Source organism: Phyllobacterium sp. 22552, from assembly GCF_052044585.1.
Classification (GTDB): domain Bacteria; phylum Pseudomonadota; class Alphaproteobacteria; order Rhizobiales; family Rhizobiaceae; genus Phyllobacterium; species Phyllobacterium ifriqiyense.
Genome location: NZ_JBQENG010000008.1, coordinates 171,025 through 227,068, shown reverse-complemented (window position 1 = coordinate 227,068; position 56,044 = coordinate 171,025). Strand labels below are relative to the sequence as shown.

Genomic DNA, 56,044 nt, shown 5'->3' with positions numbered 1-56,044 from the left:
CAACGGATATTCTGGCATTTAAAAATTCTGAACTGGCCAATATTGGCTATACGGATGCCGAGAGACTGCTCAGCGGCGAGCTGGTCTACACTGGATTTTCCCGTTCGGCACTCATCGGCATAGCAGCGCTGGTTCCCGTGCGCGGTGCCATGACACCCCTGATGAATGAATATTTCGCCAACACCGCCGACATTGGCCGCATTCTGGGCACTCTTGAAGAGACGGATGACAAATATCCGTCTGCCGATCGTCGACCGAAAACCCTGGCGGACTCCATGGAGCGCATAGCCAGAATGGTTGGACGGGATCGAAGCGATCTCGATGATCAAGAATGGATGGAGATTGCACGTTGGTTCAGCGAGCACCAGCTACGCATGATCCACGACGGTGCTTTTCGTGTTGCACAAATACTTGGACCTGATGGCTCCGCCCCCGTGGTGGGTGCAGGGATCGGCCGTCCGCAGGTCGCTGCATTGGCCAACCGATTAAACCGGCCCTATCTTGATTTTGGCACATTGATACCGGCGAGCGACAATGTCCGTGAAGCAGCCGCCAAGGCGGCGCCGGCCGCGGCAGTCGCCGTTCTCGGCTCAATTCATCTGCAATCGTGACCCTACCTTGCCATTAACTTGCCGGTTGCTGATCCGTGACTTTTTGCATGAGCCATGACCATGCCTCAAGCTCGTCCGGACCCGCGGTTTTTTCGATAGCGATTTTCAGATAGTCTATCTCTGCGGCAACCTTTTCGGGCGGTAGCATTTGCAGGCGGCTGACCAGAATGGCAAGCTCCAGAACCGCCGCCTTGGCACGGTTCAGCCCCGTATAGGGAGCATGTATCGCCTCTGATATAACCTTGCAGATATGCCGGGGCCGCAATTCATCATTTTCAACGGAAACCACTTCGAGGACAGAGTGGCTTAGGGCTGACTTAAGTCTGGGAACGGGACAATCATCTATCGGGACCGTCGGCCAATCCTTGCGGCCGGTAAGACAACCGGCGAAAATTCTCATGTCATCGGTGTAGTTGGCTATGGCAAAAGGCACGGCCGCCAGGTTTTCCAGGGTTTTTGAGGGTCGGAACGGTGCTATTATCCAGCCTTGACCATGCTGGATAATGCCCAGCGGCGCAATGTGGATAATGCCGTCGCCACTCATGGTTGTGACGATTGTTTCCCTGATATAGGTCAAGTCGTCTTGTCCTTTTTTCCACGAAGCGTATGTCCCGCTTCCGCCAGCCTGAGGCGATCTTTTGGTTTGACCGGTGTGCCGACACCCCATTCAAGTGGTTCGTCCTGACTATAGCGCTTGCCAAGTTTCCATGCGATCTCGGCCTTTGTTAATTCCGCTCCCAGATAAAACGCATGCGCGCCATCTGCCTCAACGCCCAGAGCGGGGAAAAACTCGAATGCATCCTGTTCCACGCTGTGCCCCTTGGAATTGAACACATGCACACCATCAGGCGCCGTCATGATCCGGAAATTGGCATCGCGCACATCAGCAGCCAGGGTGGCAATATCCTGTACACTGCTGGGATAGGGTTTGCGGTCATGCACCTGCAGCAGCCCGGCATCATAACCGCGAGGCAGGGAATGATCCTGTTTGGCCGCGAACATGATACGGCGGGCGCGATCATGCTCCTCGACGGTACGGACGGTATGCGGGCTGACATTGACCACCAGTACATTGCCGATCGAAAGCTCCGAACAGATTCCTGCAAGCAGAGCGGTGACACCGGATGAATCGGCATCGGTAAGTTCGGTAAGATTGCCTGTACCCATCATCATGGGAATGGTGGGCCAGCGGCGGCGCGCCTCCAAAAACCGCCCGATCGACTGGCTGAAACCGAAGTGAATTGGGTCGAGCACGGGATCAGCAATGAAGCTGATCTTTGCGGCTTGCGCAGCCGTGATTGCCCTGCCAAGAGAGTCAAGATCGCCAGCATCGGCGGGAACGAGAACCGGCGTAACGGGATATCTGGTTGCCAGTTGCAGGGTATGTTCGTTCAAGCTGAGAAGAAAATCAGCCCCGGCCGCCGCGCCCGTCTCCAATTCTTCAACATTGGCTGAATCAACACTGACGGACAGGCCTTTTTTCTTCAGGCTGCGCACGGCACCGGCAAGATGCGGAAAGGGTGTTTCAGGCAGGCAGCCCAGATCAATCACATCGGCACCGGCATCGGCCAACTGCATTGCCCGCCGCATAAGTTCATCCAGGGAAAGCGATGATGCATCGACTATTTCAGCAAATATCCGCATGTCGTGGCCGGATAAATCCACCGGTTTTCCTGCCCGCCCGAGAAAGGCCGGCAGATCGGCGACTTCATCGGGACCGCGCATGAACGCGATGCCGTAGTGCTGGCTCAAACTGTCAAGCTTGCCGCGATAGCGGCCCGGAAGAATAATGCGGTCGGCTTTGATCGGCATTTTCAGGCGCCGCACGATGATATCTTCGGTCATCAGGGCGGCAACCTTGACCCCTATATCTACGATCTCATAAGTGAAGGCAGACGTATCGATGCCCGCAAGAATGCGCTCCAGTCTTGCATGAGCCAGATGCCCGGTAACGAAAATCAGGTGTTCACTCATCACCACCAAGCTCGCTTTGACGGCGTTCGATCACCTCCACCAGCTCGGCCAGGGATTCCACAACCAGCGTCCGTTCGTAGTGCTTGAGTTTTCCCGTATTCTCAAGATCGATGGGTCTGGGATAGACCTTTACCATGCCGCCGGGGGCCATCGTTTCAAGTTCAGGCGCAGTATCACAGGCGAAAACGATACTGGGTATCCGGCATTTTCCCGCTTGCGCGTATACGTTGGTCGGCAGCGAATCCGATATCCCGGCCACGCACTTTGCCACAGTGTTCGAGGTTGCCGGGGCAATGACCGCCGTATGATACACACCCGAATAAAAGCCGCCGACGGGTACGGAACTTGCAGTCTTGTCGTGGAGAACGCGCGTCGTGGCGGGAAAGTCCAGTTCAAGTTTATACATGCGCAACACTTCATTGGCCGCCTTTGAGACAAAGACATCGCAATGTCTGAGGGTGCGGATCAGTTCGAAACTCTCGATGAAGAAATGTCCTGAGCCTGTCAGCGCCCAAGCCCAGCGCGGTGTATGCAGTCGGGTCATCGCAGGCTCATCGCTTCAATTTGTCTGTCCTGCAGGATTAAACTGCCCGGTATCTTCGTCAACGGCAAATCGAGCCAATTCATGATTTGCGGGCCCACAATATGAACGCGGATATCGCCGGTGAGCATGGCCGTCAACATGCCATCGACAATACCGGCCGCCGCAAGCTCCTCGAGCGTTGAAAAATGCTGATACTCATCCGTCTGCTTAATGAGAAGCATATCGTCAGCGCTCAAGAGGCCAGCCAGCCAGGCAGATAGACTATCCGAGGTGATATCCCACGAACAGGGAATATCGGCAGCGCCGATCGTCATCGTCGAGGGAAGCCACACCGGCGTGTGCCCCATATAGAGGAATGCCTCGATTTCGTGAACTGTGCGCGCCATACGCAGGCTGGGATGACGTTCCGCAATGGCAATACCAAATTGGTCCATGGCAAGGATCGCCATGGCATGGGCCGCCTGATCGGAGTAATCGAGCCGGCGCTGCGATATCCGCACCTGGTCGGCAAATGGTCCGCCACCCGGCACGATAACGACCGGAAATGCCGCATTTACGATGGCATCGATCCAATGCTGCATCTGCGTTTCGCCGGCCGTGCTCCCCCCAAGTTTCACGATGGCAGGTTTCATGGCGATTTGTGCCCGATCTGGACAGGAGCGCCCCTCGGCTTGACCAACGAGGCTTTTATTTCATTTTTGCGCTCGATTTCCACGCCGACGCCCCCGGCGCCCAGTTCAAGTTTTTCCGCACGCACCGTGACCTGGGTAACCCGCGGATTTTCAAGAATGAAGGAAGCGATCTGCTCTGCAAGCGTTTCCACCAATTCCACATGTCCACGGCCCACAATAGCGCGAATCCCGTCCATGATCAGGTCGTAGGATACAACATGACGCATATCTTCGGGGTTGCGGGTTACACGCAAAACATCAGCCGTGACATCAAAACTGACATTTTGGGATTTCCCGTGCTCGAAGCTGTATGCCCCGATCTGCACAGGCAGGACAAAGGCACGAACGAATATCTTGTCGGTGCCAAGTCCAGCCTGTGCGGGATCGGGATAATATCCCCGGGCAGCCAGCAGCTTGTAGTCGACCCTGGCCGGCGGCCCGTTCTCCTGCACGGCGGGAATGAGGCCGCGTATTTTTATTGCGGCACGAAGATCGATGGCCGCAGTGCGGTCACGCCCCGAACACAGCGCGCCGCGAAAACCGAGATAGTCCGGACTATAAGCCAGAAGCCTGGGAACGTCCGGAGCTTCGAGCGATCCCGCCACTCCGACCATCAATCCGCGCGCCTGGCCTTCCGTGATAAAATTGCCGATCTGGTCGGGCGCCATATGAGCGAGCAAACGTCCCTTGGACTTGTCTGCGGTATCAATCATTACACCGTGGAAGCCATTTGCCTTTAGCCGGTCAAACAGGTCACTGCCATATTTGTCCTTGTAGTCGGCAAACAATACGCCGATCAATTTATTGTGTGTAGCAAGAGATCTCAGTGCCTCCATGCAACGACTCAAATTCGGAGACGGAAAAAAGCCGATCTTGATATAGTCGGCACCCGTGGCAGCAAAACGCTCGGCCGTCGCCCTGATGATTTCAGGGTCCATCGGAAGGTCGCCGCAGGCGGCGCTCACTGCGCACCTCCCATCAACAAAATCAATAACTTCCAATACTTTGGCGGGATCAACGGCACCAAGCGCCCCATTTGCCGGATTCTTCAGGTCGATGATATCCGCCCCGCTCTGGAAGACGAGTTCGGCTTCCTCGCGGTTCTGAACACTGGCCAACATTCTTGCCATCACAGCACACCCCGGGCACGACGAAATCCGTCTGTTTTGAAAGAAAAGCTGACATCAAGGGTTGAGATTATAGCGGGGTTGTTTACAACCATTTTTGGGCACCTCTGTTCTTGATCAACCGCCATCACATGAATGGCGGCATGTATGAATGGTATGGTTATGAAGAGTACGGTGCCAATCACTCTCACGTTTTTATTCGGCTTTTTTTTGCAGTTCGTCAACGTCTGTGAGCCATACGCTCAAAGTTCCTTGACAAACAAGGCAGCAAAGCCCGTCGTGGAAACCCGGATTGGCTATCTGCGCGCTTATGAGCCGCAACTGGCGCTTTCGGTCCTGAATGTTCCACCCCGTGACGAAGGGGTTGCCGGTGCGAATGTCGCTGTCAACGACAACAACACGACGGGGAAATTTCTTGGCCAAAGCTTTGTGCTGGATGTCTTGGAAACAAAGTTCGATGCCGATGTGGTCCCCGCATTCAGGCAGATGGTGAGCCGGGGTGACCGTTTCATCCTGACCGACATTTCCGCAAAGCAACTATTGTCCGTTGCGGACATTGCAAAAGAAGCGGGTGTCGTCCTGTTCAATGTTGGCGCAACGGACGATATCCTGCGCGAGGAGGAATGCCGCGCCGATATTTTTCACACAGCGCCCACACGGACAATGTTGGCCGATGGACTGGCGCAATATCTGGTGTGGAAACAATGGCGCAAATGGGTTCTGCTTTATGGCTCCCATGAACGGGACGGGCTTTATGCGCAAGCAGTACGACGGGCAGCCACACGATTTGGCGCAACCATCGTTGAAGAGCGCATATACGAAGATAAGGGGACTGCCCGCAGAACCGACAGTGGTATCGTGCAGGTGCAAAAGCAGATGCCGGTCTTCACCCAGAACCTACCGGAGCATGATGTTGTTATCGTCGCAGACGAAAGCGAAGTTTTCGGCAGCTATGTTCCCTATCGCACATGGACACCCCGACCCGTCGCCGGAACGGCCGGTCTGATCGCGTCCAGCTGGCATCCGGCCAGCGAACAATGGGGCGGAACCCAGATCCAGAACCGCTTCAACAAAACGATCGGCCGCCGGATGCTTTCCAAAGACATGCAGGCCTGGACCGCTGTACGCATTCTTGGCGAGGCAACAACGCGCGTCAAATCCAACGACCCAAAACAGGTTGAGGATTACCTTAAATCGCAGGATTTTTCGATTGCAGCCTTCAAGGGACAAAAGCTCAGCTTCCGCGACTGGAACTGGCAGCTGAGGCAGCCAATCCTGATTGGCGACGCTGACGGAGTTGTCTCGACATCGCCCCAGGAAGGGTTTCTGCATCAGTTTTCGGAACTCGACACGCTGGGAGTGGATCGGCCTGAGACAAAGTGCCGGCTTTGATCACAACGCAACTCAAGGGGAGGACAAAATGCACCGACACATGTGCCTGCTTGCTGCGGCCGCAGCAGCAATGCCGTTTCTTATACAGCCCGCCTGGGCAAACATGGTCTACGTGTCTAACGAAAAGGACAATACGGTCACCGTCGTTGACTCCAAAACCATGGAGGTGGTCAAGACGATCAATGTCGGACAAAGGCCGCGCGGCATTACAATATCTCACGACGGAAAACTCATTTACGTGTGTGCCAGCGACGACGATACAGTCGAGATCATAGATGCTGCCACCAACGAGATTGTTGGTTCTTTGCCGTCAGGGCCGGATCCTGAACTTTTCGTCCTGTCACCAGATGGCAAGACGCTTTACGTTGCCAATGAGGATGACAATCTGGTGACCGCGATCGACATTGAAGGAAAAACCGTCATCGCCGAGATCCCGGTGGGGGTGGAACCTGAAGGAATGGGCGTTAGTCCCGACGGAAAAACCATTGTCAACACCTCTGAAACCACCAACATGGCTCATTTCATCGATACCTCGACGCATGAAATCACCGATAATGTCCTGGTGGATTCCCGCCCGCGCTTTGCCGAATTCAAACCGGACGGATCTGAGGTCTGGGTCTCGGCGGAAATCGGCGGCACCGTCTCCGTGATCGATAACAACACGCGTGAAGTCAAACACAAGATCACCTTTGAAGTGCAGGGCCTGCGCTCCGAGCAAATCCAGCCCGTAGGCATACGCATCACCGCGGATGGCAAGAAAGCCTATGTGGCACTGGGCCCTGCCAATCGTGTTGCCGTGATCAACACGCAAACCTACGAGGTGGAAAAATATGTACTGGTTGGCCAGCGTGTATGGCAGCTCGCCTTCCTGCCTGATGGCAAAACGATCATCAGCACAAATGGCCTATCGAATGACATTACCTTCATCGACACTGCGACCGACGAAGCGATCAAATCCGTCACGGTCGGACAATTGCCGTGGGGCGTTGCCGTATCGCCGAACTGACATGAGCTTTCAAGGGAGGATAGACAAATGACCAACTACAAGACACTGGCATTGGCGGCACTTTTTGGTGTTCTGATTGCTCAATCGCCGGCATTCGCACAGGCCGATGACGATGATGACGATGACGCACAGGCTGCCCCGAAGACGGAGACGCAGGCCAAGGCGCCGGCCGTGACCCGCGCCAGCAAAAACGTGCCGGAGCTCATCCTTGGCTCAAAAGATGATGAGTTTACCGTAAACCAGAAGGATTTCGAGCTGGTGGCAGGACAGGGATACCGTTGGAAGATCACGTCCGCGGCAGGGTTGGAATATAAGTTTGCAACCGATCTGTTCAGGAATGTCTGGATGAACCAGATCGTCATCAATGATCTCGAAGTCCATATGAACGGCGCCCCGGCCTGGCTGGAATTTGATGCGCCCGGCACCATCAATGTCCAGTTTACCGCCGTGCGTCCGGGCAAGTATACATGGTCGGTGCCCGACCTTGCTGACAAAGGCATGAAGGGTACAATAACTATCAAATAGCAGCCGTGACAGGCGATTGCACACGACCAGGGGGAAATTTGATGGTTACGAATGCCGGACTGAAAGACATTCCCGGCAAACCCTTGCCTGAAACCGATATCCCGGCGCTCGAGTTGGTTTCGGTGAGTTATTCCTATGGTAAACGCCAGGCGCTTGACGATGTCACGTTTTCGATAGCGCCTGGTACTTGTGCCGTGCTTTTGGGATTGAACGGCGCCGGCAAGACCACACTTTTCTCCCTTATCAGCCACCTTTACGCAACGCGTCATGGCCACATCCACGTGTTCGGCCACGATATAGACCGCAGACCCGGCAATGCATTACGGCACTTGGGTATTGTGTTTCAGGCGCGCACGCTTGATCTTGATCTTTCCATATACCAGAACCTGTCTTACCACGCTTCGCTTCATGGCATAGGAAAGCGGGATGCAGACCGGCGCATCCACGAGTTCATGCAGTCCATCGATATGAGCGACAGGCTGCATGAAAAGACCCGCAGTCTTTCGGGCGGGCAGATAAGGCGAGTGGAAATCATTCGTGCATTGATCCACCGACCCTCCCTGCTTCTCCTCGATGAAGCAACAGTGGGCCTGGATATCAAATCCCGCGCAACGATCCTTGCCGACATTCGCAAGCTCGTCCAGGAAAAGAACATAAGCGTGCTGTGGGCTACGCATCTCATCGATGAGGTTGCCTACGCCGATCAGATCATCGTGCTCAACCAGGGCAGGCTCGTCGCGAACGGACCAGTGGGCGAAGTGGTAAAGGATGCGGGAGCGCAGACGATCAATGAGGCCTTTTCACGGCTGACAGGCGTTCTGGCGCTCGATACGGGGAGGCAATTATGAGTCAGGCCGCAGCAGGCAATGTTCCGCACAATCGTTTTGGGACCGTGCAATATCTAACATGCCTGAAAGGCATTCTTGTCCGCGAGGGCTTGCGCTATCTCAATCAGCGCGAGCGATTTGTTTCCTCTCTGGTGCGGCCCTTGTTGTGGTTGTTCATATTTGCGGCCGGGTTTCGTCAAGTGCTGGGTGTCTCAATCATCCCACCTTATCAGACCTACGTACTTTATGAGGTTTATATCACACCGGGATTATGCGGGATGATCCTGTTGTTCAGCGGAATGCAGTCATCGCTGTCCATGGTTTATGACCGTGAAATGGGCAATATGCGTACCCTGCTCGTCAGCCCGTTTCCGCGCTGGTTCCTTCTGGTTTCCAAATTGCTTGCTGGCGTCGCGGTTTCAATCATCCAGGTTTACGCTTTCCTTTTTGTGGCCTGGCTGTGGGATGTGAAAGCGCCGGTACAGGGTTACTTTCTGATCTTGCCTGCCTTGTTCCTCTCGGGAATGATGCTGGGTGCCCTCGGCATGCTGCTTTCCTCCCTGGTCAAGCAGTTGGAAAACTTTGCGGGTATCATGAATTTCGTGATCTTCCCGATGTATTTCGCTTCATCCGCACTTTACCCGCTCTGGCGCGTACAGGAATCGAGCCCCCTTCTTTACAAGATATGCCTGCTTAACCCTTTCTCCTACGCTGTAGAATTAATCCGCTTTGCATTTTACGGGCAGATCGAATGGCTGTCTCTGGCTGTCGTTTGCAGTTTTATAGTTCTCTTCATCGCTGGTGCAATTATTGCCTACGACCCCTCAAGAGGCATTGTTGTCAAAAAACAAGAAGGAGGCAACACATGACCCGGACTGCCTTGGGAGCCATGATCGTCCTGTGCGCCAGTGCGGCGTCCATATTTCCAGCTTTTGCTGCAGCCAATAACGATCCAAGCTGGCCCTGCATTCAACGCAAGGTTCCGGCTCTTTCGATTGCTCAGGTCTGGGATGGTCCGGATATCCCCGAAGCGGCGGCAAAATGGAATACAGATTCGCAAATCCAGGAACTGGTCAGCGAGCTTGCAGCACGGCGTTTACCGCTCGAGGATGCGCAGAAACGGATCACTGAACTTGCCGACAGTCTCCCGCAGGAGGAGGTCAACAGCAAGATGTTTCTGCTGTTCCAGGGATTGTTCGATACGCTTAACGGTGAGCGCGTGCAAGTTATGGCGGGGATTTCCCGTTATGCGGCAAAGCAGAGGGATATGGCGGTTGATCTGCGCCGGGAAGCCTCCAAGGTTGATGCGCTACGCGCCAAGCCCGGTACGGACCCAGAAGAACTTGATCGACTTGATCAACGATTGACATGGGAAACACGCATCTATGACGAGCGGGTGCATTCGCTGACTTATGTCTGCGAAGTGCCCATCATCATCGAACAGCGTCTTTATGGACTATCGAAGACGATTACCGGAGCCCTGATCAAACCATAGGCTCGCTCATACGCCCTATTCGGCGATAGGCAAATGTGCCGTCAGATGATTTCGTACCGGTGGCCTGGTCGATCAACGCTCCCATCCGATCATGGAATGGCGACTTGATGCATGCGGGATCGCTCGCAGCAGCATCACCTGCAATGGCCATAGCCTGGCAGCGGCACCCTCCCCAATCGATCTCCTTGCGCTCACAGCTTCTGCAGGGTTCCTGCATCCAGTCTGTACCGCGAAACGCTTTGAACGCTGCAGAATCGTGCCATATCTCACTCAATGTCCTGTCTCCAAAGCGCTCGAACTGCAAGGTCTTGATTGTAGCGGCAGCATGGCATGGCAAGACGGTTCCATCCGGAGCAACCATGAAAGCATCGCGTGCCCAGCCGCCCATGCAGGGTTTGGGGTAGATGGCGAAGTAATCGGGCGTGACAAAATCAATGGTCATTATGCCACGCAACCGCTCTTGTGCTTCTTCAACGATCTGCACCTGACGCTCTACCGCAGCAGGCTGCGGCATGAGAGCATCACGATTAAGGAGCGCCCAGCCTGCATATTGCACATTGGCGATCTCCAGCCGTTCGGCTCCAAGATCAAGCGCAAGATCAATAAAATCCGGCACCTCGTTCATGTTATGACGGTGGATGGGGGCGTTTATTGTCAACGGCAACCCTGTTGCCCTTACGCGCCGGGCAGTTTCAATTTTCTTCTCATGAGCCCCGCGAGCGTTTCCGATTTTCTCCGTCGTGGTGGCAAACGCGCCCTGGAAGCTGAGCTGTATATGATCGAGCCCGGCTTCGACCAGCGCCTCAATGCGTCCTTCGGCGATTCCAACACCGGCGGTAATGAGGTTGGTGTATACACCCCGCCGGGCAAGGCAACGGATAAGTTCCACAAGATCGGTCCGCAATGTCGGCTCCCCGCCCGAAAGGTGCACCTGCAGCACACCGAGATCCGCGGCCTGCTCGAAGAGTGAAATCCAGCCGCCGGTATCCATTTCGCGGTTAGCCTTGAGAAGCTCAACAGGATTGGAGCAATATGCACATTGCAACGGACACCGATGGGTAAGCTCTGCCAGCATACCTATGGGGGGAAGTACAGGTTCCATTACAACTCCACCAAAAATTTGTCGGACCATTCCTGCAGGAAGCCCGTTACATCCAAAGTGATCTCTGTTTCACCCGTTCCGTATTGGTCTGCAAGGATGGCAATCATTTGCGTAACCTCATTGCGCCCGTTGCAAAGCCGCAAAATGTCAAGGCTGACTTCGTTGGGCCAGAATATCCGTTCTGGTGACAGCAAAGCCCATGCACCGCGCACCTTATCATACTGCAGCCTCGCATGCTTTTTCAGGGCTGGACGCGACTGAGGTGATACGATCGCACGGACGCGGGTCTCACTCATGATACCTCCGGGACGAAAGCGCCGGGGGGAATATTGCCCTTTTGTCCATAGGCATAGGACAGGGCATCGAGCATGGCCCATAATACATCACACTTGAATACAAGAGCATTGATCACTGCCTGCTGCTTTTCGGGAGTATTGGCATGCTCCATCACGTAAGCCAGCGCGCAATCCGAATCGCGGGAGGCGAGCGCCGGACGCTTGTCGAAATAGGCCAGGATGTCCTTTGTTATATAGTCATACTTTGCCAGCATTGCGGGCACGCGTTCGGTTATGATGACGGGTGAAAACAATTCGGTGAGCGATGAGGCGACCGCCTCCAGCATCGTTTTGTTGCTGCAGTAGGAAAGATATGCGCCAACGGCAAATCGTGTAGCCGGCAAAACTTTCCTCTCACTCTTGACCATGTCTGCATCCAGGCCCAGTCCCGTTGCCAGCTTGAGCCAGCGCGCAATTCCGCCATTCCAACCGTCATCACCGTCATGATCTTCGATACGCTTGCGCCATTGCGCCCGGAATTCCGGGTCTTCGGAGCGCATGAGGATTGCTGCATCCTTGCGCGGAATAACCGACTGATAGGAGTAACGGTTGAGCGCCCACGCCTGCATCTGCCCCTTGGTGAGGGCCCCGCTTGTCATCTGATGGTGAAACGGGTGCTTGTTGTGATAACGGGCAGCGCCAACCTCCCGGAGAACGGCTTCCAGTTCGCGGGGTGACAAGCCATTGCGTGCCGCATCATCAAATTCGCTCAAAGCCGGATCTCCATACCGTCGAATGCAACCTTCCAACCGGCCCGCACCACAGCAGCATGTTCGGGCGAAGTGGCATCCAGAATCGGGTTTGTATTATTGATGTGCACATATATCCGCTTCCTGATCCCAAGCGCACCGATCGCAGCCATGGAACCATCGTCTCCAGCGATGTGGATATGCCCCATACGTGCTCCGGTTTTTACACCGACACCTGCACGGATCATCTCGTCATCCGTAAAGACCGTTCCATCGAACAACAGACATTGCGCATTGGTCAGCCTCGCTTTCAGACACTCTTCTATGCGGGCACAGCCGGGAATGTAAAACGCCGCAGCACCGTCGGGCGATGAGATCTTCAGACCGACCGCGTCGCCGTCCTGTGTGCCGAAATTATTGTCGCCCAATGCCGGATCTTCAAGAAACAATGCTACTTTCCCGGGCACCGGAAAGGTCTCGACAGTGATTCCCGTCGTCATTGCATCAGTGCCGACAATCGTTGTTTGCCTGTTCAGGACAAGCTCCCGCCGTTCCACTATCGACCGGTCAAGAACTTTGAAAATCGAATTACTGTCGAGAACATCAAGAACACGGCGCGAAGCATAAAGCACAAACGGCTCACGCTCGCGCATGCTCAGCAGCCCGGCAATATGATCGACATCAGCATTTGTCAGTACGACAGCCCTGATGGGTGTCGAGCGCAGCGGGCCGTCAGGCTTGGGTTGCAGTTCCGGCGTTGCAGCAATTTGCTGGCGAATATCCGGAGAAGCATTAAACAAGATCCAATCATTCCCGTTCGCACTTGCGGCAAGACTCGATTGGGTCCGGGCGCGAACATTGGCTTGGCCATTCCATGCAGCACGGCTCAATCGGTAATTGCAATTCCATTGGGGAAAACCGCCACCTGCTGCGGAACCAATGATCTTTAATCGCATCAGGCTGTATTTCCTCATTGCCAGAATTTATCCGGCCTTGCATTCAATCAGAAGTCGTCGCCCCGCGCGAGCATCTTGCGCGGGGCGGCCGGCTGCTACTTCTTTGCCTTTAATTCTGCGGGCAAATAGCGTGTCAATTCCATGCCGGCAGCAACCTGGCACATTTCAGGTTTTTTCCATGTCTTCTTCATGCTTTCCTCCTTCTATATAAAGACCAAAGATTGATCTTTCTCCGTTACCATACGCCTTCTTGGCGCAGGATTGAAATTAATAGGGTTCATTTTTCCGTGTCGGCTGCTTTGCTGCAACCCAGCCATCCGTGCCCAACGGATACCAGAGAACCGCCTCATATCCCCACTCCACCGCCCGCTTGGCTGCATTCCATGACATCCAGCAATTCTCCATGCAGTAAAACAAGATCTTTCGCCGCTTGTCGTCTCCAAGCCGGGACATCAGCCCCTTACGGAAATAGGCTTCGGTCTCGCCGTTAATCACGCCATAACCCACATTCGCGAGCCAGATGCTGCCGGGAATATCCTCCCTTACCTTTTCCCTCCACACCGTACCCTGCGGCAGAGATGCCGGCTTTGGATCGTGAGGCAGTACATCGACAAAGACAGCTGCTTTGCTCTTCCACAATGCGATGGCCTCCTCAGTCGTGACAACCTGCGCACCCTTCAATGTTGCAGGCACTGGTGCCTTATAGTTTTCTAGCCTATAGCCTGCGGGCTCGGAAACGGTATCGTCCGCAAGGGCAGCCGTTTGAGACAACCCCAACAAAACCGCCCAAAAACCGAACCATGTCCACACCGTATTTTGCCCTCCTGACAAATGGTGGTTACTGCGTAATTGGCCTGTCTTTTTCATCGATCAGCGGCACCTGGAAATCCAATAATATCTTGTTGATCTCCTGCTGGTTTTCCCTGATCACCTTATTCAAGGTGCGTTTCCACTCCTGATCGGAAGGACGAACGCCCATGGTAATGCGATATGCCATATGCCGTGATTTCTCCTTCACCAAGGGGATCACCACCAGATCAGGATCAATTTCCTTTGCATAATAACCCGCCATCGGACCCCACAGCACTGCGGCCTCAATCAAGCCTTTTTTCAAGTCCTTGATCATCGTCTCTGCCATTGACGGCGCCAGACGCGTATCGACCATTAGCGGATAAGGCTGCACATTGCGCATGTAACCAGCCTTGGCAAGATTGGCTGCCGGGGGTGTGCCGGCAACAACGCCAATCCTCCTGCCGGCAAGCTTCTGGTCTTCAATGGTTTCCACACCATCAAGACCGGTATTTTTCTTGTAGATCAGCACATAAGTCGATCGGTAATAAGCATTGGTGTTCTGCACCAGCTCATCACCTTGAGCGTAACCGATGATGATGTCGCATCGATTGGCACGCAGCGTATTTCTGACAAAACCGGTTGCCATTGGATACCATGTATAGGCAACTGATTTCCGCCCGGTCTTGGCTGCAACGAGCTCAGCAAGTTTGTTCTCGAAACCTTTGCCTTTATCGTCGGAAAATGGCAGGTTTGAAGGATCAGAACAAACCCGCAAAACATCGGGGTCCACCAGCTCACCTGCCGTACCGAGGCCGGATTCTTGGGCAGACGCATTGAAGGACAGGCCGATCGCTGCACATGTAGCGAAAGCCATGACGATTTTTGCAAGTTGTGCCCGGTTCATCAGCATTCTAACCACCCATACAGGAGGTTTCGGCCTCTTTTGCGGCCTCCGGCTTATCTTCTTTCTTTGCCGGACGGCCGCGCGGGAGATCGCCGACTGCGCGTGCGCGCAAATAGACATAAAGATCATCCATATAGCAGTAAACGTTCTTGTTCTCGCCGAATGCGGGCATGACTTTTTCGTTCCCGGCGCTCAGGTTCTTTCGGCCCTCCGCCACGATCGACAGAAAATCGGCATAGGTCATTGTTTTCAGAGAATTTGCCAGGGCGGGAGCGAAAGAGGAGCCTGCGCCATCTGCACCATGGCACACGTTGCATTCGGAATTGAAGCGACGATATCCACTATAGGTGTACCAATCGACCGTTCCGTCTTCCTGTATCTTGAATGTAGGGTTTCCTTCCTTGTCGGCATATTTACCATTGTCCTGTGAGGCGACCGCAGCGGCGGCTTTGTCGTCGGCATGGGTACTGACCAAGCTTGCCAAGAGAGCAAAGCTGGCAGTTACGGCAAGAATCGTTAATCGGATCGGCATCAAGAAACCTCTCATTGCAACCTCGCCAGCGCTCTGGGAAGCCCGGTCAGCAGTTGCGATTGATCATTTGTTTGTCGGAGCCGCAAAGAACCCGGCCGGCATGGCCGGGTTCTTCTTTAGCGACCGCCTCAACGTGGCTAACGGTATACAAGTCCGTCCTTGTCACTCAGGAACGGCAAAGACCGTCAATTGGCCACCAAGAGCCGTATAGTCCGAGAGGCCGGCATATCCACCGACAGCGCCCAGACCATCCGTGCCCTTGGTCAGACCGGCAGCAAGGCCGATACCTGCCCAACCGCCAACGCCTGACAGAACGGCAACATATTGTTTGCCCTTATGTTCGTAGGTGGTGACATTGCCGATAATGCCGGAGGGTGTTTTGAACTTGTAGAGTTCTTTGCCGTCCTTATCGACCGCCTTGAGGTAGCCTTCGAGCGTTCCGTAAAAGACCACGTCACCATCAGTTGCTAGTGCACCGGACCAAACCGAGAATTGTTCGGATTTAGACCAGACGATCTCGCCCTTTGCAGCATCCCAGGCAATAAAGTTACCCATGCCACCATGGCTGTTGGGAGCCGGGTACATGGAAAGCGTCGCACCAATATAAGGTTGACCGGCAGTGTAACTGACCTTGTAGGGCTCATAGTCCATGCAGACATGATTTGTCGGCACGTAGAAGAGTTTGGTCTTTGGCGAATACGATGCTGGCTGCTGATCCTTTGTGCCAAGAGCCGCAGGACAGATGCCGGTTGTATTGACATCTTCACCCTGGGCCTGTGTCGAATACTTGTCGACAACCTTCGGACGGCCATAGGTCTTGCTGTCCTTGTCCATGTCGACTTCAGTAGCCCAGTTGACCGCCGGATCGTATTTTTTAGCGACGAGAAGCTCGCCGTTGGCACGATCCATCGTGTAAGCAAAGCCATTTCTGTCAAAATGTACGAGGACGTCACGTGGCTTTCCGTCTACCTCGATGCCGTCAGCAAGGATCATTTCATTGACGCCATCATAATCCCACTCGTCATGTGGGGTCATCTGATAAAGCCATTTGGCCATGCCGGTGTCGGCATCACGAGCCATGATTGTCATTGACCACCGATTGTCGCCGGGCCGCTGACTTGGATTCCACGTCGACGGATTGCCGGTACCATAATAGATGAGATTCAGCTTGGGATCGTATGAATACCAACCCCAAGTTGTACCGCCACCGACTTTCCACTGATCGCCTTCCCAGGTGTTCGTACCAGAATCGGCACCCACAGGTTTGCCAAGTTGGGTTGTCTTTTCGGGATCGATCAGTGTTTCTTTATCCGATCCCATTGACCAAGCCCGCCAAGCCTGCTTGCCATCCTTGATGTTGTAGGCAGTGAGCGCTCCACGCACGCCGAATTCGCCGCCGGATATGCCAACAATCACTTTGTCCTTCACCACCATTGGTGCGGACGTTCCGGATTCGCCTTTGCTACCGTCCGCAGCTTCGCCATTCTTCACCGACCAGGCGACTTCACCTGTCTTGGCATCAAGTGCAACGAGCGTTGTATCGGCCTGATACAAGAATATCTTGCCATCGCCGTATGCGACGCCGCGATTGACCGTATCGCAGCACATGATCGGAATAACATTGGAATCCTGTTTGGGCTCATATTTCCAAAGGATCTTACCATCATTGTTTAAATCAAGTGCAAAGACCGTGTTCGGGTAAGGCGCATGCACATACATCACGTCGCCGATAATGAGCGGACCACCTTCATGGCCACGCAGCACGCCCGTTGAAAATGTCCAGGCAACCTGGAGGTTCTTGACATTATCCTTGGTAATCTGGTTGAGTTTTGAGTAACGAGTATTGGCATAGTCGCCAGTCTGGATAGCCCAGTTCTTGGAATCCGAGATCAAGCCTTGAAGATCATCATTGGCCAGAGCTCCACCCGCCAACGAGAACGTCATGGCTGTCGTAGCCAATGCAATTCCTATTAAATTTCTGTGTACACGCATTTAGTCCTCCCAAAGTTCACATTTATGAACTATCGGCGAAAACCGAGTAAACATACGGGTCCGCACCACTAGCTCAGGCAAATGGGGAAGTATTTCCGGCAGCGTGTCACGACAAAGCCAGGCGCGCAGAGGGCACCGTTACTGCCCACCTCGCTTGGCCTACGAAGACTGTCACCACTCCCTTGACGGCAACGTCCTTGAAGCCGGAAACAAGATGACGATAGGAGAAAGAATTTCATTAGGCAAGCATGATTATCGAATTTATATTTGCTGCATTGCAATATAATTCTTCCGCATTGCATAAGAAAACAAAAGATTTCTGATTTATTCTAAATATTTAACCCATGGCGAACTTTGATACTTTCATCTAAATTATATTTGCGTCCATATATTCTCTTTTATTAACAGCCCGGAAAATGTATATTTAGCATTGCCGAATGCTGGAGTATGAAAATGCCTGGAGTGAAAACCATCAAGCCGATTTTGTTAGCAAGCGCAGCAATCGCATTTCCAATGCTGGCACATGCTGCGTCAGATTATCCGACGCCGGCGGTTGCAGAGTATGTTTACGGTTGCATGAAAGCGAACGGAGAAAATCGTGACACCCTCCAGCGATGCTCCTGTTCAATCGATGTTATCGCCTCGGTTGTGACCTATGAGCGCTATGAAGCAGCAGAAACCTATAAGCAAATGGGGCTGGTTCCGGGTGAGAACGGTGTTCTTTTTCGCGAAAGCGCACCGGCAAAAGCTGCTATCAGCGAACTCAAGCGGGCTCAGGCAGAGGCAGACATCCGCTGTTTTTAAAGGTTACGGCTCAAAGGCTTGAGGATTCGAGCGGCCATTCATCCTGGAATTTTTTGCCTTCGGTATCCAGGGCTTCAACCTTGAGCTCCTCTCCGGTCCTCGCGTCGAACGCGAACCGAAAATTGGGATCTTCTGAGATCGATATACCACCTTGCATCGACAGGATCAGCTGATTGCCCTGGGAGACGGTGAGCCCCTGGATAAAATGCGCCGGGATATAATATCGTGTCAACTGATCCATCTGTAACCCGGAATTGTTCGGATGGCGGATCATCAGCTGCATCTCCGTGGCCCGGGTCAAGGGCTCCAAGCCAGGCGCCTTGGAGGGAAACACCCGCAGCTTCATTTTACCGAGCGATGCCATTGCTTCGTCCTGATTCTTCATCGCGGGTGCCGAGCACCCCCCGGAAGCCTTCACAAAGACTTCCGTCATGTGCAGCTTATCATCTTCCGTTTCAGCAATAGCCCGCACATAGGAATAGGCATTAACCCGCAGGCGCGTTGCCAGATGGGTGACGCCAGCGTTCTGCCCGAAGGTAAAGACCGCGGCGACAGGCGCCGGGTTCTCGTCGACGATCAAGGTCACGGTCTTGATGCGTCCCGTCTTGCTGTCTGTCTTGAAGTGCATATCGACAGGAACGACAGCTGCGTCTTCGGCGCGCTTGGGCGCTTCAATTCTGACGATCCCCTCGCCCTGTTCTATTGGCCGGCTACCGAAAACATCGCTCTTCAGGCTCTTCCACGTTGCCGCCTCTGGCGCGCTGGAATTCTGGCTTTCCGCTGTTGCCGGACTGACGGCCCAAAGCAATCCCGCCGCGATCACAGCAGCACAACCCTTGGTTCGCTTCATATTCCAAGTCATGTTCGCCTCCACCAAATTTCGTTGGCGGTGCCCGGCCAGTCGCTATCATACCACTTGGCACGATGGTCTGGCAAACACCAACAAGTAGCTACTCCCACTCAAGTTCGGCATAGGCAGCAGTTGCATTGCGCTCATTGTACTGGTTGAAAAGATGCCATTTGTCGCGTTCACTTTGGGCGGCGGTCCGGTTTGCATCCGTCATGGAGCGGCCATCGGCAAGCGCCATGCGAATGTCCCTGGCGAGCGCGTCGAAATAACGACTTTCATCGTCAAGTGCCTGTGGCCACGGTGCCGGAACAGTCCCGTGCCCGGGAACGGCCAATTCGGCATGAATCTCCCTTAAATCCTTCAGCTGCCTGATCCAGCCAAGCAGCGACCCGTCGATTGTGGGGATATGCTGCGTAAAGCACAGGTCGCCAGTGAACAGAATCCGTGTCTGTTGATCGAATACAGACAGATCATTGTCGGTATGTGCCGGTTTCCAAGCTCTCAACGTCACCTTGCGGTTGCCCAGGTCCAGCTCCTGCTCGCCGGCAACGGTTATCGCAGGCGGAATTATTCTGATGCTGGACATGAGTTCGGGACCGAGGATCGCACGATAACTTTGCAAATAATAATCGCCGCGATTGGCCAATGCCCGTCTCAGATTGTGGTGACCCACTATAACGGCTCCCGTGCCTTCAAAGGCCGAGTTTCCAAAAATGTGGTCGGGATGCATATGAGTGTTGATGAGATACCGAATCGGCTTGTCCGTTTTGGCTCGAATTGCCGCCACGAGCCTTCTGCCCTCTGCCGCACTGCCGCCACTGTCGATAGCGGCAACGCCCTCATTGCCGATGATGAAGCCAATGTTGCATATTTCGCCTTCATTGGCGGCACTCATCATCTCCGGCGCTCCGGTAAATGCGAAGATGCCTTTCGCTATTTCCTTGACGGGAAGCGCCTCGGTTCCGTCCGGCTCTGCGCTGGCAAACCGTGCATGGGGCATACAGCAGCCGGCAAGCAGCAATCCGGTGCCCAAAACGGTGCGTCGCGAAGGTCCGGCCATGTCAGGCTCCTCCATCCGGAAATCTGTCGAGGAATGATCTGAGAATATCCCGCTTTGCCTGTTCGGTTCTGCTCTGGCGGGGCAATTTGATGTCGAAGGTTCCGATAACATGTGCAGGACGATCCGACAGAACGATAATCCGATCGGACAACAAGATGGCTTCCCTGATATTGTGCGTGACCATGAGTGCTGTTGTCGGTCGCTCCGCCCATACGCCCATCAGCAGGTGACGAAGCTGCTGGGCCGTGGGTTCGTCTAGAGAAACAAAAGGCTCATCGAGCACCAGAATATCCGGTTCAATGGCCAGAGCCCGCGCAATTGCCGCTCTACGTGCCAGCCCGAGCGAAAGCTCCCCCGGGTAGAACGTTCTCATCCGGGACAAGCCCAATGTGCTGAAAAGTGCATCGAGATTCGTGTCCTTGAGGTGATCCGGCAGCGCGAGACGGACATTTTGCTCAACGGAGCGCCATGGAAGCAGGAGCGGCTCCTGAAATACCGCTCCGATGCGGGGATGCGCCAGCCCGGAGAGCTGCATTGTACCGCGATAATCGGTGTCGAGCCCCAGCAATATGCGCAGTGTCGTCGTCTTGCCGCATCCGGACGGCCCCACAATGCAAGCAAACTCGTTCTGCGCCACCTCAAAATGCAAATTCTGAAGCACGGTGATAGCTTCGCCATTCGATGACCGGAACGACTTCTCTTCTATGTCGACCTTAAGCTTCGTGGCGGCGCCAACGTGTGGATGTTTGTTCAAGAGGCTGCACCAATACAAGTTCAAAAAATAGCATCACCGCAACGAATGCCAAAGTGTAGGCAAGGATTGCAGCGACATCGAAGAGCTGGAAAAACAGATTGATCTGGAAGCCGACACCGTTGGCTCTGCCCAGCAGCTCCACGACAAGCACTATTTTCCAGATGAGGGAAATACCGGATCTGGAAGCCGCGGCTATAAAGGGCTGCAATTGCGGCAGCAGGATATGACGCAGCCGATCCATTCGGCCAAAGCGGTAAATTTTCGACATCTCGCCATAGCGCTCATCCAAAGCCCGTGCGCCCTCGCGCATTGTGACAACAACATTGGGAATCTTGTTAAGCGCAACTGCTCCGACAGCCGCTGCCTCGTTGAGGCCAAACCAGATATAGGCGAGCACAATGATCACCAGAGCGGGTATGTTCAGGAACAGTATAACCCAGGGATTGAAAAACCGGTCAGCACCTCTGTGCCTTCCGAGCGCAACGCCGATAGCAGAGCCAATCAGCATCGCCAGAAAGAACGAGGCTGCGACCCGCCAAAGCGTCATGCCCAGATGATAGCCCATGTCGCCGCTGGCTGTCTCACGCAGGAAAGCCTGCAAGACGAGAAGAGGCGCGGGAAAGGACCGGCTTGGCCAAAGCGAAGCTCCGATGTGCCATGCGACGAGCAAAACTGCAAAGGAAATGCATCCCATCGTGACCGACGACCAATATTGTCGTGAACCTCCGCCTTTCCCTATCTGGAAGTTGGAGATCAGGGCCGGGTCCGTCACTGCGTCCTCCAAAACGTTCCGGGAGCCAATGTCTTGCCAGGTCCGACCAGTCGCTCACCTCCAAGTTCGGCAAGAATTGCATAGAGTTTTGCGGCATCCTCCTCTTCTTCTTCGACGGAACGGCGGGGAATGCCTTCGCGATAGCGGTCTCGCAGCACCTGCAGCTCGCGCCCCTCCGCCTTGATGACTGGAGAGAGCCGCTGCCATTCTTCATCGGAAATGGCGAGCAGTTTCTTCGCATCACGGCTGGCTTTGAGAAAAGCTTCAATAAGCTCAGGGTGGTCACGGGCCCATTTCTCGCGGAATATAAATCCGATCGCCGAGACGGCACCGGTGGCGCCCAGATCTCTTGCAGCATCGCTCGTGCTGATCAGGCGATGAAAGCCCCGCGCTTCGAGCCTTGCACAAAAGTTCCAGAAATTTAAAATGGCATCCAGTTCGCCCTGTTCCGCCTTTTCCGCAAGCAGTGGTGGTGCGCCGAAAACAATCTCGTTTTGTGCAGGCAGATCAAGCGCTTGTTTTTTTGCAAGCGCTTGTATGAGCAGCCAGCTCTTATCAAGCGGACCGCCGGCAACACCAATCTTCTTGCCATTCAGATCGGCAAGTTTTTTTATAGGCGAGCCATCGCGTACCATCAAAGCTCCAACAGAGCTGGAATACGCTGCAAAGCTTATGTCCTCGCCGGATGCGCGTTGACGTGACACCCACAGCCAATCGGCAACGATGATATCGACATCACCGGCCATCATTGCCACATTGGTAGCATCTTCGTTGGCAAAAAAACGCACATCAAGATCAATATTGTATTTGTTGTCGATCCCATGATGCCTGATGGTGTCCAGCTCCCAGTTCACAGTCCCGAACCGCAATACGCCCACGCGAACCTTCTCAACGGCTTCAGCTATTTGACTGAAGAACAGGCCAAGCAGCAACGCCAGCAGGAAGGTGGCACGGCCAAGTCGTCGATATGATCTCACAATGTCCTCCCAGACCGATTCCCGCCGTCTACAATCCTATAACGTCGTCTCGCCGGTGGGATATACGCATTTCCATCGGACAACACGAAGCTTGGGATGCTCCTCACTCCATTTAGCAATTTCGGTAGGTGCCAAAAAAAGGCAATTGGTGATTCCGCCCCTGTCTTCAAAATGCAGTCGCTCTTCCCGGCAGCTTGACGGGTCCGACACGAGGCAAATGGTTAAAACGAGGTCGATAACGTCCATTCAGCACCCTCAATCCTACCCTTGCCCGCAAACGTCCCAATAAGGGGCAATGCAAAGCAAGATGACAGCCGGAATTCTCAAGGTGCCCGATGAGAAATATCTAGGCCAAGTTACGGTTCCTGCAAGCCGGCGTCAATCATGCAGCCACATAAAACCTGGAATGTGAGATTGCGGCGTTATTACCTGCCCGAGGCGATTGACTTATGCCAAGCCACAGGTAACGTTTTGGAATGGCTGGGGGCAATTGGACCAGCTGAAAATGGTGGTGACAGTGCATGGAAACTGGCACCAGTACTCGTCTAAGGGCACCCTTGGCGAATATGAGGAAATGCCATGCGATATCTTGTTATGCTGACAGCTATGTCAGCTACTATTGTTTATGCTGGAGGAGCCACGGCTCAGGAGGGGGATGCAACGGCCGGAGCAACGGTTTTCAAAAAATGTACGGCCTGTCACGTGGCCGACAGCGACAAGAACAAGGTCGGACCTTCGCTGAACGGCCTGTTTGGAAGGACAGCAGGCACACATCCAGGCTTTAATTATTCGCCAGCGATGAAGGCTGCAGGCGCTGCAGGTCTGGTATGGGACAGTGCCAGCTTACGCGAATATCTGCATGATCCCAAGGCGAAGGTCAAAGGCACCAAAATGGCCTTTGCGGGTCTCAAGGATGAAACCGACATTACAAATCTTGAGGCATATCTCAAACAATATTCCAAATAAGCCCGCCGGTCCTCGATACCGGCGGCATTTCCACCACCCGAGCCTTACATGCTCCAATGGACGTAAAGGCTCGGGTGTATTTTATTTATCACGCCATTTGATGGAGCAGCCAACCGAGGCGAATTGTTCGCGCGGCCCGGACCCCGTTTCGGCAATTTCCACCATTGCCTCAAACAGGTCACGGCGCAGATTGGCACTGGCTTCCTGTTTACGCGATCCATCCAGGCGCCCGCGATATTGCAGTTTTCCTGCCGCGTTGAATCCAAAAAAATCGGGCGTGCAGACTGCATTGTAGAGACGCGCAATACTTTGATCCGCATCATGCAAATAAGGAAAAGGCAGGCCATTCTTTCGACTGAATGTGCACATTCCTTCATAGGAATCGGATGGGCAGGCGATGGGGTCATTGGCGTTGATGGCAACGAACCCGATGCCAAGCTGTTTCAGATCGCGTGCATCGCGGACAATGCGCTGAATGACCGCCTTCACATAAGGACAATGATTGCAGATGAATGCAACGACCAGGCCTGTGTTTTTCGCCTGTGACAGGATCGAATACCGCCTTCCGTCCACACCAAGGAGTGTTGCTTCCACGGCCTGCCAGCCAAAATCGCATAGAGGTGCTATTGCAGCCATACTTTTCTCCGTTCAGGCAGCCCGGTGTTGAATGGCCTGTTTGGCAGCCTCGCGAATGGCGGAAATGTTACTCGCATAGACAAGCTTTCCGCCGGCCGTGAAGATTGCCGAACCTGCTACAAGGACATTTGCGCCCGCAGCAGTGACAAGGGGCGCTGTCAGCGGCGTAACACCGCCGTCGATTTCAATCCGGATCGGCCGTTTGCCGATGAGCGCCTTCAAACGTTTGATCTTTTCAACGACCGCCGGAATAAACGCCTGTCCGCCAAAACCGGGATTGACCGTCATCAGCAGCACCAGGTCCAGCCGGTCCAGCACATACTCGATAGCGCTCTCGGGCGTAGAGGGATTGAGAGACACACCAGCCTTTTTCCCAAGGCCGCGAATGGCCTGCAGGGAACGGTCAAGGTGCGGCCCAGCTTCGGCATGGACAGTTATAAAATCGCAACCGGCATCGGCAAAGGCAGCCAGATAGTTGTCGGCCGGCGCAATCATGAGGTGACAGTCAAATATGGCCTTGGTCCTGTTGCGGATGGATTTTATGACCTGCGGACCGAAGGTGATGTTCGGCACGAAATGCCCGTCCATGACATCAAGATGCACCCAGTCCGCGCCGGCAGCCATCACGTCTTCCACCTCTTCGCCAAGACGGGAAAAATCCGCTGACAGGACAGATGGTGCAATTAATACCTCGTGGCTCATGGCACTTTTTCCTTCCCGGTTGATCGAGCAAAAACACGGCTGCCTCTGATATCTTCTGCCGTAATTGTGGACAGGGCCGTTGAATCCGTTGGACCGTTCGATGCCTCGAACAACCGATTGGCATGTCTCAGGCGCGCCCTGTCTAGTGCATTGCGGATCGAGCGGGCATTGGCAAAATGTGGTTGCCGTCGGCGGTGTTCGATATAATCGGCCATGATCGTGCGGGCTGGCTCGTCAAAATTATAGTTCTGCCTGGCCAGCATGGTTTCAGCAATCCTGAGCAGCTCATCGGAACTGTAGTCGGGAAAGTCGATGTGATGGGCTATGCGCGAGCGGAACCCCGGATTGCTCTCAAAAAACTTATCCATGCGGTCGCCATAGCCCGCGAGAATAACGACGAGATCGTCACGCTGGTTTTCCATGACTTGCAGCAGAATCTCGATGGCCTCCTGCCCGTAATCCCGCTCGTTTTCCTGCCTGTGCAGATAATAGGCTTCGTCTATGAACAGGACACCGCCCATGGCTTTCTTGAGTATCTCCTTGGTTTTAGGTGCGGTATGACCGATATACTGGCCAACCAAATCATCACGGGTGACCGACACGAGATGCCCTTTGCGAATATACCCCAGACGGTGCAGAAGGTTTGCCATACGCAGCGCCACAGTCGTCTTGCCAGTGCCCGGATTGCCACTGAAACTCATGTGCAGCGTCGGCGTCTCGTGCGCAAGTCCGAGGCTGCGGCGCGCGCGTTCCACCAACAGCAAGGCCGCAGTTTCCCGTATGCGCTGCTTCACCGGTTTCAAGCCGATCAAGTCGCGATCAAGTTCGTCAAGCACTTCCTTGACCCCGGACTCAACATATTGCGCGCGCAGGTCGACCGCTCCAGAGGCCCCGCTCGCGGTGTCGGCGGACAGCGTCATGGTTGCATCAGCCATAGCGCTGCCCAGCCGGTCTGTCGGTTGCATAAGCGCTGGTCGTGTAGCGGACCACGCGGCCTTCTCCTTCCTGACGGGCCAAGTGAAAGCCAGGTTCTTCGGCAGGTCGGTTGACAAGGAATGAAAGCTTCACCGATTCCCATCCATGGGAATTATCGAATGCCACCAACCGAATATACCTGTCGCCATAGACCTTGCGGCATTCCCGCAATTCCATCATCAATGCTGCAGCGTCCGGATTGTCGAACATCGGATGCGCCCACATGTCCCAATAGGTATTGCGGGGGTGCGGATCGTCCGTAAATTCGAGACTGACCGCCCAGCCATTGTCGATGCAATACTGTACCTGCCTGGTAATCTGATCGTCCGTGAGATCGGGCAGGAATGAAAATGCTCCTTGAGTGATCCGCATCTGTGTTCTCCTATTCGGCTGCTGTTGCGGTTGGAACGAAGTCCGGGGAATCGGTCGAGGTGTAATTGAAGGACACGTCCTTCCAGACCTCGAGCGCCTGCTGCAGCGGCTGGCAGTTGCGCGCCGCCATCCGCAAAATATCAGGACCTTCGCGCAGGATATCGCGTCCTTCATTGCGGGCGAGCACCATGCATTCGAGCGCGACCCGATTGGCAGTTGCCCCGGCAGCGATGCCGAGCGGATGACCGATGGTGCCTCCGCCGAACTGCAGAACGACATCCTCGCCCAGAAGATCGAGGAGTTGGTGCATCTGGCCCGCATGTATCCCGCCCGAAGCCACGGGCATCATCTTGTTAAGTGAAGCCCAGTGCTGGTCGAAGAAGACACCGTTCTCCAATTGCATAGGATTGAAGTCCTCGCGGCAGATATCGTAGTATCCGCGTGTGGTTGCCGGGTCGCCCTCAAGCTTGCCGACGACTGTTCCGGCATGGATGTGATCGACACCCGCTAGCCGCATCCACTTGGCAATCACGCGGAAGGAAACGCCGTGCGACTTTTGCCTTGTATAGGTCGAATGGCCAGCGCGGTGCAGATGCAGGATCATATCATTGCGCCGTGCCCATTTCGCCATGGACTGGATGGCCGTGTAGCCGATCACGAGATCAATCATGACGATATTCGAACCCAGCTCCCTGGCAAAATCGGCTCGTTCATACATATCCTCCATGGTTGCAGCGGTGACATTGAGGTAGCTGCCCTTGATCTCGCCCGTTGTAGCCTGAGCCTTGTTGACCGCTTCCATGCAATAGAGGAAGCGCTCGCGCCAGTGCATGAATGGTTGCGAATTGATGTTCTCGTCGTCCTTGGTGAAATCCAGCCCGCCTTTAAGCGCCTCGTAGACCACACGGCCATAATTGCGGCCGGAAAGACCAAGCTTTGGCTTGACCGTTGCGCCAAGCAATGGACGTCCGAACTTGTCGAGACGCTCGCGCTCGACGACGATTCCCGTTGGCGGTCCCTGGAATGTTTTGACATAGGCGACCGGCAGCCGCATGTCTTCGAGGCGCAGCGCCTTGAGTGGCTTAAACCCGAAAACATTGCCAATGATGGATGCTGTCAGGTTCGAAATCGACCCCGGTTCGAACAGGTCCAAATCATAGGCAATATACGCGAAATACTGACCTTCTCCATTGGGGACAGGATCGACGCGATAAGCCTTGGCGCGGTATTTTTCCGTTGCCGTCAGCCGGTCCGTCCAAACCACTGTCCAGGTGGCGGTGGAAGATTCCCCAGCAACAGCGGCCGCAGCTTCTATCGGATCGACCCCGTCCTGTGGGGTAATGCGAAAGAGTGCGATTATGTCCGTATCCTTCGGCTCATAATCGGGCTCCCAGTAGCCCATCTTCTTGTATTCCATAACGCCCGACCTGTAGCGCTCTTTCCCGGTGACCGTTTCCGAATTGCTCGACATGATGTGGTCCTTTCCTTGTATATTTTTGCTTTATGCAGCTCTGGCGGAAGCGATTTGGGGATCGAGCAGGCCCGCTGCATAACGTCTGGCCATTTCGTCAAGCTCAGTCACCTTGATTTTCGATGCGTGCCCCGCCGTTCCGAACCGTTCGAAACGGTCGCGGCAAAGATCGCGCATGGCATCCATGGCGGGTTTGAGAAATTTGCGCGGATCGAACTCGGATGGGCTTTCCGTGGCGATCCTGCGGAACTGCCCGCTCATTGCCATTCGGCAGTCCGTGTCTATATTGACCTTACGCACGCCGTGCTTGATGCCCCGTTCGATCTCCTCGACCGGTACTCCATAGGTTTGCGGCATTTCTCCCCCGAAGCGGTTGATGACGTCCTGCAGGGATTGAGGCACGGAGGACGAGCCGTGCATGACAAGATGCGTGTTGGGGAGTTTCCGGTGAATCTGCTCGATAACATCCATTGCCAGGATGTCGCCATCCGGAGCCCGTGTAAACTTGTAGGCGCCGTGCGACGTGCCACAGGCGATGGCCAGCGCATCAACCTTGGTGCGCAGTACGAAATCGACGGCCTGATCCGGATCGGTCAGAAGCTGGCTGTGGCTGAGCACACCGGTTGCACCATGCCCATCCTCGGCTTCGGCTTCACCGCTCTCCAGCGAACCGAGCACGCCAAGCTCACCCTCGACGGAAACCCCCAGCCAGTGAGCGATTGCGGTGACGCGTCGGGTGATACTCACATTGTACTCATAGGAGGCAGGCGTTGCAGCATCTGCTTCAAGCGACCCGTCCATCATTACGGAAGTGAAACCATGGCGGATTGCCGTCATGCATGTGGCTTCATCATTGCCGTGATCCTGATGCAGGCAGATGGGAATGTCGGGGTACAGCTCCACAAGCGCGTCGATCATCCGGGCCAGCATCACGTCCTTCGCATAGGACCGTGCGCCGCGAGATGCTTGAAGGATGACAGGCGCCTTGCAGGCCGCAGCGGCTTCCATGACGGCAAGCCCCTGCTCCATATTGTTTATGTTGAACGCAGGGACGCCGTAGCCATGTTCGGCAGCATGATCAAGCAATTGTCGCAAGGTAATTCGGGCCATAGTCGATACTCCTCCTAGCTTATGAGCTTGCGTGTGGTGGCAATGATGCTCTCCGGTGTGATGCCGAAATGCCTGTAGAGATCGGAGGCAGGGGCGCTGGCACCAAAGCCCTGCATACCGATGAATGCACCCTTTTCACCGATCCACCGGTCCCAGCCCAATCTGGCTGCCGCTTCGATGGCGATGCGCGGAGCTGCGGCAAGGACAGACCGGCGATAGGCCGGGGTCTGCATCTCAAATAATTCCCATGAAGGCATTGAAACGACTGCGGCAGGGATTTGGTACTGGCCCCACAGCATGTCGGCGGCGGTGCAGGCAATCTCTACTTCCGAGCCGCTTGCAAGAAGCGTGATGGCGCGCGGCTCCGCCGGCTCCCGCAGGACATAGGCACCGCGGCTTGAACGGATTTCCGTGCTGTCGGCCTGGCGGAGCATCGACAGGTTCTGGCGAGAGAGGACGATAACACTGGGACGGTCCTTGTGTCGAAGTGCAAGTTCCCAGCACTCGGCCGTTTCGATAATGTCGGCCGGGCGGAAGACATTCAGGCCCGGCGTGGCCCTCAGCATTGCCAGATGTTCGATCGGCTGATGGGTCGGACCATCCTCGCCAAGACCTATCGAGTCGTGCGTCATGACATAAATGACCTGCTGACCCATCAATGCCGAGAGGCGCATGGCGCCGCGCGCATAGTCTGAAAATGCGAGGAACGTACCGCCATAGGGAACAAACCCGCCATGCAGTGCCAGGCCATTCATGGCGGCTGCCATTCCATGTTCGCGAATGCCGTAATGAATATAGCGTCCGGAAAAATCATTCGCCGAAATGTGCTTCATGCCAGGTGTAATCGTCAGATTCGAATGGGTTAGGTCGGCAGAACCGCCTATGGTCAGATCGGTGGCATTGTTGATGATGCCCAGAACCATTTCAGACGCTTTGCGGGTGGCAACTTTGGTGGCTTTTTCCAGATGCAGGCGACGAAAAGCCCGCAAATCCTTGAAAACCGTTTCAGGTATTTCTTTCTTCACCGCTTGCCTAAGCTCATCGCCAAAGGGCGACGCCGCTGTTTTCACACACCACTGACGGCGTTGGTCTGCGCCCCTGCGTGCGACTTCGCGCCATGCTTCCAGTATATCTTCAGGGACATGAAAAGGCGCATGCGCCCAGCCCATGGCCTGGCGTGCTGCTGCGATTTCCGCCTCTCCTAAAGGAGCACCATGGGTTTTTTCGGTTCCCTGCAGATTCGGCGCCCCTTTGCCGATCAATGTGCGGCAGGAAATCAGCGATGGCTGCTTGGAAAGCTTCGCCTGAGCAATCGCCTGCGCGATCGCTTCATGATCGTGGCCGTCTATGTCTTGTACGTAAAATCCTGCGGCCCTGAACCGCGCAAGTTGATCCAAAGATGTCGATAATGATGTCGGCCCGTCGATTGAAATGGAGTTGTTGTCCCAAAACACGATCAGCTTTGACAATTTCAGGTGACCGGCGAGATCTATTGCCTCGTGACTGATGCCTTCCTGCAGGCACCCGTCTCCGGCAATTACATAGGTATGGTGATCAACGATATCCTCACCGAAACGTACCGCGAGCATACGCTCGGCCAGCGCCATCCCCACGGCAGTAGCAATACCCTGACCCAGCGGGCCTGTTGTTAGCTCGATACCTTGCGCATGGCCATACTCCGGGTGTCCTGCCGTCTTTGCGCCAAGTTGGCGAAATCGCTGCAATTCCTCTATGGGCATATCCGGATATCCGATGAGATAATGCAAGGCGTATTGCAGCATCGAGCCATGCCCAGCTGACAGGACAAACCGATCACGATCCGGCCATAGCGGATGCAGGGGGTCGAGTTTGATGAAGCGGTTGAACAGAACCGTGGCCACATCGGCCATGCCCATCGGCATGCCAGGATGGCCAGAATTGGCTTTTTGCACACTGTCCATGACCAAAGCGCGGATTGCGTTGGTCATATCCCGTTCACGGACATTGGCAGCTTCACGATTTTCTTGCCTCAAAGTATAGGTACTCATCGGTGTCTCCCTCACGATGCCCGGTTTTTACGTTCGATCAATTGCATGATCAGCGGTGTCAGGATGAGTTGCATGGCCAGATCAAGTTTGTTGCCGGGGACGACAATTGAATTGGCCCTCGACATGAAAGAATTATTGATCATCGAAAGCAGATAGGGGAAATCGATACCCCGCGGTTTGGCAAAGCGGATAACGAGCATCGATTCATCGGGCGTGGGTATCCACCGCGCAATGAACGGGTTCGATGTATCGACAATTGGAACCCGCTGGAAATTGATGTCAGTCAGGGTAAACTGTGGAGTAATGTACCGGACATAATCGGGCATGCGCCGCAGGATGACATCCATGACCGCTTCCGTGGAATAACCGCGAGTGGCGCGGTCCCGATGGATCTTCTGGATCCATTCAAGATTGATGACGGGAACAACTCCAATCTTCAGATCCGCATGCCGGGCCAAATTGATGCCTTCGGTTACCGCGCAACCGTGCAGCCCTTCATAGAAAAGCAGATCGCTGGGATCGAAGCCGCGCCATTCGGTAAAGGTTCCTGCCGGTGTGCCATAGAGCTCTGCTTCCGCATCGTCATGGATGTAGGTGCGGGTTTTGCCGGTTCCCTTGCGACCATATTCTTCGAATGTCTCATCGAGTTTTTGCAGTTCATTGGCATCGGCATTGAAATGCGTGAAGTTTGGATTGCCCTTCTTTTCCTCTTCCGCGACCTTGGCCTTCATCGCGTTGCGGTCGTACTTGTGGAAGGCATCGCCTTCGATGAAAGCGGCCTCAATGTTCTCACGGCGGAATATCTGCTCAAAAATCCGCTTGACGGAGGTGGTTCCGGCACCTGACGATCCGGTAATTGAGATGATGGGATGCTTTGCAGACATGTTTCCTCCTCAGACCCGGAAAAGGCCGCGCTTGCTGAACAGCGGCGCGCGTTCGCCGATATTGCTGGGTTCCGAATGATATCGACTGATGCGGGCCACTTCTCTGGATGAGCCGAAGACAAAGGGGACGCGTTGATGCATGGATTTGGGGATCAGATCGAGAATGCGTGTCGCCGTATCGGTTGCTGATCCACCGGCTTGTTCAACCAGAAAGGCGATGGGATTGGCCTCATAAATCAGCCTGATGCGGCCTTCCCCGTAGCCTTTGCGATTGTCGCCGGGATAAAGGAAGACGCCGCTGCGCATGAGAATGCGATAGGTTTCAGCGACCAGCGATGCAATCCAGCGCATGTTGAAATCTCTTTCGCGCGGACCCTCCGTTCCCTTGAGACAATCGTCAATATAGAGCCGCACAGCTTCATTCCAATAACGATAGTTGGCGGCATTGATCGCAAATTCATGCGACCTGTCGGCAATGACAACACTGTCGTAAGCCTGGACAAAAGTACCCAGGCGCGAGGAGAATACGAAGATGTGTGTCCCGCTTCCCAGTGTCAGAACCAGTGCGAGTTGCGGCCCGTAAATGAAGAAACCGGCAGCGAGCTGACGTTCGCCTTTCTGGAAGAACGAAGCGCCAGGCTCGCTGTCGGGCTGGCCAACCACCGGGAGGATGGAAAAGATAGTCCCTATCGAGATATTGGTATCGATATTGGAAGATCCGTCGAGCGGATCAATGGCAAGTGCCAGAGGCGCGTCGGGATCGAGCAGTGCGGGATGGGCTAGCTCTTCCGAGCCATAAAGGGCAATCGGCGCCTGCCGCATGGACTCCAAAAACATGTCATCGGCCAGAATATCGAGCGCCCTTTGAGCATCGCCATCGGCATTCTTGCTGCCACTATTGTGTGAAAACGCCTTGCCAAGCACACCTTGGTTGATCGTATTTCTTATTTGCACAGCAGTTATCGCCAAACGGCGAACCACTTTGGAAACCGCAGTGTTAACGGTGTCGTCTCCGCCGGCAAAGGTCGCGAGAAAGGCCTCCAGTGTCGCTGTCATGATATTCCTCCCCGGCCTGATCATCGTGTTGTCAGGCTTGGGCTATCGAAACAGGGAACCATCGCTAAGTAAAATTTATTATATTTACTATCTCAGTAAAATAAATTAAGTATAGGGATGCGCAACCTGACTTTGAAGCAACTGCGGGCCATCCAGGCAATCAGGCGACACGGCACAATAGCCGGTGCAGCGAACGCACTTGGCCTGACGCCCCCTGCGGTGACGATTCAGCTCAAGCTTGTTGAGGAAGAATCGGCACTTATTTTGTTTGACCGGACCAATGACGGGCTTCGCCCGACGCTGGCCGGACTAGTCTTTCTTGACGCAGCGCAGATGCTCGAAGAGCGTCTACGACTGCTTGAGGACGAAATCGATGCAATCAAGGGCCTGCGCGTTGGCAGCCTGATACTGGGTGTGGTTTCAACAGCGAAATATTTCGCCCCACAGTTGATGGCGATTTTTCGCAAACAGCATCCGGATATCGCTATAAAACTGGCCATCGGCAATCGCGCCGAGACGATTGCTGCCCTTAAAAGCCATGCGGTGGACATGGCCCTGATGGGGCGCCCGCCCAAGGATATTCCGCTTCGCTCAACCGTGTTCGGAGATCATCCGCTCGTTATGATCGCCGCACCGGATCATCCGCTTGCCAAATCCCGCGATATCACCAAGGAGCGTATCGCCCAGGAGCACTTTCTCGTGCGTGAACCGGGATCCGGAACACGGATATCTTTGGAAATTTTCTTAAGTGAACTGCCCGGTCGACTGGACGATCTTGGCACTGAGATGTCATCCAATGAAACAATCAAGCAGGCCGTAATGGCGGGATTGGGTATTGGCTTCATCTCGGCGCACACGATTGCACTCGAACTGGAATTCGGCAAGCTGGCAATCCTTGACGTCATTGGAATGCCCATACGCCGCCAATGGTTTTCAGTTGTAAGAACGGACCGTACATTGTCGCCCGCCATGAAAGCTTTTCAAGACTTTCTGACCCGCAAAGGCGCTCAATTTCTCCCATCGATCGACCGGCTTTATCCTGCTTCGAGTGCTCTTGGACCATCCTTAGAATGACCTTGCAATCCTAGCTGCCGTAACGGATGGTGGAACGGGTTCAGCAAGGTGTCTGCGTCCTGCGATAGTGCCCCGGCTTATCCGGGTATCAAAGTTTTGCAAGACTCGTTTGGTCTAAAAATAGCGACCCTGGCAAGGTACGTGCAGGGAACCAGGTCTCATTCGGAAGTTGTCGGAAACGTTCCTTTGAAAATGCCGACAATAGGGTGATTTCCATCAATTTCGATTGTAGCCTAGAATTCTACAAACACACTTTGCAGCCTAACGGATCAGTAATCTCCGATGGTAGATATCAAAGACAACCCCTGTCGCCCATAATGCTGGCTGAGACTTGAAAAATCGCTGAGCTGGCGTTGGTTCATAAGAACCTCCAGGTCATCTCCCAACGCGTCCAATGTCAGTCTTAAGCATCCTTCCTAGCCTTGGGAACGGGTAGTGAAACGGTCGAAGAAAATGACTCCTGCTCATAAGGGCCCGCCTCAAATAGCATTTTTCCCCATTCTATGCGTTTAGCGACCGGCGCGTGATGCCCCTGCCAGAGCAAGATCAAGCGCATTACGCGAGTTCGTAACTTCTATCGATGGAGTGTCATTGATGTTCCCATCAAGCTGCTCTCGCGGCCGCATTCAACTGACCGGCGAAACTTCGGACTATTGCCGCATGCACATGCGTCGGCAGCAATCGCTCTACAGCGGCAGCAATCGTTCTGGCGCAGCCGCAAATCAGTTTCGATAGAACATCAGAGGACACACCAGCAGTGAGTGTGTCGCCAATAGCTAAAGACTTCACCGGCGACCGCGCTTCCAGTCTAGCTATAGCTAGGAAGAGTAAGCCACCCAGAATCTAGCACCACGATAGAACGCAGGAGTTTTCAAAGATGAACCAGATGATCAATAACTCTCAGGAGGCAAGCATGAAACTGGACAACACCTCACAAACCGGCAGACCGGGAACCGAAGAGCTGGTTCCGTCGCGCTACGCGCTGCAGATCGGCGAGATTGACGTGCTGGTGGTCAGCGATGGAGTGCTACCGCTTCCAACCGAAATGTTGGGACACAACGCCGCCCTGGCCGATCGGGAAACCTGGCTGGGCGACATGTTCCTGTCGAAGGACGCTTGCGACTGGGCGCTGAACGTAGTGGTGGTGCGCAGCGGCGCGCAGACCATACTCATCGACGCTGGACTAGGGTTAGATCCTGACTTGAACTTGCCGAAGGCCGGGCAGTTGGTCAGACGACTGGAGGCCGCCGGCATTGATCTTGGCTCGGTGACCGATATTGTGTTGACCCATATGCATATGGACCACGTTGGCGGATTGATCGTTGGCGGAGTGAAGGAGCAGCTGCGTCCGGATCTACGGATCCACGTGGCCGCCGCCGAGGTCAAATTCTGGGAGGCGCCCGATTTCTCCCGTGTGCACATGCCGGCGGGTTTCCCGGACGCGCTTCGGGCTGCCGCCAAACGGTTCGCGGAAGAATATCACAACAATCTGCGACTGTTCGATGAGGAATACGAGGTAGCGCCGGGAGTGGTCGTTACCCGCACCGGCGGCCACACCCCCGGCCACAGCATCGTGCGCCTGACCTCTGGCAACGATCGATTGATGTTCGCTGGTGACGCCGTGTTTACGGTCGGGTTCGACCACCCCGACTGGCACAACGGTTTCGAACACGACCCGGAGGAGGCTGCCCGCGTTCGGGTTCGGCTCTTGAAGGAGCTAGCAGCGACCGGCGAACTGCTAGTGGCCACGCATATGCCATTCCCGTCCACCGGCCACGTCGCGGTCGAAGGTGACGCCTTTCGTTGGGTCCCGATTGCCTGGGACTACTAACGCCACTTGAGTTGGGGCCGAGCCGGGACGTGTGCCCTTGAAGGTTATAACCGGTTCGGCCTTCCCCCTAATCCCTATCGAACGATGCACCCCATCCGGGAAGCTGCATATGGAGGTATTTTATGAAAATCGTGATCATTGGCGGAACCGGATTGATCGGCTCCAAGACTGCTGACCGCCTACGAAAGAAAGGGCATGAGGTCATTGCCGCTGCCCCCAAAACCGGTGTTAACACCCTGACGGGCGAGGGCTTGGCGGAAGTACTTGAGAATACAGAGGTGGTGATTGACCTCGCGAACTCGCCCTCCTTTGAGGATAAGGCCGTGCTCGAATTCTTTCAGACGGCGGGCCGGAACCTGATGGCCGCGGAAATGGATGCAGGCGTGAAACACCACATCGCGCTTTCCATCGTCGGCACCGATCGATTGCCGGATAGCGGCTATCTTCGAGCCAAGGTCGCCCAGGAAAAGATTATTCGGGAAGCCAACATTCCATACACGATCGTGCGTTCGACGCAGTTCATGGAGTTCCTCGGCGGCATCGCCCAAGAGGGCACGGTCGGGAATACCGCTCGCTTGTCGACGGGTTTCCTGCAGCCTATCGCATCCGACGACGTAGCTGATTTCGTAGCTGACGCAGCCCTTGCCGTACCAGCGAACGGCATCATCGAAATCTGCGGTCCCGAGCGAGCGCGCCTGTGTGATTTCGCCGCGCGCTACCTCAAGGCGATCGGAGATACCCGCAACGTTGTCGCTGATCCGCAGGCCCGGTATTTCGGAACCAGGTTGGAGGACGGGTCACTCGTCTCCGACAATCATCCTCGCATCGGCCGCATTGGCTTCGATGACTGGTTCGCAACAACACCGAGAAAATAAAGAGCACACGAGCCGTCTGCGAGGCGGTCGGTGCACCACTCACGAAAGGACGATAGACATGATCAAGTCATTGCATCTTGCCGTTGCGTTGACGGCTCTCCTATCAGGTGCGGCTCTTGCACATGATGCACCGGACAGTGGCGAGGGCGCGAAGATTACGGTGGTCTATGACCATGAATTGCCGAACGTTCCCGGCAAGAGCATGAAAGGCGTTCTCGTCGAATATGCTCCGGGCGGGTTCTCGGAGGGCCACACGCATCCAATATCCTCCTTCATCTACGCTACCGTTCTAGAAGGCGCGATCCGCAGTCAGGTTAATGACGGTCCCGTCGCTGTTTATAAGGCGGGTGAAAGCTTTTCGGAACTGCCAGGCGATCGCCACGGTCTAAGTGAAAACGCCAGCAAGACTCACCCGGCGAAGCTGCTTGCTGTCTTCGTGGTCGACACCGCTGAGCAGGAATTGGTCTTCCCGATCAAGAAATAGCCTATCAGGCCGGGCCAGCAGTGCTGCTGCCCGGCCATTCTTTGATGCAACCATAATCGGTGATACTGCCATGTTTGATGATGACATTTTCGTGCCGCTTGTTCTGGTCAACCTTCTTGGTATTGCCGGCATTATCGTTTGGCACATCCAGGGCGGCAACCGCCCGACGAGCCGCTTGCTCGTCCAGATACTGTCCTTTACCGGCATGAGCCTCGTGCTCTATATGGCAGGCATCGCACCTCATCGGCCGGACGGTCTCTATACGCAGGGCTTTGGTGCGCTCCTTTCCAAATCAGCCAGGATCTTGTGGTGGACCCATCTCGCCTGGGCGATCATCGGTTTCATCCAAATCTACTTCAGATTGAACCGCAAGCCACGCGAAGCGCGTCTCATCCAGGATATGGCCATAGCCGTCATCTATCTCGGCGTGGCGCTGTCCGTTATCGGTTTCGTCTTCGGCATGCCGGTCGGCACGTTGGTCACAACCTCGGGCGTCATAGCTGTTATTTTCGGCCTTGCGTTGCAGAATACGCTCGGAGACGTTTTTTCCGGCATCGCGCTGACACTCGGCAGGGCCTATGCAATAGGTGACTGGATCCAGCTGACCGACGGAACCGAGGGGCGCATCATCGAAACCAACTGGCGCTCCACCAATCTGCTGACCGTTACGCACAATGTCGTCGTGCTGCCGAACAGCATCCTGGCAAAGCAGGGCGTGACAAATCTCAGCCGTCCTGACGAGACCCATCAAATCGCGGTGCGTGTGCGCATCGCCGCAACGCAAACACCGCACCTTGTCGAAGAAGTCATGCGGTCCGTGCTACAATCCAGCGTCCTGATCATCAAAAATCCGCCGGCGGTCGTCGCCTTAAAAGCCATTGACGCCATCGCCATCGAAGTCGAATTGCAATTCCGCGTCGGCAGCGTTGCTGTTCGAACGCCCGCCAAGAACGAGATCGTCGACTTGATTTATGACCAATGCAAAGTACGGGGGCTTTCTCTGGCCATGCCTGCCGAAAGCCTCGCTTTCGTGCAAGCACCGATGGGCAACCAATATGCTGTCGTGAGTAACGACGCACTTATCTCGATCGATCTAGGTCGCCGCCCATAAAATCCTTCTCCACCGTTGCCCTATTCATAAAGCCGTAAGTTGAAGACAAGCATTGACTCCGAATACGTGTAAATCGAATTGAAGGCAGATCCTGAGGAGAGTTCAGCCATAGAAGAGCGCGCGATCCAGTCCAAGTTGATGATGCCCAACGGAGCGGCATAGCGCCGTGACGACCGCGGCAAGCGCGGACCGTGAACCGGTAGTAAACGTACTGTTTTCTGGATGGTTCGTTCCGGGCGGCGCTGACACGACCTTACAAGCGATCCCTCTCATGACCGACAGGAGAAGGCATCTACGTGATGAGGCGTGTTACGCGGTGGATCGGAATATAACGAGCTGCGCTCGTGCCATAGGCAGCTCGTGTTGTGTGATGCATTCAGAGCTTCGTTACATGCTCAGGATCAGCGGAGGCCAACGCAGCCGCGCGCTCAGGCTGCGGCGGATAGATCCAGACGGTGTTGATCTCCTGCTTGACCGCCTTCGCTTTCTTGCCCACCACCTCCACCTTACGGTCCCAGCCTCGGGTAAAGAGTGCTCCTGCATCGCCGAGGTCCAGGCAAGTGACATAGGCCTCCTGGTGGTATTGCCGTGTCGGTACCCCCAACAGTTCGGCGGCGGCATTGTTGCCCGCGAAGGCACCCATGCGGGTGGCGTGCTGGCACGACATCATTGCGTAGTTGCCGCAGTTATCGCAAGCGGCACGCGCTGCATCCCCGGTGGCGAAGACGCCAGGCACGGACGGCACACGCAAGCAACCGTCGACCAACAGCCGGTCGAACTTGTCGCGCTCGCCGGGGATTTTTGTGGTCAGCGGATTCGCGCGCATGCCTGCCGCCCAGATCACGGTCATGGTTTCGATATGCTCGCCGGTACTCAACGTAACACCTGACTTATCCAGCGATGAAACCCCGGCGTTTAGCCGCGTTTCCACGCCGAGCTTGCGCAGTGCTTCCTCAATGATCGGACGAGGACCTTCGCCCATATCGGGTGCGACAGCGCTGCTGCGATCAATGATAATAACGCGGGGATTGACGGTTGTGTCGAACAAGGACCTCAGTCGCGATGGCATTTCGGTCGCCGCCTCGATCCCTGTGAAACCGGCGCCGGCAACAACGATGGTGTTGCGCGCTGCCGAAGCCGGCATCTTCGCAAGCTCATGGAGGTGGCGATCGAGGGCAACAGCGTCATCGATGTTATCAATGCTGTAAGCGTATTTGGCAAGCCCGGGAATATTCGGGCGGAGCAGTCGACTACCAGTGGCAAGCACAAGACGATGGTACTGAAGGGATTTTCGTTCGTGCTTGGCATTGACGACGTCTACAGTACAGGCCTTGGGGTCGATTGCTTCGACGCTGCCCTGCACGTAGACGACATCGATGGCGTCAAATACATCCTGCAAAGGTGCCGTCAGGGTCTCGGGCTTTGGCTCGTAAAGCCGGGGGCGGATGACGAGCGTCGGTTCTGGGGACACCAGTGCAATTTCGAGCTCTTCGGGCGAAACGCCCTCGATATCGCGCAGGCGGGCTGCGGAAAGTGCGGCGTACATGCCGGCGAAGCCGGCGCCCACGATCACAAGTCTCATGTTATTTACTCCGTAATTTTGTAGTTTCAAAGGGTCGCGCGTCACCGTTGCCACTCCTGATTGGCGCGAGATGATCTGCAATCGATGGCGCGCGGATTGGTGAAGCGAAGTCGCTTAGGCGGTGATGAACGCCAGCACGTCAGCATTGATGACATCTGCATGGGTCGTGCACATCCCATGCGGCAGATTCTCGTAGACCTTCAGCGTCCCGGCCTGCAGGAGCTTCGCCGACAACAGAGCAGATGCGCCGATCGGGACGATCTGGTCGTCATCGCCATGCAACACAAGCGCCGGCACTGTGATGCTCTTCAGGTCCTCGGTGAAATCTGTTTCCGAGAATGCCTTGACGCCATCGTAATGCGCTTTCGCACCGCCCATCATACCTTGACGCCACCAGTTTGAGATGACCGCCTGCGAAGGCTGGGAACCCGGGCGGTTGTAACCGTAGAACGGGCCACTCGGAAAATCGCGATAGAACTGCGAACGGTTGGCGGCCATCTGGCTGCGCAATCCGTCGAATGCCTCGATCGGCAAGCCGCCGGGATTAGCCGCGGTCTTCAGCATCAATGGCGGCACAGCCGCAATCAGGATCAGTTTGGCAACGCGGCCCTTCCCGTAGCGTGCAACATACCGGGCTGCTTCACCGCCGCCGGTAGAGTGGCCGACGTGGATCGCGTTGCGAAGATCGAGGTGGTCGATCATTGCGGCAACGTCGGAAGCATAGTGATCCATGTCGTGACCGTCGCTCACCTGGCTAGACCGGCCATGACCGCGGCGATCATGAGCGATCACGCGAAAGCCCTTGCCGAGGAAGAAGAGCATTTGATTATCCCAATCGTCGGAGCTGAGCGGCCAGCCGTGGTGAAAGACTATCGGTTGAGCGGACTTCGGTCCCCAGTCCTTGTAGAAAAGTTGAACACCGTCGCTAGTTGTAATGGAGGTCATTGTGCTGATCCTTTTGTAGAATAATTGTTTCGTTGCCCGTCATCGATTCGAACGGATCGTTGCTGATATTGGGAACATGCAAGCCGTCACGGGTCGTTGCGATTGACCCCTGATCGGTCCCATCCCACACCATCCCCTGTTTTCACAGGCTCCATTGGCATGGATGCAATGGTGGTTTAGCGGAACAAGTCTCCCGCTGCGCCAGAGCGATTGGCGCCATTGCAGAGCGATTGCGGTTTAGCCGATGCGGCGCGGTTCATCGCAGCGTTCTGCCCGGCCATGACAGTCCGCAAGGCATGACCAACGCCATGCCAAGCGGATTGCGAAGCACGGTTGTGTGCCGATCCGATGGCGTGCAAGCAAAGAACGAGAGAGTCCCAAACCTGAGGCGGGGGCGACAGGAGATTGCGGTCAGCCGTGGCGGCGGCGCCAATCTGTCGGTGTTTCACCGGTCAATTTTCGGAATGCAGCTGCAAATGCAGTTTGCGAGGCATACCCGAGGGAAGCTGCGACCAACGCGATCGAATTTTGAGGATCACGTAGCATGTTTATGGCCTGCTCGAGTCGATATTGACGCAGCCAGTTGTGAGGCGAAAGCCCCGTGCTCTCCTTGAAAGCCCGACAGAAATGAAAACGCGACAGCCCGGAATCGGCAGCGAGGGCCGCAAGGGAGACGTCCGCGTCCGCGTCCGATCGCAATCGTTCGATGGCCCGGCGCAGAACGCTCGGCGCGAGGCCGCCGAGCGTCGGCTGATAGCTCGGTGCCTTGCCAGTGTGCGCAGCCAGCAGACGCGTGGCCAGAAGGTCAGTCAACTGCTGCCTGAACAGTGTATCCAATGCCGTATTGCCTTCTAAGACATCGGCCGCACTCAGGAGCAATCGGGATGTAATGTGGTCCGGATGCGCTGTTCGCTCCAGGAGGTCGGTCGGCGTGAAAGTATCGGTTTCGTCGGCAATGCGCGTCAGTGTCGCGCGGGGAAGATAGAGCTGAACGACATCTACCGGTTTTGGAATATCCCATCGGGAGCTTGATCCAGCGGGGATGATGATCACAACCCCGCGACGAAACGTCCCGCTCTCGATCGATCTTCCGGACCGCCGTTCCATGCGCTGTATCGCGCCGTTGTAAGCCATGATGACGTGATCCGTCATGGGCTCGACGACGTCATGCAACGCGTCGTGATGCCAATGGGCAATTGCGCCGCCGGACGGGTCTGCCGCTAGATGGACCGGCTCGGTCCCAAGAACGCGTGACATCTCGTTCGCAGGACTCCGGTTGATCTCCGGCATGTCGTGCCGATGCGCCTCGATTGTCTCAGCTGAAGAGCTCTCGGGAAGATCGCTGGGGGAAGACAGGCTCATGGATGCACGCTCTTTGGCTGGTGCTGCTTATGTGCGATGCCGGTAATAATCGCCGCATGATAGTACGTCCGTCTATGGCGGCCGACTTTGTCAGTCCTACTACGCATATATCCCCCAATATCGCGAGCGATTCCACAGTGCTTCCAGATATTCGCACGTTTCTTGTATCGAGGAAATATCACAAGTATTCGAGGTAAAATTTGCTGTTCAATAGAGGCTGCGCTCGCCATTCGACTTCGCTCCTAATCGTACCAGGGTTGCAGCGACGGGAGTCCAAGGCTGCATCATAATGTCCGCTCCGACATTGGTAGTGTTCAGAGAGCGATCGATGGTCGAGTTTGAGAGATTCCGACCTCGTGAAGCGGCGGGCGAATACGACAGTCGTGTCGAATTTGCCCTTGCCTCCCTGCGCTTAGCCAGTCTTCAATCGCTTCGCACAGGTTTGGCGTCATTTCTCCCGTGGTGGCAGGAAACTCTTGACCGTGGCGAGATCCGGCCACGGAAGCACCGTCTCGCCGGCAACGCGCCATTCACCACCCACCCGACGCAATCGCAACTCATAAAATGCCGGAGAAGCACGATCACCCATTTGACGATAGAGGACGGCTGTCGCCTCATCGCCGTGTTCCTCGATATGCAGCACCTTCTTCGCTGTCGACAGCGGCTTTTCACCGGCGTCGCGGCGGCTCCGGAACTCCGCGAACATCTCGTCCTTGGAGAACCGTGCAATCGCGCCTTCGGGTGTCAGGACAAGGAATCCAAGATCCTCCGTATAAAGGCTCTCCATCTCCTCCATCCGATAGTTGCTGCCGGTCTCTGCCAGGCGGTCGATGAAGGCAACGATTTCGGGATTATGTTGCAGATGCATCTTTTCACTCCTTTCAAGCTAAGGTCATACCGCCATCGACATGCAGCTCTACGCCATTGACGAAGCTACCCGCCTCGGAGGCGAGAAAGAGAGCGGCGCGAGCCAGTTCCTCGGGCTGTCCGAGACGGCCCGCCGGGATGATGGTAGCCAAATGGCGTTCGAGGGCCGGGCGATCGGCATCCGAAACCCCAAGCTTGCCGAGGATTGCGGTATCCACCGGTCCCGGGCTCAAGATATTGACGCGGATCTTTCGTGGCTTGAACTCGATCGCCCAGTTTTTTGCAAATGCGGCGATGGCGGCCTTGGAGCCTGCATAGACGGTATGATCCGGCAGAACTTTCGTCGCGGCCAGCGAGCTCGTGACAATGATATTGCCACCATCGCGGATCAGCGGCTCCATCGCTTGCACGCCAAAAAACACACCGCGCGTATTGGTGGCGAAGTGCCTGTCATAGTCTTCCGGTGTGACGTTGCCGGAAGCGGTAAGGTTGATGATCCCGGCATTGGCCATGTAGATGTCCAGGCTGCCAAACCGCCTCGTCACTATCTCTGCAAGCCTTTGATGGTGTTCAAGGTCGGCAACGTCACCAACGACGCCAACGACGCCGTTTCCGATTTCGTCCACCACCTGATCGACGACGTCCTGTCGCCGACCTGTGATGACGACCTGCGCGCCTTCCTTGGCAAACAGGCGCGCAGTCGCCTTGCCTATGCCGCTGTTGCCGCCGGTAATCACGGCAACCTTGTCTTTCAGATGTTGCATTGTTTATCTCCGTTTTCTGGTGAAACTGAGATAAACATGAGAGCCTTGCGCCATTAGATCACAGTCAGGCACATGAGCTGTGCCGGGGAGATGCAAATGCCAAATCTATTGGGTGAGACGTCGGGATTGATGGCGTTTGTGCGGACCGTTGAGGCCGGATCGTTCAGCGCCGCAGCACGCGATCTGAACACGACTCCATCGGCAGTCTCGAAGAGCGTTGCTCGGTTGGAAAAGAAAGTCGGAACACGGCTCTTTCTCCGCTCTACCCGTGCGCTCACCCTCACGCAGGACGGTCAGATTTTTTTCGAACGTGTGGCGCCGCTCCTGCGGGAACTCGATTCCAGCGACGATGCGATCCGGTCCCAGGCTGCGCCGTCTGGACGGTTGCGCATCAGCATGCCCGGAGAACTGGCACCCTTGCTGCTGCCTGGCCTGTTTGATCGCTTTGCAGCCACCTATCCGGACCTGTATCTCGATATCGGATTAACGGACCGTTTCGTCGATCTGATCAGGGAGGACTATGACGTGGTTTTGCGTGTCGGAGATCCCACACAGGGAGATCTCATTGTCCGTCACTTGGCAGATCTGCCGATGATAGTGGTCGCATCCTCGTCTTTCCTGAAGAGTTGGGGGAGGCCGGGATCCGCCGAGGCGCTGGCAGGCGTTCCGTTCGCTCGATTTATGTCCGGTGGCATGATAACGCCCTTGCGTTTGGCCGATGGAAGAACATTCATTCCCTCGGGGCGCGTTGACTGCGATTCCGGAACGGCATTGATCTACGCCGCGCGGAGCGGGCTTGGTGCGGCTTATCTTCTGAGATGTTTGGTCGCCCGAGAGCTGAATGACGGCATCTTGCTCGATCTCGCACCAGAAATCGCCCTGCCCAAGCTATCGTTCAATGCTCTGCATGCCTTCGGGCGCACCGTGCCCTTGCGGGTAAAGCTGTTCTGCGACTTCATAGCTAGCGAAGCCAAAGTCATTGCAGCGATCTGAGCTTCAAGACCGTTGGACGAGGCTATCTCTCGCTTGCGACTTCCTGGCACAAGCTGCGCACCGGTAATCCCCCCGCAAATTAATGGGCTTCAAAAGTAGAATTTTCTCAGCAATATGATCGAGGAGATTTTGATGAAGACGAGCAGATTTAGCGAACCGGAGCGAGACACCAACCTCTACGTTGGAGCCATTGCCGAACTTGATTTCATAAGAGTTGTCCGTGATGATCGGCACTATCCGGTTGATGGCTGACGAAAAGCGTGACAAGGCAAGCTTTTGCCAGCACCCGAACGAAATCAACGTGTTCAGTTTCGCGGGGTTGATGAGTGGCGTTCATAGTTGCACCCTCCGCTTCTTCGTGTACCAAAGCTGTCCGAAGCCCGTCAGCAAGGTGATAAGAAAGATGACGGAGGCGACTGCCGCGCCATAGCCAAAGTCATTCTCGATGAAGCCTTGCTGGTACAGCCATGTGCCTAGCACCTGGCTGCTGTTGTTGAGCCCACCAGCCGTCATGACCATCACTTCGTTGAATACCTGAAATGCCCCGGTAATCGTCACGATCACCATAAATCCCGTCATTTCGCGTGTGAGGGGCATAGTGATGTTCCATAGACGACGCCAACTGCCCGCCCCGTCCATGGTCGCTGCATCATAGAGTTCGCGTGGTATCTTCTGGATCGCTATTCCGAACAGCAGCGTCGAGTATCCAAAACCCTGCCATTGGCTCATGGCAATGATGGCAAAGATTGCCGTTTGCTCTTGGCCCATCCAGGCGCGCGACCAGCTCCCCAATCCAATTTGCGTCAGGGCCGAGTCGAGCAGGCCGATATCGGGCTGACGTTTGCACCTCATTGTGAGTCTTCTCGGGGGATGCAGGGACGCTCCTGCGCCGAACCAGATAATCTGGTTGGATCCCCATCTCTACCGCCTGGAAGGGAATAGAACCCACCTCCCAACAGGTAAATCTTGACCATCCTTGTCCAGGATTCCGCATTTGTTCAATTACAAAACCTGTCAGGAAACCTTCCTTTGAAAATGCCCATCATAGTGGATTCTAGACAAATCTAATTGTTTCCTGAATTCTACAATCACCAGTCGACCCGTGTAATAATGAAGCCGACAAACCCCGGCAGTGCAAGGGACCGTTCTGAAGGCGCTGTCTCCTCAGCACTGCCGGTTTTTCTACGTCAAAGACCAATAGCTGCGGCAAGCGCGGTCAGAGGAGATGGTTCCTGCGAGAACACGTCATAGACGCAGGACGCTGCAAAAACAGCCAGTGCCAGCATGCCAACAATCAGGCATTTCATCAAATACTCCGTTGATTGAAAGACTCTCAAACAAGCTTCAACTCGACCGCGATATTGCCACGCGTGGCCTTCGAATAGGGGCAGGTCTGGTGCGCTTCGTCGATCAGCGCGCGCGCAACATCGGCTTCAAGGCCCGGCAGGCTGATGTTCAATCGCGCTTGCAGGCCATAGGCGTCTCCGGTCATGCCCAGATCGACTTCCGCATCGATGGCGGTCTCGGCTGGCAACCGGACCTTGCGCTTGGTGGCCGCAAGGCCCAAGGCCCCGATGAAGCAGGCGGACCAACCGGCCGCGAAGAGCTGCTCGGGATTGGTGCCGGGCTTATCACTGCCCGGAGGTGAAAGCTTTACGTCAAGCTGCCCATCGTCGCTGCGCGCCGCGCCGTCGCGCCCGCCAGTGGTGTGGGTCTTGCCGCTATAGATTATCTTTTCGATGGTGGTCATCGGACATTCCTTCCTTCTGTCGCACGGGGCGACGTTGTTGACAGGAGCGTTTTGATGCCTCGACGTATCCGGCATATTTCCGGAAAAGGTGGAAATGTATCAAAGCATAGCAGCGGCCTGCCGGGTTACCCTTTCACACACAGTGCACCAAACGGGCATTCTTCAGGGCAGCGATATCTCTGCGGCGAGGCCTCCGCCGGGGCGGTTGTAGATCCTTACTGCGCCGCCAAGCGAGACGGCAAGCTGCTGAGCGATGGCCAGTCCAAGCCCCGTACCTCCGGTGTCGCGATTGCGCGAAGACTCAAGCCGGTAGAACGGTTGCATGGCGGCCTCCAGCTTGTCGTCTGGAATACCTGGCCCACGGTCGCTGACCATAATGCGGGTATTTCCCTCGCCAGTCCGTTTAACGCTGATCTCAACAGCTCCCGCAAATTTGAGGGCGTTGTCGATGAGGTTGGTCAGGATACGCCGCAACGCGTGCGGTTTGGTCACAGCCGTTCCCTGAACGATGCCTGCAACGGTGACCGCCTTTCCAATATCCTGATAGTCGTAGGCAATGCTGTCGATAAAGGACGACAGATCAATGCGAGATGTTTTCTCCCCATTACCGTGAGAACTACGCGCATAGGCGATTCCGTCCTGGACCAACCGTTCGATCTCCTGCAGGTCACTAACCAGCTTGTCCTTTTCCGGAGTATCGTCGGCCATGTCGGCGCGCAGGCGCATGCGCGTGATCGGCGTCTGCAGATCATGCGAGATCGCCGCGAGAATCTGCACGCGTTCTTCCAGGTAATGGGCGATACGATCGCGCATGGTGTTGAAGGCGCGCGCCGCATTGGCGACTTCGCTCGGCCCGCTCTCGCTTAATGGGAACCCCTTCCTGTTGGGATTAAGTGCATCGGCGGCGGCCGCGAGATCGCCAAGCGGGCGAACTGCCTGGCGCACCGCAAACCAGGTACATAGGATCAGCAGCGCCATCTGTGCGGCAAACACATATGGCAGCCAGTCTGCCAACGGCATGACGCCGCGCGGCGTCACGTCAATGGTTAGCGGTGCACCGTCTGAAAGCGTCAGATGGCCCTGAAGTCGCTTGCCGTCACCTGGAATGGCTTCAACGCGAATTGGAAACTTGTTGCCTGCCGCTTCCTCTATCCGTTCTGCAATCTCCGCTCCGCGGCCCGACATGTCAGGCACACCGGGAAGACCCGGCCCAAGAACAAGGCGGTAGTTGCCCCGGCTCAGGCGGTCCAGCCATTCTGCCCGCTCGCTTGGGGGTAGCCGGTCGATCACCGCGATCGACGTTGCCAGGTCACTTTCCAGCGTACCAAGCATGACGGCCTTGGCCGACATGTAGCGTTCGGCAAAAAGAATGCTGAACGAAAGGCTATAGGCGATCGTCAGTCCGGCAAACAGGATCAGGAAGAGACGGGAGCGTAGCGTGCCTGGCCACCAGCTGAAACGTGATTTGCCAGCCTCTCTCATGCCCTGGGCACCGAAATCTCGACTGGTACGGAGAACACATAGCCTTCGGCCCGCACAGTCTTGATGTAGGTCGGCTCGCGTGCATCGTCGCCTAGCCGCTGGCGTAGACGGCTCACCAGAAGGTCGATTGAGCGATCGAAAAGTTCGGCATCGCGGCCCTGCGTGAGGTTCAGGATCTGATCGCGGTTCAGTACGCGCTGCGGGTGATCAATGAACACCCGCAGCAGCCGGTATTCGGCACCACTAAGTGCGATCTCTGTTCCCTCCCCGTCGAGAAGATGCCGGCCAACAGTGTTGAGCCGCCAGTTGCCAAACGTCAGGATCTGGCCAGCCTCGCTGATCTGCAGGTTGGGCGGTAACATTCGCGTGCGCCGCAATACCGCCTTGATGCGGGCCAGTAGCTCACGCGCCGCGAAGGGCTTCGGCAGATAGTCGTCAGCGCCCATTTCAAGCCCGATGATCCGGTCCATCTCATCGTCGCGCGCTGTCAACATGACGACCGGCGTTGCCTTGTGCTTGCCGGCGCGAAGTTCCCGGCAAAGAACGAGCCCATCGTCACCCGGCATCATCACATCGAGCACGATCAGATCAACCGTGCCCGCGGCAAGAAAATTGCGCATCTGCCGGCCATCGGCGGCAACCGTGGTCCGAAGACCGTTCTTTTTCAGGTAGCTCGATACCAGTTCGCGAATTTCACGATCATCATCGACAATCAGAATGTGGTCGACATGTTCCATCTGTGGTCTTTCAAACAGTACCTGTTGGACGCGTTGCAGCCGTTATTTGCGCTTGTCGGCCGGCGCGAGTAAAGGGGTTTTCTCGCGACAACGCCGCCGTTCAGAATTTCGCGACATCAAGTATGGCCTGGGCGAACGCCGAAGGCGCTTCCTGGGGCAAATTATGCCCGACACCGCCTGTCACATTTCGGTGCTCGTATTGTCCGGAAAACTTCTTGGCGTAGAAGGATGGGTGGGGATGCGGCGCACAGTTCTCATCGCCTTCCATGGTGATCGCAGGAATGGTGATAATCGGCCCCATCGCCAGCTCCTTCTCGTAAGCGTCATATTTCGCTTCTCCTTCGGCAAGGCCGAGCCGCCAGCGATAATTATGGATGGTGATGTCCACATGGTCCGGATTATCGAATGCGGCAGCCGAGCGATCGAAGGTCGCATCGTCGAACTTCCAAGTTGGCGAAGCCGTCTGCCAGATCAGTTTTGCAAATTCGCGCGAGTTGGCGGCATAACCGAGCCGGCCGCGTTCGGTTGCGAAGTAGAACTGGTACCACCAGGAGAGTTCTGCCTTGGGCGGCAAAGGCTTCTTGTTGATCTCCTGACTGCCGATGAGGTAGCCACTGACCGAAACCATCGCCTTGCAGCGTTCAGGCCAGAGAACCGCCATGATGTTGACGGTGCGAGCGCCCCAATCATATCCGCCCAGGATTGCCTTTTCCACACCCAGTGCATCCATAAAGGCGATCATGTCTGCAGCCAACGCTGCCTGCTGGCCGTTACGCGGCGTCTCGTTCGAAAGGAAGCGGGTCGTACCATAGCCGCGCAGGTAGGGAATGATGACGCGGTAGCCTGCATCGGCCAGGATCGGTGCGACGTCAACATAGCTGTAAATGTCGTATGGCCAGCCGTGAATGAGCAGGACGACGGGACCATCCGCTGGGCCGGCTTCTGCGTATCCGATATCCAGCACGCCTGCCTTGATCTGCTTCAGCGCTGCGAAGGAGGTGCGCGCTACCGCGTTGGCAGAACCTGACGGTGCGCCGGACGACTGGGCATTGGCTATCGCGGCAATGCCCAATTCGGCGGCAGCCACAGTCATTGCGGCGATACCGAAGAAGCGGCGGCGCTGGTGGTTGAATTCAGGGGACATCGTTCTCTCCATCTCGAATGATCGTGATTGGAAGAAAGCCGGTCGGATGTATCCCCCATGTGTCCCGTCACGCCCGGAATTGAATACGGATGTAGCATCGGGCGTCCTCGATACGTTCTGATACAATTCGCCCCGCCTCATCCAAGCGGCCGCCGATGATTTGTGTCTCTCTGTCGTGAACCCGGCAGTTTGCTACACAGCGGTACACTTCTCATTGAAGCCGGACACATCCGGGATACGTCGTACCGACCAGATTGGCTCCGTTGCTGGTCGTGCCCATCGCCGTCCAGAACCCGATCAACCGGTTTCAAGGAAACGACGATGACTCTTCTCATCATTGCCTATTTCGGGGGAGCGCTGACAATCCTCAGCCCATGCATCCTTCCCATTCTCCCCTTCGTTTTTGCCCGTGCGGGGCAGCCTTTCATCCGCAGCACGCTGCCCATGCTGATCGGCATGAGTGTCACTTTCGCACTGGTCGCTACGCTTGCAGCGGTCGGTGGCAGTTGGGCGGTCCATGCCAATGAATATGGTCGCCTCGCCGCCCTCTTGCTGCTCGCACTCTTCGGGGTCAGCCTTTTGTCGCCACGCGTTGCAAGCGTCATCACCCAGCCGGTCGTTGACTTCGGCAATAGACTGCTGAACGCGTCGGGCAAACCCGGCTCCGAATCGACTGCCGCAAATTCCTTCATCCTCGGCGTTGCGACCGGGTTGCTGTGGGCACCCTGCGCCGGGCCGATCCTCGGTCTCGTGCTGACGGGTGCGGCATTGCAAGGCGCCAATCTCCAGACGACTTTTCTGCTAGTCGCTTATGCCGCAGGTGCCGCGACATCGCTTGCCATTGCCCTTCTTGTCGGGGGTAAGATTTTTGCCGGCATGAAGCGGTCGCTCGGCGTCAGCGAGCGTATTCGCCAGGTGCTGGGTGCTGCGGTACTGGCCGGAGTTGCCGTCATTGCCCTTGGCCTGGACACTGGCCTCTTGGCACGGCTTTCCTATGCGGGCACGGGCGCCTTCGAACAGACTGTGCTTGACCAACTACACGACAAGCCTGAAATCCAAACTTCATCCGAGGTTGCCAGCAACAGCACAGTGTCTGCTGTCGTCGATACAACACAGCCGTTCCGCAGCAATTTGCCTATCGAAGGCGCAGCACCATCGTTGAATGGCGCCGTCGAATGGCTGAACTCGCCGCCGCTGACGATAGAAGAGCTTCGCGGCAAGGTCGTTCTCATCGATTTCTGGACCTATTCCTGCATCAACTGCATTCGAACCGTTCCCTATGTCCGCGCCTGGGCCGAAAAGTACAAAGACCAGGGCCTGGTTGTCATCGGCGTGCATGCCCCGGAATTCGCCTTCGAAAAGAAGATCGACAATGTCAAAAAGGCGGTCGATGACTTCGAGATCGGCTATCCGGTTGCGATCGACAACGACTACAAGATCTGGCGCGCCTTCGAAAACAGCTACTGGCCGGCACACTACCTGATCGATGCCAAGGGTCAGATCCGCTACCATCATTTCGGTGAAGGCAACTATCGCCAGACCGAGCAGGCCATCCAGGACCTTTTACGCGAAGCCGGCAGCAAGATGGGCGCAACTGCACCAGTGACGCCAGACGCCAAAGGTGCCGAGACAAGCCCCGACCTCAAGAACGTCCGTTCCGGCGAAACCTATCTGGGCTACAAACGCGCCGCCAGCTTCGTCTCTCCGGAAGGCCTGCATGCTGATGCCGCTAATGCGTATTCCATCGACGAACCGGGCCTGAATGAATGGGGCCTCTCCGGAACATGGACAGTCGGCGCTGAACAGGCCGTGCTGGACCAGGCGGATGGCAGCATTGTCTACCGTTTCAGTGCTCGCGACCTGCATCTGGTCCTTGGACCCAGGGCCGCCGGCAAACCTATCCGCTTCCAGGTGACGATCGACGGCAAGCCTCCCGGAACCAGCCATGGCGCCGATACCGATGCTGACGGCTACGGCACGGTGACCTCAACAAAACTCTACCAGCTCGTCCGCCAGTCCGGCGACGTAGAGGAACGAACGTTCGAAATCCGTTTCCTCGATCCCGACGTCGAAGCCTACGCCTTCACCTTCGGCTGAAACCTCATCTCCCTTACCCAACCACCCACAAACGACAGGAGTCATACCCATGAACCGTCACTACATCTCGACCCTCGCTCTCGCCTTCGCCACGAGCGTGATTGCCTTCGCCGCACAGGCCGCCGAAGTCAAAAATATCGTCATCGTCCATGGCGCACTTGCCGATGGTTCGGGCTGGCGCAAGGCATCGGATATCCTCGTTCAACGCGGCTTCAACGTCACGATCGTACAAGAGCCGATCACGTCGCTTGCCGACGATATCGCAGCCACCAATCGCGTGCTCGACCTACAGGACGGCCCGACGCTTCTCGTCGGTCACAGCTATGGCGGCATGGTGATCACCGAAGCGGGCCACAGCCCTGTTGTCGCGGGCCTCGTCTACGTGGCAGCTTTCCAGCCGGACAAGGGGGAAAGCCTGCTCAGCCTCGCAAGCTCAAAGCGGGCTGGTGGCATGAATATCCGCGAAACGAAGGACGGGAAATATCTCTATCTCGACCCCGCCGCCTTCGCGAACGACTTCGCCGCGGACCTGCCGAAAGACGACGCGGCGTTTCTGGCAAGGTCGCAGGTCTTCGCCTCGAAGGACGCTTTCACCGAAAAGATCGGCGATCCCGCCTGGAAGACGAAGCAGAGCTGGTCAATTGTTGCAACCGAAGACCGCTCGATCAATCCCGAACTGGAACGTGAGATGGCCAAGCGCGCCGGCAGCGTTGTGACCGAGATCAAGGCAAGCCACGCCGTCTTCGCGTCGCAAGCTGAGAAAGTTGCCGACGTCATCGAGACAGCGGCGCGGCACGTTGGCACACAGAGCAAGTAAGCGCCTCTGCCGCGTTCACGATTTCCTCCCATTCTTTATTCCTTCTTCAACCATCCCGAAAGGACACAGTCATGAAACCGATCAACGCATTTGCCGCAGCCCTCCTGTTTCTCATGAGCGCGATAACGTCGTTGCAGGCGTTCGCCGATGAACCACTGCGACGGACGGATCTCATCAGGAGCGATCTCAACGTGGCCGGCCACGAAGTCATCCAGGTCCGTGTCGATTTTCTCCCGGGTGTTCTGGCCGCCAGGCATTCCCACCCTGGTGAAGAGATCGCCTATGTGATCGAAGGAACGCTCGAGTATAAATTGGACGGACACGAGCCGGTCACGCTTTCCGCCGGTCAATCACTCTTCATTCCCACAGGTGTTGTTCACTCGGCGGAAAATGTAGGCCCCGGCAAAGCCTCGGAGCTTGCCACCTATATCGTCCGGAAAGGCCAGGCCCTGGTCGTACCCTCAAAATAACAAATCGGCAGGCAACAGGCGCAGGGAGCGGTGGCGCTGCCTGCGCCTGTTGGCACCGTCCAGGATACGACAGCAATCGCCACTTGGCATCGCCAGAACACTTTCGCCAAAAATTTCCTCTGGATCGATAAGACGAGATTTGCCTTAGCGAGGCCGTATCGCGCTTAAGGCGCGTCGCAAGCACATTCGATCAAGCAACAAGTCGACCCCTGACCCTACAGTCGCATGATCCGGATCCCCGAGAGAGCCGCAGTGTTCACTGTGCCGCAGACCTCATCGAAAAGGCTTTTGCGACTGATGCGGGGAGCGGGCTCAGAATCGCGATGCTACGCTCGGATACACCTCCGGCAATTTTCAAAACATGCTGGATAATGCCCCCTTCTAGCCTGCCCTGCGTCACCAACAGGCAAACAACGGAGAGTACCTGCCTAGAACTGAAACGCCGCCACTATTCGGGTGCATTTTGCTGGCCGCCTGATCGCAGTTGCGGTTGGCTCCCTCATGCTCGTTCCCGCGGGATACATCCTGCCGGCCATGGCCGCCGATACCATTTCGGCCACGTCGGCGAAAAGCACCAGTTCGGACGAGAGTATCCGTCCGTTCCACACCAACGTCCCACAATCCCAACTCGACGAATTACGCAAGCGCATTTCCGAGACACGCTGGCCCGACAAGGAAACCGTCGATGATACCTCGGTATTTAACTGGCGCAAGTTCAGGAACTGGTTCGCTATTGGGGCAATGATTACAACTGGCGTAAAGCCGAGACGCAGCTCAATTCATTGCCGGAATTCATCACCACGATCGATGGGTTGAGATTCAGTTCATCCATGTCCGCTCCCGTCATCCCAACGCCCTCCCCGTGGTTCTCACTCACGGTTGGCCGGGTTCAACATTCGAGTTCCATAAGTCCACCGGCCCTCTTACCGACCCCACAGCTTACGGCGGCCGCCCCGAGGATGCGTTTGATGTTGTCATCCCTTCCATCCCCGGCTACGGCTTTTCCGGGAAGCCGACGGATTTGGGCTGGGGTCCTGATCGCACTGCACGAGCTTGGGACACCCTCATGAAAAGGCTCGGATATGAGCACTACGTTTCCCAGGGTGGGGATCACGGCTCGGTAGTGTCCGATGCGCTGGCTCGCCAAGCACCAAAGGGTTTGCGTGCGATACATCTCAATATGCCCGCGACGGTTCCAGGTGAACTGACCAGAGCGATCAACAGCGGCGACCCCACTCCGTCTGACCTCACGACACACGAACGCGAAGCCTTCAAGTCGCTCAGCACATTTTTTGGACGCAATGCCGCGTACGGTGCGATGATGGTGACCCGCCCGCACAGCGGTCGCGGCTGGCGGTGTGGTTGGCGGCCTTCTGTTCGACCGCTCTAGCACAGCCGCTTTTCCATGGGTCGTCCTCGGCATTCTGGTCATCGCATTGGGCGGCGTCGTCCTCGCCATGAACAGGGCATTGTCACGCAGGCGCTGAAAAAAGTTCATCCTGTAGTTTGAGGCCTGGCCAGGCCGCCCTCCGTCAGACCTCGATGCCGCATTGGCGGCAATGAGATACTTACACTTGTGATCGGCCATCTCCCGCTCGGACGGCAACAAACTGGCTGGCGGCCGTGAGAGTTTAGGGTTCCTAATACTTGGCATTAGAATAGATCGATTCAGCATTCAATGGCATCTGATAGGGTCGCGTCATGGTCTCTTTTGATGAAGCGGACGCCAGGACCAATTGACCGAACCTTATTCCAATCTGCAGGCAAGCGATCCTTCGCAAAAAGCCGAATCGAAAGCCTTCCAACGCACTTGCCGAGCGCTTTGCTTTCTAAAACTCACATCATGGAGGCGGGTTTACAATCAAGCCGCGCTTGCCGCACAATTCCAGCTAAGGAACAACCATGAACGCTATGTTTGTTGATAGCACTGCCCGTATCGAGAACGATATGGAGATTACCAAGCTGATCACTGATCGCTTGCAGCGTATACATGATGGCAAAGCGTCAGTAACGATCGAACAAGATCCATTCAATCAGAATTTGGCATCCTACGATTTTCTGACACCGCGTGATCTCATATCAGTCAGCGAGTTTGTCGCGGACGCCACGGCTTTTGGCACCGTTCCAATGACTAATCCACGATATTTCGGGCTCTTCAATCCAGCGCCAACATATGCCGCTGAGTGCGCCGATCGTATCGTTGCAGCTTTCAATCCCCAACTCGCCGTTTGGACACACGCTCCAGCAGCCGTGGATATCGAACGCCACACTGTGACTGCTATTAGTACCCGCCTGGGATTTCCAGAGGGTGCGGGAGGGCATTTTACCGTCGGCGGCTCGGAAGCCAATGAAACCGCAGTTCTCTGCGCGTTAACACGCGCAAATCGCCAATTTTCCGCGCAGGGAGCCCGTGCATATACTGGCCAGCCCACATTATACGTCTCTCGGGAGAGTCACCTCGCATGGTTTAAGATCGCACACGTCGGCCCCCCTTCACGTACCCCAAATCCTCGACGATCTTTCCGTCCCGGACGCACATGATGTTGACGCCTCGAATCCGGTCCGCTTCGCGCTCGCTCCAGCGAAGCTGCCAGCGGATGATCCCGCGGTCGCCAATCGCGGAGATTTCCTCCGCTTTGAAGACAAGGTTGGCGGACGACGCCACTCCCTTCCAGAAGTGAGGCAAGCCTCACGCCCCTCGTAGCGTGCTCCATCCACGTCGGCGCCGTATTTTCGAGGATACAGCCCTCGCCGATGAGATCGTCGAGG

The 56,044-nt window shown here is 55.7% G+C and carries 57 protein-coding genes and 2 pseudogenes (2 of these 59 running past the window's edge); 20 read left to right on the top strand and 39 right to left on the bottom strand.

Annotated features, from left to right (window positions below; genetic code table 11):
• Positions 1-611, top strand: partial view of a hydantoinase/oxoprolinase family protein gene (locus ACTJI9_RS19120; RefSeq protein WP_336441652.1) — the 3' portion only. 454 nt of this gene lie to the left of the window's left edge; the window shows 611 of its 1,065 coding nt (coding positions 455-1,065); the start codon falls outside the window, past its left edge; it ends in the stop codon at positions 609-611.
• Positions 612-624: 13 nt separating this feature from the next.
• On the opposite strand, the gene ACTJI9_RS19115 is transcribed toward ACTJI9_RS19120, so the two are convergent.
• The 5 genes from ACTJI9_RS19115 to ACTJI9_RS19095 are packed head-to-tail and all read right to left on the bottom strand — an operon-like array spanning position 625 to position 4,930.
• On the bottom strand, positions 625-1,188 hold the full coding sequence (locus ACTJI9_RS19115) for a DUF447 domain-containing protein (protein ID WP_336441651.1): 564 nt from the start codon (positions 1,186-1,188) through the stop codon (positions 625-627).
• Complete coding sequence (locus ACTJI9_RS19110; RefSeq protein WP_336441650.1) at positions 1,185-2,585, bottom strand: DUF6513 domain-containing protein; 1,401 nt, start codon at positions 2,583-2,585, stop codon at positions 1,185-1,187. Before ACTJI9_RS19110 ends, ACTJI9_RS19115 begins: the two co-directional genes overlap by 4 nt.
• Complete coding sequence (locus ACTJI9_RS19105) at positions 2,578-3,129, bottom strand: flavoprotein (protein ID WP_336441649.1); 552 nt, start codon at positions 3,127-3,129, stop codon at positions 2,578-2,580. Before ACTJI9_RS19105 ends, ACTJI9_RS19110 begins: the two co-directional genes overlap by 8 nt.
• On the bottom strand, positions 3,126-3,761 hold the full coding sequence (locus ACTJI9_RS19100; protein ID WP_337353247.1) for an amino acid kinase family protein: 636 nt from the start codon (positions 3,759-3,761) through the stop codon (positions 3,126-3,128). Before ACTJI9_RS19100 ends, ACTJI9_RS19105 begins: the two co-directional genes overlap by 4 nt.
• Positions 3,758-4,930, bottom strand: a complete 1,173-nt coding sequence (locus ACTJI9_RS19095) for a (5-formylfuran-3-yl)methyl phosphate synthase (RefSeq protein ID WP_440810253.1) — start codon at positions 4,928-4,930, stop codon at positions 3,758-3,760. Before ACTJI9_RS19095 ends, ACTJI9_RS19100 begins: the two co-directional genes overlap by 4 nt.
• A 249-nt stretch (positions 4,931-5,179) precedes the next feature.
• Between ACTJI9_RS19095 and ACTJI9_RS19090 the strand changes: the two genes are divergently transcribed.
• Genes ACTJI9_RS19090 through ACTJI9_RS19065 form a run of 6 tightly spaced genes read left to right on the top strand, consistent with a single transcriptional unit; the run spans position 5,180 to position 10,172 of the window.
• On the top strand, positions 5,180-6,319 hold the full coding sequence (locus ACTJI9_RS19090; RefSeq protein WP_440810250.1) for an ABC transporter substrate-binding protein: 1,140 nt from the start codon (positions 5,180-5,182) through the stop codon (positions 6,317-6,319).
• Positions 6,320-6,347: 28 nt separating this feature from the next.
• On the top strand, positions 6,348-7,325 hold the full coding sequence (locus ACTJI9_RS19085; RefSeq protein ID WP_162802554.1) for a YVTN family beta-propeller repeat protein: 978 nt from the start codon (positions 6,348-6,350) through the stop codon (positions 7,323-7,325).
• Positions 7,326-7,352: 27 nt separating this feature from the next.
• Positions 7,353-7,850, top strand: coding sequence for a hypothetical protein (locus tag ACTJI9_RS19080; RefSeq protein WP_115053901.1), 498 nt, complete (start codon positions 7,353-7,355; stop codon positions 7,848-7,850).
• Between the two features lie 41 nt (positions 7,851-7,891).
• Positions 7,892-8,698 (top strand): ABC transporter ATP-binding protein, encoded by an 807-nt coding sequence (locus ACTJI9_RS19075; RefSeq protein ID WP_440810246.1) that lies wholly within the window; start codon positions 7,892-7,894, stop codon positions 8,696-8,698.
• Positions 8,695-9,546, top strand: coding sequence for an ABC transporter permease (locus tag ACTJI9_RS19070; RefSeq protein WP_440810243.1), 852 nt, complete (start codon positions 8,695-8,697; stop codon positions 9,544-9,546). Before ACTJI9_RS19075 ends, ACTJI9_RS19070 begins: the two co-directional genes overlap by 4 nt.
• Positions 9,543-10,172, top strand: a complete 630-nt coding sequence (locus tag ACTJI9_RS19065) for a hypothetical protein (RefSeq protein ID WP_440810240.1) — start codon at positions 9,543-9,545, stop codon at positions 10,170-10,172. Before ACTJI9_RS19070 ends, ACTJI9_RS19065 begins: the two co-directional genes overlap by 4 nt.
• Here ACTJI9_RS19065 and pqqE read toward each other — a convergent pair.
• From pqqE to xoxF5, 9 genes are all read right to left on the bottom strand, one after another.
• Positions 10,162-11,274: a pyrroloquinoline quinone biosynthesis protein PqqE gene (gene pqqE / locus ACTJI9_RS19060; protein ID WP_440810237.1), complete on the bottom strand. Its 1,113-nt coding sequence runs from the start codon at positions 11,272-11,274 to the stop codon at positions 10,162-10,164. The genes ACTJI9_RS19065 and pqqE overlap by 11 nt on opposite strands.
• Positions 11,274-11,570, bottom strand: a complete 297-nt coding sequence (gene pqqD, locus ACTJI9_RS19055; RefSeq protein WP_440810234.1) for a pyrroloquinoline quinone biosynthesis peptide chaperone PqqD — start codon at positions 11,568-11,570, stop codon at positions 11,274-11,276. Before pqqD ends, pqqE begins: the two co-directional genes overlap by 1 nt.
• On the bottom strand, positions 11,567-12,322 hold the full coding sequence (gene pqqC, locus ACTJI9_RS19050; protein WP_440810232.1) for a pyrroloquinoline-quinone synthase PqqC: 756 nt from the start codon (positions 12,320-12,322) through the stop codon (positions 11,567-11,569). Before pqqC ends, pqqD begins: the two co-directional genes overlap by 4 nt.
• Complete coding sequence (pqqB, locus tag ACTJI9_RS19045) at positions 12,319-13,254, bottom strand: pyrroloquinoline quinone biosynthesis protein PqqB (protein WP_115053908.1); 936 nt, start codon at positions 13,252-13,254, stop codon at positions 12,319-12,321. Before pqqB ends, pqqC begins: the two co-directional genes overlap by 4 nt.
• 95 nt (positions 13,255-13,349) lie before the next feature.
• Positions 13,350-13,445, bottom strand: a complete 96-nt coding sequence (locus ACTJI9_RS19040; RefSeq protein WP_115053909.1) for a pyrroloquinoline quinone precursor peptide PqqA — start codon at positions 13,443-13,445, stop codon at positions 13,350-13,352.
• Positions 13,446-13,521: 76 nt separating this feature from the next.
• Entirely contained in the window at positions 13,522-14,031 is a 510-nt protein-coding gene (locus tag ACTJI9_RS19035; protein WP_440810230.1) for a PQQ-dependent catabolism-associated CXXCW motif protein, read from the bottom strand.
• A gap of 61 nt (positions 14,032-14,092) precedes the next feature.
• The gene (locus tag ACTJI9_RS19030; protein ID WP_440810418.1) at positions 14,093-14,950 is read right to left on the bottom strand and encodes a substrate-binding domain-containing protein; all 858 of its coding nucleotides are present in this window, start codon (positions 14,948-14,950) and stop codon (positions 14,093-14,095) included.
• A gap of 7 nt (positions 14,951-14,957) precedes the next feature.
• Positions 14,958-15,482, bottom strand: a complete 525-nt coding sequence (locus ACTJI9_RS19025; RefSeq protein ID WP_115054090.1) for a c-type cytochrome, methanol metabolism-related — start codon at positions 15,480-15,482, stop codon at positions 14,958-14,960.
• 162 nt (positions 15,483-15,644) lie between these two features.
• On the bottom strand, positions 15,645-17,426 hold the full coding sequence (xoxF5, locus tag ACTJI9_RS19020; protein WP_162802572.1) for a lanthanide-dependent methanol dehydrogenase XoxF5: 1,782 nt from the start codon (positions 17,424-17,426) through the stop codon (positions 15,645-15,647).
• A 495-nt stretch (positions 17,427-17,921) separates the two neighbouring features.
• Here xoxF5 and ACTJI9_RS19015 point away from each other — a divergent pair, with 495 nt between their 5' ends.
• Complete coding sequence (locus ACTJI9_RS19015; RefSeq protein ID WP_115053912.1) at positions 17,922-18,278, top strand: hypothetical protein; 357 nt, start codon at positions 17,922-17,924, stop codon at positions 18,276-18,278.
• A 10-nt stretch (positions 18,279-18,288) separates the two neighbouring features.
• Here the strand turns inward: ACTJI9_RS19015 and ACTJI9_RS19010 are convergent, their stop codons facing one another.
• From ACTJI9_RS19010 to ACTJI9_RS18990, 5 genes are all read right to left on the bottom strand, one after another.
• A complete protein-coding gene (locus tag ACTJI9_RS19010; protein WP_440810225.1) occupies positions 18,289-19,140 on the bottom strand; it encodes a quinoprotein dehydrogenase-associated SoxYZ-like carrier in 852 nt (283 codons plus the stop codon).
• A gap of 88 nt (positions 19,141-19,228) precedes the next feature.
• Positions 19,229-20,188: a quinoprotein relay system zinc metallohydrolase 2 gene (locus tag ACTJI9_RS19005; RefSeq protein ID WP_440810222.1), complete on the bottom strand. Its 960-nt coding sequence runs from the start codon at positions 20,186-20,188 to the stop codon at positions 19,229-19,231.
• 1 nt (position 20,189) lies between these two features.
• Complete coding sequence (locus ACTJI9_RS19000) at positions 20,190-20,942, bottom strand: ABC transporter ATP-binding protein (RefSeq protein WP_354345708.1); 753 nt, start codon at positions 20,940-20,942, stop codon at positions 20,190-20,192.
• Positions 20,902-21,636 carry an ABC transporter permease gene (locus tag ACTJI9_RS18995; RefSeq protein ID WP_440810417.1) on the bottom strand — a complete coding sequence of 245 codons (735 nt, stop codon included), beginning with the start codon at positions 21,634-21,636 and terminating at the stop codon, positions 20,902-20,904. The genes ACTJI9_RS19000 and ACTJI9_RS18995 overlap by 41 nt, the downstream gene beginning before the upstream one ends.
• Positions 21,637-21,710: 74 nt before the next feature.
• A complete protein-coding gene (locus tag ACTJI9_RS18990) occupies positions 21,711-22,691 on the bottom strand; it encodes an ABC transporter substrate-binding protein (protein ID WP_440810219.1) in 981 nt (326 codons plus the stop codon).
• 579 nt (positions 22,692-23,270) lie between these two features.
• Here ACTJI9_RS18990 and ACTJI9_RS18985 point away from each other — a divergent pair.
• Entirely contained in the window at positions 23,271-23,657 is a 387-nt protein-coding gene (locus tag ACTJI9_RS18985; protein WP_115053919.1) for a c-type cytochrome, read from the top strand.
• Between the two features lie 81 nt (positions 23,658-23,738).
• Here ACTJI9_RS18985 and ACTJI9_RS18980 read toward each other — a convergent pair whose 3' ends face one another.
• From ACTJI9_RS18980 to ACTJI9_RS18940, 9 genes are read right to left on the bottom strand one after another with little or no spacing between them, the layout of a single operon-like run.
• Positions 23,739-24,293, bottom strand: coding sequence for a thioredoxin family protein (locus tag ACTJI9_RS18980; protein WP_440810216.1), 555 nt, complete (start codon positions 24,291-24,293; stop codon positions 23,739-23,741).
• A gap of 12 nt (positions 24,294-24,305) precedes the next feature.
• Positions 24,306-24,995 (bottom strand): ribulose-phosphate 3-epimerase, encoded by a 690-nt coding sequence (gene rpe, locus ACTJI9_RS18975; protein WP_115053921.1) that lies wholly within the window; start codon positions 24,993-24,995, stop codon positions 24,306-24,308.
• Positions 24,992-25,915, bottom strand: a complete 924-nt coding sequence (gene cbbX, locus ACTJI9_RS18970; RefSeq protein ID WP_440810416.1) for a CbbX protein — start codon at positions 25,913-25,915, stop codon at positions 24,992-24,994. Before cbbX ends, rpe begins: the two co-directional genes overlap by 4 nt.
• Positions 25,916-25,922: 7 nt before the next feature.
• Positions 25,923-26,342 carry a ribulose bisphosphate carboxylase small subunit gene (locus tag ACTJI9_RS18965; RefSeq protein WP_115053922.1) on the bottom strand — a complete coding sequence of 140 codons (420 nt, stop codon included), beginning with the start codon at positions 26,340-26,342 and terminating at the stop codon, positions 25,923-25,925.
• A 10-nt stretch (positions 26,343-26,352) separates the two neighbouring features.
• Positions 26,353-27,813, bottom strand: a complete 1,461-nt coding sequence (locus ACTJI9_RS18960) for a form I ribulose bisphosphate carboxylase large subunit (RefSeq protein ID WP_440810211.1) — start codon at positions 27,811-27,813, stop codon at positions 26,353-26,355.
• 30 nt (positions 27,814-27,843) lie between these two features.
• A complete protein-coding gene (gene fba / locus ACTJI9_RS18955) occupies positions 27,844-28,923 on the bottom strand; it encodes a class II fructose-bisphosphate aldolase (RefSeq protein WP_336441632.1) in 1,080 nt (359 codons plus the stop codon).
• Between the two features lie 14 nt (positions 28,924-28,937).
• A complete protein-coding gene (tkt, locus tag ACTJI9_RS18950; protein WP_440810208.1) occupies positions 28,938-30,950 on the bottom strand; it encodes a transketolase in 2,013 nt (670 codons plus the stop codon).
• 11 nt (positions 30,951-30,961) lie between these two features.
• Positions 30,962-31,834: a phosphoribulokinase gene (locus ACTJI9_RS18945; protein ID WP_115053926.1), complete on the bottom strand. Its 873-nt coding sequence runs from the start codon at positions 31,832-31,834 to the stop codon at positions 30,962-30,964.
• Between the two features lie 9 nt (positions 31,835-31,843).
• On the bottom strand, positions 31,844-32,893 hold the full coding sequence (locus ACTJI9_RS18940) for a class 1 fructose-bisphosphatase (protein WP_440810414.1): 1,050 nt from the start codon (positions 32,891-32,893) through the stop codon (positions 31,844-31,846).
• Positions 32,894-33,007: 114 nt separating this feature from the next.
• Here ACTJI9_RS18940 and ACTJI9_RS18935 point away from each other — a divergent pair, with 114 nt between their 5' ends.
• The 5 genes from ACTJI9_RS18935 to ACTJI9_RS18915 all read left to right on the top strand — a co-directional run bounded on the left by ACTJI9_RS18935 (position 33,008) and on the right by ACTJI9_RS18915 (position 38,265).
• Positions 33,008-33,964, top strand: a complete 957-nt coding sequence (locus ACTJI9_RS18935) for a LysR family transcriptional regulator (RefSeq protein ID WP_354345721.1) — start codon at positions 33,008-33,010, stop codon at positions 33,962-33,964.
• An 877-nt stretch (positions 33,965-34,841) separates the two neighbouring features.
• Positions 34,842-35,795, top strand: a complete 954-nt coding sequence (locus ACTJI9_RS18930) for an MBL fold metallo-hydrolase (RefSeq protein ID WP_440810205.1) — start codon at positions 34,842-34,844, stop codon at positions 35,793-35,795.
• A 122-nt stretch (positions 35,796-35,917) separates the two neighbouring features.
• The gene (locus ACTJI9_RS18925; protein WP_440810203.1) at positions 35,918-36,670 is read left to right on the top strand and encodes an SDR family oxidoreductase; all 753 of its coding nucleotides are present in this window, start codon (positions 35,918-35,920) and stop codon (positions 36,668-36,670) included.
• Positions 36,671-36,728: 58 nt separating this feature from the next.
• Positions 36,729-37,154 (top strand): cupin domain-containing protein, encoded by a 426-nt coding sequence (locus ACTJI9_RS18920; RefSeq protein ID WP_440810200.1) that lies wholly within the window; start codon positions 36,729-36,731, stop codon positions 37,152-37,154.
• Between the two features lie 70 nt (positions 37,155-37,224).
• A complete protein-coding gene (locus ACTJI9_RS18915; protein ID WP_440810198.1) occupies positions 37,225-38,265 on the top strand; it encodes a mechanosensitive ion channel family protein in 1,041 nt (346 codons plus the stop codon).
• Positions 38,266-38,641: 376 nt separating this feature from the next.
• Here ACTJI9_RS18915 and ACTJI9_RS18910 read toward each other — a convergent pair whose 3' ends face one another.
• From ACTJI9_RS18910 to ACTJI9_RS18890, 5 genes are all read right to left on the bottom strand, one after another.
• Positions 38,642-39,847: an NAD(P)/FAD-dependent oxidoreductase gene (locus ACTJI9_RS18910; RefSeq protein WP_440810195.1), complete on the bottom strand. Its 1,206-nt coding sequence runs from the start codon at positions 39,845-39,847 to the stop codon at positions 38,642-38,644.
• A gap of 114 nt (positions 39,848-39,961) precedes the next feature.
• Positions 39,962-40,792 (bottom strand): alpha/beta fold hydrolase, encoded by an 831-nt coding sequence (locus ACTJI9_RS18905; RefSeq protein WP_440810194.1) that lies wholly within the window; start codon positions 40,790-40,792, stop codon positions 39,962-39,964.
• A 411-nt stretch (positions 40,793-41,203) separates the two neighbouring features.
• Entirely contained in the window at positions 41,204-42,154 is a 951-nt protein-coding gene (locus tag ACTJI9_RS18900) for a helix-turn-helix domain-containing protein (RefSeq protein ID WP_440810191.1), read from the bottom strand.
• Positions 42,155-42,602: 448 nt separating this feature from the next.
• The gene (locus ACTJI9_RS18895; RefSeq protein ID WP_440810190.1) at positions 42,603-43,022 is read right to left on the bottom strand and encodes a hypothetical protein; all 420 of its coding nucleotides are present in this window, start codon (positions 43,020-43,022) and stop codon (positions 42,603-42,605) included.
• A gap of 13 nt (positions 43,023-43,035) precedes the next feature.
• Positions 43,036-43,785: an SDR family NAD(P)-dependent oxidoreductase gene (locus ACTJI9_RS18890; RefSeq protein WP_440810188.1), complete on the bottom strand. Its 750-nt coding sequence runs from the start codon at positions 43,783-43,785 to the stop codon at positions 43,036-43,038.
• Between the two features lie 96 nt (positions 43,786-43,881).
• On the opposite strand from ACTJI9_RS18890, the gene ACTJI9_RS18885 reads away from it, so the two are divergent.
• A complete protein-coding gene (locus ACTJI9_RS18885) occupies positions 43,882-44,778 on the top strand; it encodes a LysR family transcriptional regulator (RefSeq protein WP_440810185.1) in 897 nt (298 codons plus the stop codon).
• 333 nt (positions 44,779-45,111) lie between these two features.
• Here the strand turns inward: ACTJI9_RS18885 and ACTJI9_RS18880 are convergent, their stop codons facing one another.
• From ACTJI9_RS18880 to ACTJI9_RS18860, 5 genes are all read right to left on the bottom strand, one after another.
• Complete coding sequence (locus ACTJI9_RS18880; protein WP_440810182.1) at positions 45,112-45,630, bottom strand: carbohydrate ABC transporter permease; 519 nt, start codon at positions 45,628-45,630, stop codon at positions 45,112-45,114.
• 481 nt (positions 45,631-46,111) lie between these two features.
• Positions 46,112-46,528 carry an organic hydroperoxide resistance protein gene (locus ACTJI9_RS18875; protein WP_440810180.1) on the bottom strand — a complete coding sequence of 139 codons (417 nt, stop codon included), beginning with the start codon at positions 46,526-46,528 and terminating at the stop codon, positions 46,112-46,114.
• 162 nt (positions 46,529-46,690) lie between these two features.
• Positions 46,691-48,010, bottom strand: coding sequence for a sensor histidine kinase (locus ACTJI9_RS18870; RefSeq protein ID WP_440810177.1), 1,320 nt, complete (start codon positions 48,008-48,010; stop codon positions 46,691-46,693).
• Positions 48,007-48,747, bottom strand: coding sequence for a response regulator (locus tag ACTJI9_RS18865; protein ID WP_440810174.1), 741 nt, complete (start codon positions 48,745-48,747; stop codon positions 48,007-48,009). The genes ACTJI9_RS18870 and ACTJI9_RS18865 overlap by 4 nt, the downstream gene beginning before the upstream one ends.
• A gap of 100 nt (positions 48,748-48,847) precedes the next feature.
• Positions 48,848-49,891, bottom strand: coding sequence for an alpha/beta hydrolase (locus ACTJI9_RS18860; RefSeq protein WP_440810173.1), 1,044 nt, complete (start codon positions 49,889-49,891; stop codon positions 48,848-48,850).
• A gap of 321 nt (positions 49,892-50,212) precedes the next feature.
• On the opposite strand from ACTJI9_RS18860, the gene ACTJI9_RS18855 reads away from it, so the two are divergent.
• From ACTJI9_RS18855 to ACTJI9_RS18835, 5 genes and pseudogenes are all read left to right on the top strand, one after another.
• Positions 50,213-51,988, top strand: coding sequence for a cytochrome c biogenesis protein DipZ (locus ACTJI9_RS18855; RefSeq protein ID WP_440810170.1), 1,776 nt, complete (start codon positions 50,213-50,215; stop codon positions 51,986-51,988).
• Positions 51,989-52,037: 49 nt separating this feature from the next.
• Positions 52,038-52,805 carry an alpha/beta hydrolase gene (locus ACTJI9_RS18850; RefSeq protein ID WP_440810168.1) on the top strand — a complete coding sequence of 256 codons (768 nt, stop codon included), beginning with the start codon at positions 52,038-52,040 and terminating at the stop codon, positions 52,803-52,805.
• Positions 52,806-52,876: 71 nt separating this feature from the next.
• Positions 52,877-53,275, top strand: a complete 399-nt coding sequence (locus ACTJI9_RS18845) for a cupin domain-containing protein (protein ID WP_440810166.1) — start codon at positions 52,877-52,879, stop codon at positions 53,273-53,275.
• A gap of 501 nt (positions 53,276-53,776) precedes the next feature.
• Positions 53,777-54,617 (top strand): annotated as a pseudogene (locus ACTJI9_RS18840) (epoxide hydrolase family protein); the annotation flags it as partial.
• Between the two features lie 560 nt (positions 54,618-55,177).
• Positions 55,178-55,816, top strand: a complete 639-nt coding sequence (locus tag ACTJI9_RS18835) for a pyridoxal-dependent decarboxylase (protein ID WP_440810164.1) — start codon at positions 55,178-55,180, stop codon at positions 55,814-55,816.
• Here ACTJI9_RS18835 and ACTJI9_RS18830 read toward each other — a convergent pair.
• A pseudogene (locus ACTJI9_RS18830) lies at positions 55,743-56,044 on the bottom strand (nuclear transport factor 2 family protein) (it continues 44 nt past the right edge of the window). The gene ACTJI9_RS18835 and the pseudogene ACTJI9_RS18830 overlap by 74 nt on opposite strands.

What these genes read in the sequence shown, in the direction of transcription:
- ACTJI9_RS19110 (WP_336441650.1), bottom strand. Translation starts at nt 2,585, where the DNA reads ATGAGTGAACACCTGATTTTCGTTACCGGGCATCTGGCTCATGCAAGA.
- ACTJI9_RS19105 (WP_336441649.1), bottom strand. Translation starts at nt 3,129, where the DNA reads ATGACCCGACTGCATACACCGCGCTGGGCTTGGGCGCTGACAGGCTCA.
- ACTJI9_RS19100 (WP_337353247.1), bottom strand. Translation starts at nt 3,761, where the DNA reads ATGAAACCTGCCATCGTGAAACTTGGGGGGAGCACGGCCGGCGAAACG.
- ACTJI9_RS19095 (WP_440810253.1), bottom strand. Translation starts at nt 4,930, where the DNA reads ATGGCAAGAATGTTGGCCAGTGTTCAGAACCGCGAGGAAGCCGAACTC.
- ACTJI9_RS19085 (WP_162802554.1), top strand. Translation starts at nt 6,348, where the DNA reads ATGCACCGACACATGTGCCTGCTTGCTGCGGCCGCAGCAGCAATGCCG.
- ACTJI9_RS19080 (WP_115053901.1), top strand. Translation starts at nt 7,353, where the DNA reads ATGACCAACTACAAGACACTGGCATTGGCGGCACTTTTTGGTGTTCTG.
- ACTJI9_RS19075 (WP_440810246.1), top strand. Translation starts at nt 7,892, where the DNA reads ATGGTTACGAATGCCGGACTGAAAGACATTCCCGGCAAACCCTTGCCT.
- ACTJI9_RS19070 (WP_440810243.1), top strand. Translation starts at nt 8,695, where the DNA reads ATGAGTCAGGCCGCAGCAGGCAATGTTCCGCACAATCGTTTTGGGACC.
- ACTJI9_RS19065 (WP_440810240.1), top strand. Translation starts at nt 9,543, where the DNA reads ATGACCCGGACTGCCTTGGGAGCCATGATCGTCCTGTGCGCCAGTGCG.
- pqqE (WP_440810237.1), bottom strand. Translation starts at nt 11,274, where the DNA reads ATGGAACCTGTACTTCCCCCCATAGGTATGCTGGCAGAGCTTACCCAT.
- pqqD (WP_440810234.1), bottom strand. Translation starts at nt 11,570, where the DNA reads ATGAGTGAGACCCGCGTCCGTGCGATCGTATCACCTCAGTCGCGTCCA.
- pqqB (WP_115053908.1), bottom strand. Translation starts at nt 13,254, where the DNA reads ATGCGATTAAAGATCATTGGTTCCGCAGCAGGTGGCGGTTTTCCCCAA.
- ACTJI9_RS19040 (WP_115053909.1), bottom strand. Translation starts at nt 13,445, where the DNA reads ATGAAGAAGACATGGAAAAAACCTGAAATGTGCCAGGTTGCTGCCGGC.
- ACTJI9_RS19030 (WP_440810418.1), bottom strand. Translation starts at nt 14,950, where the DNA reads ATGAACCGGGCACAACTTGCAAAAATCGTCATGGCTTTCGCTACATGT.
- ACTJI9_RS19025 (WP_115054090.1), bottom strand. Translation starts at nt 15,482, where the DNA reads ATGCCGATCCGATTAACGATTCTTGCCGTAACTGCCAGCTTTGCTCTC.
- xoxF5 (WP_162802572.1), bottom strand. Translation starts at nt 17,426, where the DNA reads ATGACGTTCTCGTTGGCGGGTGGAGCTCTGGCCAATGATGATCTTCAA.
- ACTJI9_RS19015 (WP_115053912.1), top strand. Translation starts at nt 17,922, where the DNA reads ATGAAAATGCCTGGAGTGAAAACCATCAAGCCGATTTTGTTAGCAAGC.
- ACTJI9_RS19010 (WP_440810225.1), bottom strand. Translation starts at nt 19,140, where the DNA reads ATGACTTGGAATATGAAGCGAACCAAGGGTTGTGCTGCTGTGATCGCG.
- ACTJI9_RS19005 (WP_440810222.1), bottom strand. Translation starts at nt 20,188, where the DNA reads ATGGCCGGACCTTCGCGACGCACCGTTTTGGGCACCGGATTGCTGCTT.
- ACTJI9_RS18995 (WP_440810417.1), bottom strand. Translation starts at nt 21,636, where the DNA reads ATGGGATGCATTTCCTTTGCAGTTTTGCTCGTCGCATGGCACATCGGA.
- ACTJI9_RS18985 (WP_115053919.1), top strand. Translation starts at nt 23,271, where the DNA reads ATGCGATATCTTGTTATGCTGACAGCTATGTCAGCTACTATTGTTTAT.
- ACTJI9_RS18980 (WP_440810216.1), bottom strand. Translation starts at nt 24,293, where the DNA reads ATGGCTGCAATAGCACCTCTATGCGATTTTGGCTGGCAGGCCGTGGAA.
- rpe (WP_115053921.1), bottom strand. Translation starts at nt 24,995, where the DNA reads ATGAGCCACGAGGTATTAATTGCACCATCTGTCCTGTCAGCGGATTTT.
- cbbX (WP_440810416.1), bottom strand. Translation starts at nt 25,915, where the DNA reads ATGACGCTGTCCGCCGACACCGCGAGCGGGGCCTCTGGAGCGGTCGAC.
- ACTJI9_RS18965 (WP_115053922.1), bottom strand. Translation starts at nt 26,342, where the DNA reads ATGCGGATCACTCAAGGAGCATTTTCATTCCTGCCCGATCTCACGGAC.
- ACTJI9_RS18960 (WP_440810211.1), bottom strand. Translation starts at nt 27,813, where the DNA reads ATGTCGAGCAATTCGGAAACGGTCACCGGGAAAGAGCGCTACAGGTCG.
- fba (WP_336441632.1), bottom strand. Translation starts at nt 28,923, where the DNA reads ATGGCCCGAATTACCTTGCGACAATTGCTTGATCATGCTGCCGAACAT.
- tkt (WP_440810208.1), bottom strand. Translation starts at nt 30,950, where the DNA reads ATGAGTACCTATACTTTGAGGCAAGAAAATCGTGAAGCTGCCAATGTC.
- ACTJI9_RS18945 (WP_115053926.1), bottom strand. Translation starts at nt 31,834, where the DNA reads ATGTCTGCAAAGCATCCCATCATCTCAATTACCGGATCGTCAGGTGCC.
- ACTJI9_RS18935 (WP_354345721.1), top strand. Translation starts at nt 33,008, where the DNA reads ATGCGCAACCTGACTTTGAAGCAACTGCGGGCCATCCAGGCAATCAGG.
- ACTJI9_RS18930 (WP_440810205.1), top strand. Translation starts at nt 34,842, where the DNA reads ATGAACCAGATGATCAATAACTCTCAGGAGGCAAGCATGAAACTGGAC.
- ACTJI9_RS18925 (WP_440810203.1), top strand. Translation starts at nt 35,918, where the DNA reads ATGAAAATCGTGATCATTGGCGGAACCGGATTGATCGGCTCCAAGACT.
- ACTJI9_RS18920 (WP_440810200.1), top strand. Translation starts at nt 36,729, where the DNA reads ATGATCAAGTCATTGCATCTTGCCGTTGCGTTGACGGCTCTCCTATCA.
- ACTJI9_RS18915 (WP_440810198.1), top strand. Translation starts at nt 37,225, where the DNA reads ATGTTTGATGATGACATTTTCGTGCCGCTTGTTCTGGTCAACCTTCTT.
- ACTJI9_RS18910 (WP_440810195.1), bottom strand. Translation starts at nt 39,847, where the DNA reads ATGAGACTTGTGATCGTGGGCGCCGGCTTCGCCGGCATGTACGCCGCA.
- ACTJI9_RS18905 (WP_440810194.1), bottom strand. Translation starts at nt 40,792, where the DNA reads ATGACCTCCATTACAACTAGCGACGGTGTTCAACTTTTCTACAAGGAC.
- ACTJI9_RS18900 (WP_440810191.1), bottom strand. Translation starts at nt 42,154, where the DNA reads ATGAGCCTGTCTTCCCCCAGCGATCTTCCCGAGAGCTCTTCAGCTGAG.
- ACTJI9_RS18895 (WP_440810190.1), bottom strand. Translation starts at nt 43,022, where the DNA reads ATGCATCTGCAACATAATCCCGAAATCGTTGCCTTCATCGACCGCCTG.
- ACTJI9_RS18890 (WP_440810188.1), bottom strand. Translation starts at nt 43,785, where the DNA reads ATGCAACATCTGAAAGACAAGGTTGCCGTGATTACCGGCGGCAACAGC.
- ACTJI9_RS18885 (WP_440810185.1), top strand. Translation starts at nt 43,882, where the DNA reads ATGCCAAATCTATTGGGTGAGACGTCGGGATTGATGGCGTTTGTGCGG.
- ACTJI9_RS18880 (WP_440810182.1), bottom strand. Translation starts at nt 45,630, where the DNA reads ATGAGGTGCAAACGTCAGCCCGATATCGGCCTGCTCGACTCGGCCCTG.
- ACTJI9_RS18875 (WP_440810180.1), bottom strand. Translation starts at nt 46,528, where the DNA reads ATGACCACCATCGAAAAGATAATCTATAGCGGCAAGACCCACACCACT.
- ACTJI9_RS18870 (WP_440810177.1), bottom strand. Translation starts at nt 48,010, where the DNA reads ATGAGAGAGGCTGGCAAATCACGTTTCAGCTGGTGGCCAGGCACGCTA.
- ACTJI9_RS18865 (WP_440810174.1), bottom strand. Translation starts at nt 48,747, where the DNA reads ATGGAACATGTCGACCACATTCTGATTGTCGATGATGATCGTGAAATT.
- ACTJI9_RS18860 (WP_440810173.1), bottom strand. Translation starts at nt 49,891, where the DNA reads ATGTCCCCTGAATTCAACCACCAGCGCCGCCGCTTCTTCGGTATCGCC.
- ACTJI9_RS18855 (WP_440810170.1), top strand. Translation starts at nt 50,213, where the DNA reads ATGACTCTTCTCATCATTGCCTATTTCGGGGGAGCGCTGACAATCCTC.
- ACTJI9_RS18850 (WP_440810168.1), top strand. Translation starts at nt 52,038, where the DNA reads ATGAACCGTCACTACATCTCGACCCTCGCTCTCGCCTTCGCCACGAGC.
- ACTJI9_RS18845 (WP_440810166.1), top strand. Translation starts at nt 52,877, where the DNA reads ATGAAACCGATCAACGCATTTGCCGCAGCCCTCCTGTTTCTCATGAGC.
- ACTJI9_RS18835 (WP_440810164.1), top strand. Translation starts at nt 55,178, where the DNA reads ATGAACGCTATGTTTGTTGATAGCACTGCCCGTATCGAGAACGATATG.